The 56,192-nt window shown below is 71.3% G+C and carries 50 protein-coding genes and 3 tRNA genes (1 of these 53 running past the window's edge); 28 read left to right on the top strand and 25 right to left on the bottom strand.

Annotated elements, in window-relative coordinates; translation table 11 throughout:
- Window positions 1-108: 108 nt before the first annotated feature.
- The 5 genes from ACTJK8_RS24320 to ACTJK8_RS24340 all read left to right on the top strand — a co-directional run bounded on the left by ACTJK8_RS24320 (window position 109) and on the right by ACTJK8_RS24340 (window position 3,995).
- Entirely contained in the window at window positions 109-612 is a 504-nt protein-coding gene (locus tag ACTJK8_RS24320) for a CsbD family protein (RefSeq protein WP_053620543.1), read from the top strand.
- A gap of 55 nt (window positions 613-667) precedes the next feature.
- On the top strand, window positions 668-1,591 hold the full coding sequence (locus ACTJK8_RS24325; protein ID WP_012321377.1) for a hypothetical protein: 924 nt from the start codon (window positions 668-670) through the stop codon (window positions 1,589-1,591).
- A gap of 149 nt (window positions 1,592-1,740) precedes the next feature.
- Window positions 1,741-1,944, top strand: a complete 204-nt coding sequence (locus ACTJK8_RS24330) for a CsbD family protein (RefSeq protein WP_029361667.1) — start codon at window positions 1,741-1,743, stop codon at window positions 1,942-1,944.
- A gap of 94 nt (window positions 1,945-2,038) precedes the next feature.
- Window positions 2,039-3,454, top strand: coding sequence for a TAXI family TRAP transporter solute-binding subunit (locus ACTJK8_RS24335; RefSeq protein ID WP_012322536.1), 1,416 nt, complete (start codon window positions 2,039-2,041; stop codon window positions 3,452-3,454).
- A gap of 64 nt (window positions 3,455-3,518) precedes the next feature.
- Window positions 3,519-3,995 carry a YidB family protein gene (locus ACTJK8_RS24340; protein ID WP_440762638.1) on the top strand — a complete coding sequence of 159 codons (477 nt, stop codon included), beginning with the start codon at window positions 3,519-3,521 and terminating at the stop codon, window positions 3,993-3,995.
- A gap of 47 nt (window positions 3,996-4,042) precedes the next feature.
- On the opposite strand, the gene ACTJK8_RS24345 is transcribed toward ACTJK8_RS24340, so the two are convergent.
- From ACTJK8_RS24345 to ACTJK8_RS24390, 10 genes are all read right to left on the bottom strand, one after another.
- On the bottom strand, window positions 4,043-5,029 hold the full coding sequence (locus ACTJK8_RS24345; protein ID WP_440762639.1) for an ABC transporter substrate-binding protein: 987 nt from the start codon (window positions 5,027-5,029) through the stop codon (window positions 4,043-4,045).
- A gap of 143 nt (window positions 5,030-5,172) precedes the next feature.
- Complete coding sequence (locus ACTJK8_RS24350) at window positions 5,173-6,438, bottom strand: adenylate/guanylate cyclase domain-containing protein (RefSeq protein ID WP_024827938.1); 1,266 nt, start codon at window positions 6,436-6,438, stop codon at window positions 5,173-5,175.
- On the bottom strand, window positions 6,435-6,833 hold the full coding sequence (locus ACTJK8_RS24355; RefSeq protein WP_012322540.1) for a response regulator: 399 nt from the start codon (window positions 6,831-6,833) through the stop codon (window positions 6,435-6,437). Before ACTJK8_RS24355 ends, ACTJK8_RS24350 begins: the two co-directional genes overlap by 4 nt.
- On the bottom strand, window positions 6,830-8,872 hold the full coding sequence (locus tag ACTJK8_RS24360) for a sensor histidine kinase (protein ID WP_058606551.1): 2,043 nt from the start codon (window positions 8,870-8,872) through the stop codon (window positions 6,830-6,832). Before ACTJK8_RS24360 ends, ACTJK8_RS24355 begins: the two co-directional genes overlap by 4 nt.
- Window positions 8,869-9,846 carry an ABC transporter substrate-binding protein gene (locus tag ACTJK8_RS24365; protein WP_012322542.1) on the bottom strand — a complete coding sequence of 326 codons (978 nt, stop codon included), beginning with the start codon at window positions 9,844-9,846 and terminating at the stop codon, window positions 8,869-8,871. The genes ACTJK8_RS24360 and ACTJK8_RS24365 overlap by 4 nt, the downstream gene beginning before the upstream one ends.
- Before the next feature lie 137 nt (window positions 9,847-9,983).
- On the bottom strand, window positions 9,984-12,293 hold the full coding sequence (locus ACTJK8_RS24370) for a TonB-dependent receptor family protein (RefSeq protein WP_440762640.1): 2,310 nt from the start codon (window positions 12,291-12,293) through the stop codon (window positions 9,984-9,986).
- 56 nt (window positions 12,294-12,349) lie between these two features.
- Window positions 12,350-12,748 (bottom strand): DUF2946 family protein, encoded by a 399-nt coding sequence (locus ACTJK8_RS24375; protein WP_159392697.1) that lies wholly within the window; start codon window positions 12,746-12,748, stop codon window positions 12,350-12,352.
- 19 nt (window positions 12,749-12,767) lie between these two features.
- A complete protein-coding gene (locus ACTJK8_RS24380) occupies window positions 12,768-14,147 on the bottom strand; it encodes a PepSY-associated TM helix domain-containing protein (RefSeq protein WP_440762641.1) in 1,380 nt (459 codons plus the stop codon).
- Window positions 14,148-14,186: 39 nt separating this feature from the next.
- Window positions 14,187-14,498, bottom strand: a complete 312-nt coding sequence (locus tag ACTJK8_RS24385; RefSeq protein ID WP_440762642.1) for a hypothetical protein — start codon at window positions 14,496-14,498, stop codon at window positions 14,187-14,189.
- Between the two features lie 212 nt (window positions 14,499-14,710).
- Window positions 14,711-14,784, bottom strand: a tRNA-Gln gene (locus ACTJK8_RS24390).
- A gap of 178 nt (window positions 14,785-14,962) precedes the next feature.
- On the opposite strand from ACTJK8_RS24390, the gene ACTJK8_RS24395 reads away from it, so the two are divergent.
- Window positions 14,963-15,049 (top strand) — tRNA-Ser (locus ACTJK8_RS24395).
- Between the two features lie 493 nt (window positions 15,050-15,542).
- A complete protein-coding gene (locus ACTJK8_RS24400) occupies window positions 15,543-17,414 on the top strand; it encodes a Hint domain-containing protein (RefSeq protein ID WP_440762643.1) in 1,872 nt (623 codons plus the stop codon).
- A 70-nt stretch (window positions 17,415-17,484) separates the two neighbouring features.
- Here the strand turns inward: ACTJK8_RS24400 and ACTJK8_RS24405 are convergent, their stop codons facing one another.
- The 3 genes from ACTJK8_RS24405 to ACTJK8_RS24415 all read right to left on the bottom strand — a co-directional run bounded on the left by ACTJK8_RS24405 (window position 17,485) and on the right by ACTJK8_RS24415 (window position 21,448).
- Window positions 17,485-19,158 (bottom strand): putative bifunctional diguanylate cyclase/phosphodiesterase, encoded by a 1,674-nt coding sequence (locus ACTJK8_RS24405; protein WP_440762644.1) that lies wholly within the window; start codon window positions 19,156-19,158, stop codon window positions 17,485-17,487.
- The gene (locus ACTJK8_RS24410) at window positions 19,155-20,993 is read right to left on the bottom strand and encodes an ATP-binding protein (RefSeq protein WP_012322634.1); all 1,839 of its coding nucleotides are present in this window, start codon (window positions 20,991-20,993) and stop codon (window positions 19,155-19,157) included. The genes ACTJK8_RS24405 and ACTJK8_RS24410 overlap by 4 nt, the downstream gene beginning before the upstream one ends.
- Window positions 20,994-21,247: 254 nt before the next feature.
- The gene (locus ACTJK8_RS24415; protein WP_012322635.1) at window positions 21,248-21,448 is read right to left on the bottom strand and encodes a hypothetical protein; all 201 of its coding nucleotides are present in this window, start codon (window positions 21,446-21,448) and stop codon (window positions 21,248-21,250) included.
- 191 nt (window positions 21,449-21,639) lie between these two features.
- On the opposite strand from ACTJK8_RS24415, the gene ACTJK8_RS24420 reads away from it, so the two are divergent.
- The 3 genes from ACTJK8_RS24420 (at window position 21,640) to ACTJK8_RS24430 (ending at window position 23,501) form a co-directional block, all read left to right on the top strand.
- On the top strand, window positions 21,640-21,882 hold the full coding sequence (locus ACTJK8_RS24420) for a hypothetical protein (RefSeq protein WP_029361116.1): 243 nt from the start codon (window positions 21,640-21,642) through the stop codon (window positions 21,880-21,882).
- Between the two features lie 35 nt (window positions 21,883-21,917).
- Window positions 21,918-22,133, top strand: coding sequence for a hypothetical protein (locus ACTJK8_RS24425; RefSeq protein WP_012322637.1), 216 nt, complete (start codon window positions 21,918-21,920; stop codon window positions 22,131-22,133).
- Window positions 22,134-22,220: 87 nt separating this feature from the next.
- Complete coding sequence (locus ACTJK8_RS24430; protein ID WP_012322638.1) at window positions 22,221-23,501, top strand: O-acetylhomoserine aminocarboxypropyltransferase; 1,281 nt, start codon at window positions 22,221-22,223, stop codon at window positions 23,499-23,501.
- A 203-nt stretch (window positions 23,502-23,704) separates the two neighbouring features.
- Here the strand turns inward: ACTJK8_RS24430 and ACTJK8_RS24435 are convergent, their stop codons facing one another.
- Window positions 23,705-25,492, bottom strand: coding sequence for an acyl-CoA dehydrogenase C-terminal domain-containing protein (locus ACTJK8_RS24435; RefSeq protein ID WP_024827931.1), 1,788 nt, complete (start codon window positions 25,490-25,492; stop codon window positions 23,705-23,707).
- Window positions 25,493-25,792: 300 nt separating this feature from the next.
- Between ACTJK8_RS24435 and ACTJK8_RS24440 the strand changes: the two genes are divergently transcribed.
- Window positions 25,793-29,038 (top strand): hypothetical protein, encoded by a 3,246-nt coding sequence (locus ACTJK8_RS24440; protein ID WP_440762645.1) that lies wholly within the window; start codon window positions 25,793-25,795, stop codon window positions 29,036-29,038.
- Between the two features lie 139 nt (window positions 29,039-29,177).
- Window positions 29,178-29,615, top strand: a complete 438-nt coding sequence (locus tag ACTJK8_RS24445; RefSeq protein WP_440762646.1) for a DUF3429 domain-containing protein — start codon at window positions 29,178-29,180, stop codon at window positions 29,613-29,615.
- A 37-nt stretch (window positions 29,616-29,652) separates the two neighbouring features.
- On the opposite strand, the gene ACTJK8_RS24450 is transcribed toward ACTJK8_RS24445, so the two are convergent.
- Entirely contained in the window at window positions 29,653-29,823 is a 171-nt protein-coding gene (locus ACTJK8_RS24450) for a hypothetical protein (RefSeq protein ID WP_440762647.1), read from the bottom strand.
- A gap of 210 nt (window positions 29,824-30,033) precedes the next feature.
- On the opposite strand from ACTJK8_RS24450, the gene ACTJK8_RS24455 reads away from it, so the two are divergent.
- The 3 genes from ACTJK8_RS24455 to ACTJK8_RS24465 all read left to right on the top strand — a co-directional run bounded on the left by ACTJK8_RS24455 (window position 30,034) and on the right by ACTJK8_RS24465 (window position 31,742).
- Entirely contained in the window at window positions 30,034-30,762 is a 729-nt protein-coding gene (locus ACTJK8_RS24455) for a LuxR family transcriptional regulator (protein ID WP_440762648.1), read from the top strand.
- Window positions 30,763-30,936: 174 nt separating this feature from the next.
- The gene (locus tag ACTJK8_RS24460) at window positions 30,937-31,560 is read left to right on the top strand and encodes an acyl-homoserine-lactone synthase (RefSeq protein ID WP_012322644.1); all 624 of its coding nucleotides are present in this window, start codon (window positions 30,937-30,939) and stop codon (window positions 31,558-31,560) included.
- Between the two features lie 2 nt (window positions 31,561-31,562).
- Window positions 31,563-31,742: a hypothetical protein gene (locus ACTJK8_RS24465; protein ID WP_012322645.1), complete on the top strand. Its 180-nt coding sequence runs from the start codon at window positions 31,563-31,565 to the stop codon at window positions 31,740-31,742.
- 78 nt (window positions 31,743-31,820) lie between these two features.
- On the opposite strand, the gene ACTJK8_RS24470 is transcribed toward ACTJK8_RS24465, so the two are convergent.
- On the bottom strand, window positions 31,821-33,035 hold the full coding sequence (locus ACTJK8_RS24470; RefSeq protein ID WP_012322646.1) for an NADP-dependent isocitrate dehydrogenase: 1,215 nt from the start codon (window positions 33,033-33,035) through the stop codon (window positions 31,821-31,823).
- Between the two features lie 206 nt (window positions 33,036-33,241).
- Here ACTJK8_RS24470 and ACTJK8_RS24475 point away from each other — a divergent pair, with 206 nt between their 5' ends.
- The gene (locus tag ACTJK8_RS24475) at window positions 33,242-34,027 is read left to right on the top strand and encodes an RNA methyltransferase (protein ID WP_012322647.1); all 786 of its coding nucleotides are present in this window, start codon (window positions 33,242-33,244) and stop codon (window positions 34,025-34,027) included.
- Here ACTJK8_RS24475 and ACTJK8_RS24480 read toward each other — a convergent pair whose 3' ends face one another.
- On the bottom strand, window positions 34,028-34,213 hold the full coding sequence (locus tag ACTJK8_RS24480; protein ID WP_012322648.1) for a hypothetical protein: 186 nt from the start codon (window positions 34,211-34,213) through the stop codon (window positions 34,028-34,030).
- 127 nt (window positions 34,214-34,340) lie between these two features.
- Here ACTJK8_RS24480 and ccmA point away from each other — a divergent pair, with 127 nt between their 5' ends.
- The 6 genes from ccmA to ACTJK8_RS24510 all read left to right on the top strand — a co-directional run bounded on the left by ccmA (window position 34,341) and on the right by ACTJK8_RS24510 (window position 40,321).
- A complete protein-coding gene (gene ccmA / locus ACTJK8_RS24485; protein WP_012322649.1) occupies window positions 34,341-34,979 on the top strand; it encodes a heme ABC exporter ATP-binding protein CcmA in 639 nt (212 codons plus the stop codon).
- Window positions 34,976-35,644, top strand: coding sequence for a heme exporter protein CcmB (gene ccmB, locus ACTJK8_RS24490; RefSeq protein WP_012322650.1), 669 nt, complete (start codon window positions 34,976-34,978; stop codon window positions 35,642-35,644). The genes ccmA and ccmB overlap by 4 nt, the downstream gene beginning before the upstream one ends.
- Before the next feature lie 311 nt (window positions 35,645-35,955).
- On the top strand, window positions 35,956-36,222 hold the full coding sequence (gene rpsT / locus ACTJK8_RS24495) for a 30S ribosomal protein S20 (RefSeq protein ID WP_012317029.1): 267 nt from the start codon (window positions 35,956-35,958) through the stop codon (window positions 36,220-36,222).
- Window positions 36,223-36,709: 487 nt separating this feature from the next.
- Complete coding sequence (dnaA, locus tag ACTJK8_RS24500; protein WP_024827926.1) at window positions 36,710-38,206, top strand: chromosomal replication initiator protein DnaA; 1,497 nt, start codon at window positions 36,710-36,712, stop codon at window positions 38,204-38,206.
- A 270-nt stretch (window positions 38,207-38,476) separates the two neighbouring features.
- On the top strand, window positions 38,477-39,685 hold the full coding sequence (locus tag ACTJK8_RS24505; RefSeq protein ID WP_024827925.1) for an acetyl-CoA C-acetyltransferase: 1,209 nt from the start codon (window positions 38,477-38,479) through the stop codon (window positions 39,683-39,685).
- A 120-nt stretch (window positions 39,686-39,805) separates the two neighbouring features.
- Window positions 39,806-40,321 carry a hypothetical protein gene (locus ACTJK8_RS24510; protein ID WP_053620406.1) on the top strand — a complete coding sequence of 172 codons (516 nt, stop codon included), beginning with the start codon at window positions 39,806-39,808 and terminating at the stop codon, window positions 40,319-40,321.
- 30 nt (window positions 40,322-40,351) lie between these two features.
- Here ACTJK8_RS24510 and ACTJK8_RS24515 read toward each other — a convergent pair whose 3' ends face one another.
- Window positions 40,352-41,131: an EAL domain-containing protein gene (locus tag ACTJK8_RS24515; protein WP_059408993.1), complete on the bottom strand. Its 780-nt coding sequence runs from the start codon at window positions 41,129-41,131 to the stop codon at window positions 40,352-40,354.
- Window positions 41,132-41,244: 113 nt separating this feature from the next.
- On the opposite strand from ACTJK8_RS24515, the gene ACTJK8_RS24520 reads away from it, so the two are divergent.
- Window positions 41,245-43,446, top strand: a complete 2,202-nt coding sequence (locus ACTJK8_RS24520) for a 3-hydroxyacyl-CoA dehydrogenase NAD-binding domain-containing protein (RefSeq protein ID WP_024827924.1) — start codon at window positions 41,245-41,247, stop codon at window positions 43,444-43,446.
- Here ACTJK8_RS24520 and ACTJK8_RS24525 read toward each other — a convergent pair.
- A complete protein-coding gene (locus ACTJK8_RS24525; protein ID WP_440762649.1) occupies window positions 43,416-44,378 on the bottom strand; it encodes a LysR substrate-binding domain-containing protein in 963 nt (320 codons plus the stop codon). The two genes, ACTJK8_RS24520 and ACTJK8_RS24525, sit on opposite strands and share 31 nt — an antisense overlap.
- A gap of 185 nt (window positions 44,379-44,563) precedes the next feature.
- On the opposite strand from ACTJK8_RS24525, the gene ACTJK8_RS24530 reads away from it, so the two are divergent.
- Entirely contained in the window at window positions 44,564-45,448 is an 885-nt protein-coding gene (locus ACTJK8_RS24530; protein ID WP_059408995.1) for an amino acid ABC transporter substrate-binding protein, read from the top strand.
- Window positions 45,449-45,463: 15 nt separating this feature from the next.
- Window positions 45,464-46,522 (top strand): GntG family PLP-dependent aldolase, encoded by a 1,059-nt coding sequence (locus ACTJK8_RS24535; protein ID WP_058607649.1) that lies wholly within the window; start codon window positions 45,464-45,466, stop codon window positions 46,520-46,522.
- Window positions 46,523-46,528: 6 nt separating this feature from the next.
- Here ACTJK8_RS24535 and ACTJK8_RS24540 read toward each other — a convergent pair whose 3' ends face one another.
- From ACTJK8_RS24540 to ACTJK8_RS24550, 3 genes are all read right to left on the bottom strand, one after another.
- Entirely contained in the window at window positions 46,529-47,398 is an 870-nt protein-coding gene (locus ACTJK8_RS24540) for a 3'-5' exonuclease (protein WP_059408997.1), read from the bottom strand.
- A gap of 72 nt (window positions 47,399-47,470) precedes the next feature.
- Entirely contained in the window at window positions 47,471-49,903 is a 2,433-nt protein-coding gene (ligA, locus tag ACTJK8_RS24545) for an NAD-dependent DNA ligase LigA (RefSeq protein ID WP_440762650.1), read from the bottom strand.
- Between the two features lie 64 nt (window positions 49,904-49,967).
- Window positions 49,968-51,260, bottom strand: a complete 1,293-nt coding sequence (locus ACTJK8_RS24550; protein WP_440762651.1) for an MFS transporter — start codon at window positions 51,258-51,260, stop codon at window positions 49,968-49,970.
- A 128-nt stretch (window positions 51,261-51,388) separates the two neighbouring features.
- Between ACTJK8_RS24550 and ACTJK8_RS24555 the strand changes: the two genes are divergently transcribed.
- Window positions 51,389-52,105 (top strand): 4'-phosphopantetheinyl transferase family protein, encoded by a 717-nt coding sequence (locus tag ACTJK8_RS24555; protein ID WP_440762652.1) that lies wholly within the window; start codon window positions 51,389-51,391, stop codon window positions 52,103-52,105.
- Window positions 52,106-52,190: 85 nt separating this feature from the next.
- Window positions 52,191-52,267, top strand: a tRNA-Pro gene (locus tag ACTJK8_RS24560).
- 106 nt (window positions 52,268-52,373) lie between these two features.
- Here the strand turns inward: ACTJK8_RS24560 and ACTJK8_RS24565 are convergent.
- The gene (locus ACTJK8_RS24565) at window positions 52,374-53,852 is read right to left on the bottom strand and encodes a hypothetical protein (protein ID WP_440762653.1); all 1,479 of its coding nucleotides are present in this window, start codon (window positions 53,850-53,852) and stop codon (window positions 52,374-52,376) included.
- A 605-nt stretch (window positions 53,853-54,457) separates the two neighbouring features.
- Between ACTJK8_RS24565 and ACTJK8_RS24570 the strand changes: the two genes are divergently transcribed.
- Complete coding sequence (locus ACTJK8_RS24570; RefSeq protein WP_440762654.1) at window positions 54,458-54,976, top strand: metallophosphoesterase; 519 nt, start codon at window positions 54,458-54,460, stop codon at window positions 54,974-54,976.
- Between the two features lie 2 nt (window positions 54,977-54,978).
- Here the strand turns inward: ACTJK8_RS24570 and ACTJK8_RS24575 are convergent, their stop codons facing one another.
- Both ACTJK8_RS24575 and ACTJK8_RS24580 read right to left on the bottom strand, forming a co-directional pair.
- Window positions 54,979-55,356 carry a hypothetical protein gene (locus ACTJK8_RS24575; protein ID WP_440762655.1) on the bottom strand — a complete coding sequence of 126 codons (378 nt, stop codon included), beginning with the start codon at window positions 55,354-55,356 and terminating at the stop codon, window positions 54,979-54,981.
- Between the two features lie 350 nt (window positions 55,357-55,706).
- Window positions 55,707-56,192 carry the 3' portion of an HIRAN domain-containing protein gene (locus tag ACTJK8_RS24580; protein ID WP_440762656.1) on the bottom strand. The gene runs 363 nt beyond the window's last position, so only the last 486 of its 849 coding nucleotides appear in the window; the start codon falls outside the window, past its right edge; its stop codon occupies window positions 55,707-55,709.

A 56,192-nucleotide genomic window follows, 5' to 3' on the forward strand; every position in this document is an offset into this window, starting at 1 on the left:
GGCTCCGGCCCGCGCTGACGGACATCACCCGGCGCCTCACGGTGAGGCGCCCCCACCACCAGCGCGATCGCGGAGGCGATCGCCGACGCGACGACGGAGGAGAACGACATGGTCGACACCGATCGGATCACGGGCGCGGCCCGGCAACTCGGCGGCAAGGTGCAGGGCGCGTTCGGCGACCTGACCGGCTCGCGGCGCGACGCGGTCGAGGGCCGCGCCCGCGCGGCCGCCGGACAGGCCGAGAGCCTCTACGGCCAGGCCAAGGACACCGTGCGCGACGCGGCCGACCACGTGGCCGACGCGGCCCGCGACCTCGGCGGCCGGGTCCGCGACGCCGTCGACGATCTCGGGGCCGACGACGTCGAGGCCCGCGCCCGCCGCGCCCAGGGCGCCGCGCACGATCAGTACGCCCGCGCCGAGCGCGGCGTCCGCCACGCCGCCGAGGAGGCCTACGACGTCGCCGAGGACGCCTACGCGCGCGGCAGCCGCGCCCTGCGCCGCGGCACCCGCGAGGTCGGCGAGCAGGTCGCCGCGTACCCGCTCGCCGCCCTGCTGATCGCCGGCATCGCGGGCTTCGGCCTCGGCCTGCTCGTCAGCGCCCGCCGCGCCTGAGCCGCGCCTGAGCCGTCAGCCCCACGAGTTTCGACCCACCACCCGGAGTGACAGCGTGACCACCATCCAGACCGTTGCAACGCCCCTCGCGCCGGACGCGCACGCCGACACGCGCGCAGTCCTGCTCAACCAAGTCTCCTGGGGCGCGATCTTCGCCGGCGCCGTGACCGCGCTGGTCACCCAGGTGATCGTCAACCTCGTCGGCGTCGGGGTCGGGCTGGCCTCGGTCGGCACGACCGCCGCCGACAACCCCTCCGCCTCGACCGTGTCGATGGGCGCGGGGCTCTGGTTCGTCGCCTCGGGCCTCGTGGCCTCGCTGGCCGGGGGCGTCATCGCCGGGCGGCTCTCGGGCAAGACCCTGCCGGGCGCGGCCGCCCTGCACGGGCTGGTCTCCTGGGCGGTGACGACGCTGGTGGTGCTGTACCTGCTGACCTCGGCCGCCAGCGGCCTGGTCGGCGGCACGCTCAGCACGGTGTCGGGCGCGCTGGGCGGGGCCGGCAGCCTGGTGGGCGGCACGGTGCAGACGGCGGCCCAGGCGGCGGCGCCGTCGCTGTCGAAGATCGCCAACCCGCTCGACGGCATCGAGGACAAGGTCCGGCAGCAGACCGCCGGGCAGGACCCGCAGGCGGCCAGGGACGCGGCGGTCGCGGCGGTGAAGGCGCTGTTCACCGGCGACCCGTCGCAGAAGCAGCAGGCCGAGGCGCGGGCGGCCGACGCCCTGGCCAAGGCGCAGAACATCCCGGTCGATCAGGCCCGCCAGCAGATCCAGGACTACGAGAAGCAGTACGACCAGGCGGTGGCCAGCGCCAAGCAGAAGGCCGAGGCGGCGGCGGTGACGGCCAAGTCGGCGGCCACGCAGGGCGCGTTCTACGCCGCGCTGGCGCTGATCCTGGGTGCGCTGGCGGCGTATGTCGGCGGCCGGCTGGGCGCGCCCAAGCCCGCGACCCTGCTGGGCGCCTACGAGACCCGGCGCGTCTGATCGCCGGCCCACCGTCGGCCGATCGTCCAGCGATCGCCCGGTGATCCCCTCGGCTCCCGCCCCGGCGGGGGCCGTCCACCCCGGCGGGCGGGGCGCCCGGCCGGACCTCCCGAGCCACGACACGACCCCGAGAGAGAGGAGAGCACGCGATGAGCAGCACGACCGACAAGATCAAGGGCCTGGCCAACGAGGCGGTGGGCAACGTCAAGCAGGCGGCCGGCAAGGCGACGGGCAACGACAAGCTGGTGGCCGAGGGCAAGGCGCAGGAGCTGAAGGGCGAGGCGCAGAAGACCGTCGGCGACGTCAAGGACGGCGCCAAGAGCCTCGCCGACAAGGTCACCGGCAAGCACTGATCCCGACACGGCGGCGCCGGCACGCCGGCGCCGCCCCTCGGCCCGCCTTCGGCACGACGTCTGCCGAACCGGTCAACGCGCGAGAGCAGAGCCGATGCGGCGCTTCGCCAGCCTCTTCCTGCGTCAGGAACTCGTCTTCTTGGTGCTCGCCGTTCTGCTGAGCGTCGGCGCCGGGGTGGCCTACTGGGTATCGCGCGCCACTGTCCTGACCATCGCGGTGGCTCCCAAGGACGGGACGGAGCCGGCCCTGATCCAGGCCTACGCGGATGCCCTGGCCAAGCGCCAGAAGGAGATCCGCCTCAAGATCCTGCCCTTCGACGACGTGCGCGACAGTGCCGAGGCGCTGCGCGACGGGCGCGTCGATCTGGCGATCGTGCGGCCGGACGTCGAGCTCCCCGACAACGGCCTGACGCTGGCCATCCTGCGCGACCAGGCGATGATCATCGCCTCCCCGGAAGCCTCCGGGATCGACCGCTTCCCCGACCTCGACCGCAAACGCCTCGCGATCCTGGCCCATCGGGACGCCGACGAGGCGCTCATCCGCGCCATGCTGGAGCACTACGGGCTGACGCTGGTCACCACCGAGCCGGACGGCGGTCTCCCGCCGCGCCACGTCGCCCTGGTCGAGATGGCCGAGAGCGACCTGGGCGCGGCCCTCGCGCGCAAGCGGGTCGACGCGGTGATCTCGGTCATCGCGCCGACCGCGCCGACGGCCCAACGGATCGTCGGCCTCGTTCAGGCCGCCAGCCGCACTCGCAAGATCACCTTCGTGGATGTCGAGAACGCCGACGCGATCGTCGCCCGGCTGCCGCGTCTGCAGGTGGTCACCATGCCGGCCGAGACCTTCGGCGGCAGCCCCAAGGTGCCGGCCGACGACGTACACACGGTCGGCGCCTCCTACCGGTTGATGGCGCGCTCGAACCTCGCCCGCTCCGTGGCGGCCGACGTCACCCAGCACCTGTTCGAGCTGCGCAGCGCGATGGCGAACGTCACGCCGGCCGCCGACTACGTTCAGGCCCCCGCCTACGATGGGACCGTCGGCGCGACGAGCGCGAGGCTGCCGATCCATCCCGGCGCGGTCGACTATTACGAGCGCGAGCAGCAGAGCTTCATCGAGCGCTACGAGACCTGGATCTACCTGCTCGCCTTCCTGGGCGGCGGCATCGGCTCCGCGCTCGCCTGGATCGGCCAGCGCCTGTCGCGCCTGCGCCGCGAGCGGGTCGAAGAGGCGACCGACCGCCTGCTGCAGATCCGCCAGGAGGCGCAGGAGACCTCGGATCCCGGGCGTCTCGAGATCCTGGCCCGGGAGATCGACGATCTCGCGGGCGACATCGCCAAGCATGCCCTGGAGCGGCCGACCGAGGCCCGGACCATGTCGGCGGCGGCCATCGCCATCGACGCGGCCCGCTCGACGGTGAAGCGCGCCATCGCGGCCGGCCGGAGCGCGGATGACGGATCGGCCCTGGCCGGCAGAGCCATCGCCGCCGACGCCGCCCAGACGCCGGCATGACCCGTTGCGGCGGCCCACCGCCGTATCACCCGGGCTTCGGCCCGCATCAAGGAAGGACGACGCCATGAGCAAGGGATACCCCTCGATGACGGCCCTGCTGGGCCTGCTGGCAGTGGCCGGCTACCAGAATCGCGACCGGATCGCCGAGTGGCTCGGCGGCCACGCCAAGGAGGCGGGTCGGTCGCCGGCCCCGCAGGTTCCGTCCGCCGCGGGATCGACGATTCCGGCGAACCTGGATCGCCTCCTCGGCGGCGCCAGCGCGGGTGGCGTTGGAGGCCTCATCGCCGGTGGCCTGAGCGAACTGGTCGATCATTTCACCAAGGGCGGCCACGCCGAGACGGCGCAGTCCTGGATCAATCACGGCCCGAACCGCGACATCCCGGCCGCTGACCTGGAGCGTGCCATCGGGCCGGACACGCTGGCGGCCCTGGAGCAGCGCACCGGGTTGAGCAAGAGCGAGCTGCTGGCGCGCCTCTCGCGCGACCTGCCCTCGGCCATCGACCGCTACTCGCCGGACGGACGTCTGCCGGCCTTCAGCTGACCGGTCCGTCGAGGTCGTCGCGGCGGCGCCGCGACGACCGGCGGCCGCTACTCGACCAGCTCGTCCACCTTCGCCATCAGCGAGGGCGAGATGGTCAATCCCAGGGTAGCGGCCGTCGTCAGGTTGAGCAGGGTGATGAAGCGCTCGCTGGCCTGCACCGGCAGGTCGCCGACCACCGCGCCGCGCAGGATCCGGTCGATGTACCCGGCCGCCCGCTGCACATCCTGCTCGACGCTGGTCGTGTAGGCGGCGAGGCCGCCGAGGCGCACCGGCGCCGCGTAGGCGTAGACGGCCGGCAGGCGGTAGGTGGCCGCCAGATCGACGATCCGCTGGCCATACACGCCGGTCACCGCGTCGGGCAGGGCGATGAGGCCGCCCTCCGGCCGGGCGGCGAACTCCGTGATCGCGGCCTCGATCTCGGCGGCGTCGTGCACGCCGGCGATCCGGGCCTCGATGCCGAGTTCGGGGCCGATCCGGGCCATCTCGGCCGTGTAGCCCGCGAGTCGGGCCCGGTAATCGGGGTTGATCAGGGCGAGGGCCCGCGTGACGCCGGGGCTGAGTTCCTTCAGGAGCTGCAGCCACTTTCCGACGAGGACGAAGTCGAAATTGGTGAAGCCGGTGAGGTTCCCGCCGGGCCGCGACAGGTTGGTCACGAAGCCGCCGCCGACCGGGTCCTGAAGCATCATGAAGACGACCGGAACCGTCGTGGTCGCCCGCTGGAGCGCGGTCGCGCCGACGACGCCCTGCGCGAGCACGACGTCGGGCTGGCGCGCGAGGATCTCCTCCGCCTGGGCGCGCATCCGCTCGGCGTCGCCGTTGCCGTAATGCAGGTCCACGGCCAGGTTCTGGCCCCAGATCCAGCCGGCCCGCTTCAGACTCTCCTTGAGCGTGTCGACGACGACGGGACTGTCCGGATGCGCTTCGCCGTAGACCAGCAGGATCCCCAGGCGACGCTGACCCTTCGCCGGCGCGGCCGCGTAGGCTGGCCACGCGACCGCGCCGCCGAGGCCCGCGATGACGTCGCGCCGTCTCATGCGCCGGTCTCCTGTCTGAACGCGTTCCGGGCATCGCCGATCGGGCGGGATCCCGATCGCTCGCCCCGGGGACGGTAATAGGCGCTGCCTCATGCCAGGGCTATCGCGGCCGCCGAACGGGGCGCCCGGCGCGGGTGCAGGGCTCAGCGGACCTCGACCCGGCTGCCGCTGCTGCCGTTCAGCAGGCGCTTCAGGTGATAGGCCGCGACCCCGTCGTCGGGACGCAGCCCGACCAGCGCCGCGAAGGCCGGAAGGGCGCCGGCCTCCCCGGCGTCGAGCTTCGCGTAGGCGTCCTGGTACTGGGCGAGCAGCGCGTCCTCGTAGGCAGCCTCGGTCAGGGGTTCGTAGGCGCGCAGGGCCGTCTGCTTGCCGCGCAGGAGGAGGTCGCCGAGGGGGCGGCCGCGGAACTGACCGGCGCGGATCACGACGGCGTCGCTGACGCAGATCCGGGTGCCGAACGCCTTGTTGGCGTTCTCCAGACGGGCGGCGGTGTTGATGGTGTCGCCGTAGGCCGTGTAGTCGAAGTACCGGCCGCCGCCGAAATTGCCCACGATCGCCGGCCCGGCATGGACGCCGATCCGCGTCACGCCGATCTCGATCCCGCGCTCGCGCCAGCGCCCGCGGAAGGCCTCGGCCGCCTCGTCCAGGGCGAGGGCGCACGCCACGGCGCGGGCCGCGTGGTCCGGCTGGTCCCCCGGCGCGCCGAACAGCACGTGCAGGGCGTCGCCGACGATCTTGGCCACCGTCCCCTCGTGGGCGAAGACCACGTCGGTCATCTCGGCGAAGTAGCCGTTGAGGATCTCGGCGAGCTGCACCGGGTCGAGGCTCTCCACCAAGCTGGTGAAGCCGGCGATGTCGGTGAACAGCGAGGCCACGTCGCGCCGGTGGCCGCCAAGCTCGAGACCGGACGCGTCCCCGGCGAGCCGCTCGGCGAGGTTCGGCGAGAAGTACCGGGCCAGGGACGCGTGGGCCCGCTCGGCGAGCGATTGCCGGCGCCGCCCCTCGCGCAGGTCCTCGACGTGACGCAGCGTCCGCTCGATCGTCGTCTCCAGGTCGGCGAAGTCGATCGGCTTCGTCAGGAAGTCGAAGGCGCCCCGGTTCATGGCGGTGCGGATGTTCGCCATGTCACCGTAGGCCGAGACGATGATGATCGAGGGGCGCTCCGGGAGGTCCTGCAGCTTGGCGAGCAGAGTCAGCCCGTCCATCCGCGGCATGTTGATGTCGGAGACGACCAGATCGACGTCGCGGCTCTCCGAGAGGCGGTCCAGCGCCTCCTGCCCGTCGTGGGCGAACAGGAAGGTGACGAGGCCCTGGCGGATCTGGCGGCGGAATTTCTGGGTGATCAGCGCCTCGAGATCCGGCTCGTCGTCGACGACCAGGATCTTGGCGTTCGGGGCGCCGGGGGTCATTCGGTCCCCGCGAAGGCGGACAGCCGGCGATCGATCTCGGCCTTCAGCACGGCGAAGTCGATCGGCTTGGTGATCAGGCCCACGGCGCCGGCGGCGCGGACCTTCTCGCGCGTCTCGGCGTCGCCGTAGGCTGTGATCATGATCACCGGCACGTCGGGGCGCGCGGCGCGCACCAGGGGCAGCAATTCGAGGCCGGTCATCCCGGGCATGTTGATGTCCGACAGCATCAGGATCAGGCTCGGCTCGTTGGCGCCGTTGATCCGCTCCAGGGCTTCCGCCGCCGAGTGCGCGAAGGCCATCGCGAAGCGTCCGGCGCGCAGCTCGCGGCGGAACTGCTGCCGGAACAGGTCTGTGACGTCGGGTTCGTCATCGACGACGAGGATCAGGACGTTCATGGCTGGCTCTCGGTCTCGGCCGCCGTCTCGGTCGCCGGCCGAGGCGGCGCGGCCGGCGTAACACTCTGGCGCGGCAGGGTGATGATGAATTCCGTGAAGGCACCCGGTTCCGAGGCGACGTCAACCGTCCCGCCGTGCTGCTTGACGACGATGTCGTGGCTCAGCGACAGGCCTAGCCCCGTTCCCTCGCCCGCCGGCTTGGTGGTGAAGAACGGGTCGAACATCTTGGCTCTGACGCTGTCGGGGATGCCGGTACCGTTGTCGCGCACGCGGATCTCGACGCTGTCGCCCCGGTCCCGGGTCGCGACCGACAGCGTCGGTTCGTAGCCGGGATCACCGTCGGCGGCCCGCTTCTCGGTGGCGTAGAAGCCGTTCGACATCAGGTTCAGAAGGACCCGCGTGATCTCCTGGGGGTAGAGGTCGGCGAGACCGGACGCCGGATCGTAATCGCGCACGAGGGTCACGTTGAAGCTCGGTTTCGCCGCGCGGGCCCCGTGATAGGCAAGATTCAGGCTCTCCTCGACCAGCCCGTTGACCTCGACCGGTCGATGCTCGCCGGATCCGGTGCGCGAGTGCAGCAGCATGTTCTTGACGATCGAGTCCGCGCGCTTGCCGTGTTGGACGACCTTCGCGAGATTGCCCTTGAGCAGGCCGGCGAGCTCCTCGACCTCCGCGCGCGTGTCCGGATCGAGGGCCGCCGGTTCGAGCACCTCGCGAAGCTCGTCCACCAGCTCGTTCGAGAGCGACGCGAAGTTGTTGACGAAGTTCAGCGGGTTCTTGATCTCGTGGGCGATGCCGGCGGTGAGCTGTCCCAGCGAGGCGAGCTTCTCGGACTGGACGAGCCGGCTCTGCGCCCGCTGGAGATCGTCGAGCGAGCGGTTGAGGTCGCGGGTCCGTTCCTCCACCTTGGCCTCGAGCGTCTCGTAGGAATCCTGAACCCGGCTCGCCATCGTGTTGAACCGGTGCGCGAGGGTCTCGATCTCGTCGCCGGTGCGGATCACGATTCTCTCGGACAGGTCGCCCGCGCCGAACCGCTCCGCCCCGTCCTCGAGTTCGCGGATGGGCACGACCATGCGCCGCGCCAGGAAGGTGCCCGCCACCGCTGCCAGCAGCACGCCGAGACCCATCAGCGATGTGGTCTGGATCACGGATTCGAGGGCGGGGCCCATGGCGTCGCGCAGCGATTCCTGCACGAAGACGATCCAGTCGACCCGCGGGATCGTGGCATGGGCCGCCAGCACCCAGCCGCCGTCGAGGCCGGTGGTGATCTCGTAGTCCTGACCCGCCATGCGGGAGCCGGGCAGGGCCGCCGCCACCTCGGCCAGACCGGACAGGTCGGTGTCGCGCAGGACGAGGCTCAGATCCGGGTGCGCGATCAGCCGCCCGGTCGCCGTGGTCACGAAGGCGTAGCCGTGCTCGCCGACGTTGATCGCGCTGACCACGTCCCAGATCAGCTTCAGATTGACTTCCGCGACGGTCACGCCGGGGTCGCGTCCGGCATGGGCCACCGAGACGGTCATGTACGGCTCGGAGCCGCGCCGGAAATAGACCGGGCCGAACCAGGTCTTCTGGGCGAGCGCCTGGGTGAAGCGCGGCGAGGCCGAGAAATCCTTGCCGCTGGCGACGGCGTCGGGCTCCAGCCGCGAGACGCGCAGCTGCTCCTTCCCGGCCGGATCGAGGTACGCCACCTCCGTGATGGCCGGTGCCTGGCGCAGCAGGCGGATGAAGTCGTAGCGCTGCTGCTCGGGGGAGACCCGCCGCCACTCGGCCCGGGTCGTCCAGCCGATCTGGCTCTCGATCGAGGACAGGAAGGCGTCGACGCGTTCGGCGGCGGCGCGCGCCTTGGTGCGCTGCGTCTCGATCGCGGTCCGCTTGGCGTCCTGATAGTTCAGCGTCAGGTCGACGGCGCCGTTGATGAGCAGCACCAGGCTGACGAGGCCCACGAAGGCCACCGCGAACTTCCCCGCGAGCGGCAGGCGGAACCAGCGCGGCGGCGCTGCCGCGGCCGGCGGGGAGGCGAGCGGGCGCGGCGCCGTCATTCGACGATCTCGTCCGCCTGGGCGAGGAGCGCCGACGAGATGGTCACGCCCATGGTGCGGGCCGTCTTCAGATTCACGATGAAGTCGAACTTCGTGGGCGCCTGGACCGGCAGGGTCGCGGGGTTCTCGCCGCGCAGGATCCGGCCGACATAGGCGGCAGCCCGGTGGACCGTCTCCACCGGGTCCGGCCCGTACGACATCAGCCCGCCCCGATAGGCGAAGCGCCGGATGGCGAAGACGGCCGGAACCCTGAGGCGCGTGGTGAGCGCGACGATCTGGTCGCCGTTGGCCTCGCTGAACGTGCCCGGGGCGACGATCAGGCCACCGTCTCCCTGCCGCGCGAGATCCGCGATGATGGGCTCGATCTCGACCGCCTTGTCGATCTTCACCACCGCGGGCTCGATCCCGAGGGCCGTCGCGGTGGTGCGGAACGGCTCGGCGTAGAGGTTCTCGCCCCGGATCTCGGTGCTCAGGTTGGACAGGAGCGTGACGCGTCGGAGGTTCGGGACGGCCTCCTTGAGGGCCGCCACCCATTTCCCGCCCAGAGGCGCCTCGTAGAGCGTGAAGCCGGTGATGTTGCCGCCCGGGCGCTGGAGACTCTCCACGTACCCGAAGCGGACCGGGTTCGAGGCGCCGACGAACACGATGGGTATCTGCTTCGTCAGGGACGCCACGGCCGTGAGCTGCGCGCTGAGATAGGCGAAGATCACCTGCGGTTGTGTGGCCACGAGGTCTGCCGCGAGGAGGCGCGTGCGCTCGCGGTCGGCCCCGGTCCAGCGATCGTCGACCCGCTGATCCGGCTGACCGTGATCGCGCAAGCCGGCGTGGAACGCTTCCGCCAGCACCCGGCCCTCGGGATCGCCCTCCACGAAGGGCCAGAGGGCCGCGACGTGGGCCTGACCCTGCGCCCGCACGGCGTGCGGCCACCCGGCGAGCGCCAGGGGCAAACCAGCGAGTACGGTTCGCCGCCTCATCCGACTATCGCGCCACATCCCTGCCGACGGCCCCGCCGCGCGGACCGGACCGCGCGCCTCGGCCGGCCCCTGCGATCGATCGCCGGAGCATAGTGCAAGCTCCACTTTGACACCACGCGCGAGATCCCGCGCGGTTATCAAAATGCCAGCCGCATGCCGCCGACGATGTTCCGCGGAGCACCCGCGAAGACCGAGCCCGTGGTGGTCGCCAGCACGGCGGCGCCGTTCTGGAGGCCGGTGGTGCCGCTGATCCCATTGGCGAGGTTCTGCGCGGAGGCGACGTAGGTCGTGTCGAACAGGTTGCGAACCTCGACGTACAGGCTGAGCCGCTTCGCGTAGCCGCCGGTCAGATCCGTGGCGTAGTGCAGGTTGGCGTTGACGACCGCGTAGCCCGGGGCCTTCAGCAGGTTGGCGTTGTCGAGGTAGAAGTCGCCCTGGACGACGGTCTCCACGAAGGCGCCGAGACCCGCGAGCGGTCCGCTCGGCACGTCGTAGCCGAGGCGGGCCAGGAGCTGGTGGGCCGGAACCCCGGGAATCCGGTTCCCCGCCCGGTCGAACGACCGGGTCAGGCTGCCGGCGCTGAGCCGCTCAGTATAGCGGGTGTAGATCTGGTCGTCGAACGTGTAGGCCAGCGTCCCGCGCCAGCCGGGCGCGAAGGCCCAGTCGGCGCCGACCTCGATGCCGCGATGCTCCGACGCGGGCGCGTTGAACGTGTAGGCGAGGAGGCCGGCCCCCGGCGATTGCGAGACCAGCTCGTTGCGGAAGAACTCGTAGAACCCGGTCACGCTCAGGCGGAGATCGGTCATCGGGCTCCACTCGGCGCCGAGATCGAAGCCGAGATTCTCCTGAGTCTGGAGCTGCGTGTTGTTTCCGGGCAGCCCGGCCGGGGTGATGAACAGGTTGCTGGCGGCCGGCGTGGTGTAGCCGGTGGCGACCCGGCCGCGCAGCGCCCAGGCCGCGTCCGGCCGGTAGACCAGGGCCAGCTCGGGGGCGACGTTGAGGAAGGACCGGTTCGCGTCCGCCACCGTCCGCGTCGTGCCGCTCGCCGCGTACGCGTAGGCGATGTTGCGCCCGGTGATCGAGGTGGTCTCGGCGCTCAGGCCGAGGATGCCGGTCCACTGATCCGACAGCGCCAGCTCGAGCCGCGCCCGGCCGCCGAGATTCGACTGCACCGCCGCCTGATCGCCGATCAGCGCCCCCAGGCGCGGGCCGTCGTAGGGAGCCCGGTTGAAGGTGGTGATGTGATTGTCGATGGTGTTGTAGGCCAGCGCGACGTAGCCGGTTGCCGGCAGGCCGAACAGGTCGCCCCGCCGGGTCAGGTCGGTCAAGAAGTTCCAGGACGGGTAAGAGCCCCGCGACGAGGTCGTGTAGAACGGCTGATCGAAGTTGCGCTCGTCGAACCCGAGCTGCGTGCGCCAGGTGGTGAACGCGTCGATGTCGTGCTCCCAGCGGGCGGCCACGATGGTCCGGCGGTCGTTGCGCCCGAAGCCGCCCTCGTCGGCCGTCACCGGCACGGTCGCGCCGAATGCCCCGTTCCGGAACAGGTTGAAGGTGGTGCAGCCCGGGGCCGCGCTCGCTGCGGCGACGCAGCCGCGCTGGTACGGGTTGATCCGGTACTGGGCCAGGGACGCGCGGGCGGGCAGGTTGGCGTCGAGGGTGTTGTTGATCACCTTCAGGGTGAAGCGGTTGTCCGGCGTCGGAGTGTAGCTCGCGAGCAGATTGATGGTCTGCGTGTCGTAGCTGGCGTGGTCCTGGTAGCCGTTGGCGCGGACGTCGCTGGCGAACAGGCTGATCTCGAACGGGCCGCTGACGCCGCCGACGGTGAAATAGTTGCTGAGGTAGCCGAAGCTGCCGGCATCCACCCCGATCTCGTAGCCGTCGATCTCGCGACCGGTGCGCGTCCGGAACGCGATGGCGCCCCCGGTGGCGTAGTTGCCGAAGAGCGGCGATTGCGGCCCGCGGAACACGTCGATCCGGCCGTAGGCGCGGGGGTCCGTGAGATCGAAGCGCGACGCGCCGTCCGGCTGGGTGAGGATGAAGCCGTCCTCCAGGACGACGGTGTTCTTGATCACCCCGGTGGAGCGGGCGTTGTTGCCGCGGATCGAGATGACGACGTCGCGGCCGCCGTTCCCCTGCCGCACCGTGACGCCAGGGCTGTTCACCAGGACCGATCCGATGCTGGTTGCCGGGCGGTTCGCGATCGTGTCGTCCCGGCCGATACCGGTCACGATCTCGCCGACAGGGTGCTCGATGACCGCGGGCGCCGAGCCCGGTGGCGCCGCCACGCCGAAGGGCGGCGCGGCACTCCGGCCCGCGGCGGGCGCGGCCTCGCCCTCCACGGAGAGTTCCTCGAGGGTCACGGCGGTCTGGCCGAGGGCGGGGAGGGGGCTTCCGGCGAGCAGGAGCGCGAGGGCGGCGCCGCACAGGACGGTCTGGTCGGAGGTCATCGGAGGTCTCGTCTGATCGAAGGGGCGAGCGGCGGCGCCACCCGGAGGAAGGGCGATCAGGCGGAGCGGGGCGGCCCGCGGGGCTGGCCGACGATGATGGGGACCGACGCGGCCCGGGCAGGGGGCGGGATCGGCCACGCCACCGCTGTCCAGCGCAGGCGGCGCGCGAGGCCGGGCGAGGCCGGGAGGAGCGGCGGGACGGCGCCGGCGCGACACAGCCCGCAGAGGGCGCAGGACCCCGTTGCCGGCGCGTGCAGGCCGATGGCGACGTCCCCGACCTGATCCGACGCGTGCCCGCACAGGATCTGGCCGGGCAGCACGCCCCGATCCGCCTGCGCCATCCGGAGCGCGACGGCCGGTGCGAGCGCCTGGATCCAGAGCGCGAGCACGATCAGCACCGCGCCCGGAAGACCCGGACGCCCGCGTCTCAGGCGCGGAGGCTTGTGCACGGGCACGGCGCCCGCTCGTACCGGATCAGTTCGCCCACCGCCTTCGGAGCCGGCCCGCGGCGAGGTCGAAGCCGATCATGGCGGCGATGGCGAGCCCGGTCAGCGGGAAGAGCGCCCCGAGCCCGAGGATGATCACGGTCACCGTCGCGGCCACCCGCCGGTCGCGCGGCCAGGGCGGCACGCCGAGGCCGCCGGCCGGGCGCCGCTTCCACCACATCGTTCCGGCGGTGACGGCGAGCAGGATGGTGGCGAGGCAGAAGCCCAGCATCGCGAACTGGTTCGCGCGGCCCCAGTGCTCGCCCTTGTGGATGCCGATCCCGTACTGAATCGCCCGGCCGACGGGTCCGAGATCGCCGAAGCGGACGTCCACCAGCGGGCGGCCGGAATACTGGTCGAGGGTCAGGACCCGCTGCCGCGTGACGTCGCGCGGGTAGATTGCGGCGGCGTAGACGCCGTCCGCGCCGACGGGCAGCGCCAGCTCGAAGCCGCGGGGCATTCCCAGACTTCGGAGGATCGCCACGGCGTCGTCGATGCCGACGCTCGCGGCCGCGGCGGCCGGCGCCGAGCGCGGCACGGGCGCGTCCTGCAGAGTCCAGCCGGCATCTTCCAGCCGGTCGCGTAGAGGCACCGTCGAGACCGGCCGGTTCGCCCAGAGCGCGGCCGGCTGGCCGAGGCCGGCGGCGTTGGACCACGCGCGCAGCTCCTGTCCCCACCAGATCGACCAGGGCAGGCCGGTCAGCGCCAGGAAGAGCAGCCCGCCGCCGGCGACGAACCCGGTGACGGCGTGAAGGTCGCGCCACCACACGCGCCGGCGCGGGCCGGCGCGCAGGGTCACGACGCCGCCCATCCGGCCGCGGGGCCACCACAGGTACGCGCCCGTCACCACCAGGATGATCGCGAAGCCCGCGACGATCTCGATGACGGCGTTCGCCAGGGGGCCGACCAGCACGAGGCTGTGCAGCCCGCGGACCACCGCCATGAGCTCGCGGTCCCGGTCGACCCGGTAGAGCACGTCGCCGGTATACGGATTCAGGTAGACGTGGATCCGGCGCTCGCCCGAAGCGAGGGTGACGCGCGCCGCGGCGTCCGGCGAGGCCGGGTCGGTGTAGGTGACGGGCGCGGCGTCCGGCACGGCCTGCAGCGCGTTGAAGATCAGCCGGTCCGGACCCATCGGCGCCGTCTCGCTCGGCGCGACCCGGGTCCGGTACGCGAACAGGCTGCCGTTGATCTCGTCCTTGAACAGGTAGAGCGCGCCGGTGGCCGAGAGGCTGATCAGGAACGGAAGGCACAGCAGGCCCGCGTAGAAGTGCCACCGCCAGACGGCCCGATAGACGGCGTCGCGGGACAGTCGCCGCGTGGCGGCCGCACCGTATGCGGGGGCGTCGCCGTGGAGAACAATCGACATGATGGGAGGTCCGGGCCTGAACGATCGGGAGCGGGATCGTCAGGCTTCCGGTGGACCTCGCGCGGTGCCGGTCGAGGCCGGCGGCCCGGTCGTCGGGATCTCGGATTCGGGGCGCCACGCGCAGCGCGTCGCGGGCGCGGCGGGCCAGGCGGCAGCGGTCGGGTCGATGGTCGGAAGCGCCAGCGCTCCGGCCTGCACGACCGTGCAGCAGGGATGGACGTGCACCACCGTGCCGGCGGGGTCGCCCGAGGCGTGCCCGGCGCAGATCACCGCGTCCGGATCGTCCCAGGCTCGGGCCGGGGTGGCGAAGCCCAGGAACGCTTGGAGCAGCAGCGCGTAGAGCGCGACCAAGCCGATGATCGCGCGCCCTCGAACCGTGAGAGGCAGGCACCGGCGCATCCGGCGATCTAGGCGGCCGCGCGGCGGCGCGTCAACGGGCGATGACTGCCGGACCGTGCCCGACCCCGCTCGATTTCTGCGGATCGCTGCAGGATGAGAGAGACGTGCCGGGCCGCAAGCAAGAAAAAAACCCGCCGGATCTGAGATCGGGCGGGCCGGCGCGGTGGCTGGGGGACCTGGATTCGAACCAGGACTAGAGGAGTCAGAGTCCACCGTTCTACCGTTAAACTATCCCCCAATCAGCCGTGAACCCTGCGCATCCGGTGTCGGAGATGGCGGGGCAAAGCCCGCAGCGCATCGAGCGGCTCCGGGCGTGGGCGGTGAGATAGGCGGAATGCTTCGGGAGGTCAACCGGTTGTTCTGCTGTTGACGCAGCCTCCGCCGCGGCCGTAACCGTGAGGTCGCGGATGCCGCCAGGAAGGGTGGCCGAGTGGTTTAAGGCAGCGGTCTTGAAAACCGCCGTGGGGGCAACTCCACCGTGGGTTCGAATCCCACCCCTTCCGCCGCCTCCGGGCGGGATCGATGCGGTTGCCGGAACATCGCGGGCGGTCCCGCGTCGCTCACGCCGCCGGGGTTCGCGCCGTCCGGCCGGAGCTGCGCCTCCCCCAAGTCGCAGGCGATCACCGGTACTTGGCGTGCGCGCTAGGATCAGCCCTCCGGCCGCCGCGGATCGGCGCCTGCCGGATCCGGCCGGTTTCGGACGTCCAGCGCGGCGGCTCAAGTGTTCGTCGGTGAGATCGCGTGCGGCCGTGCGGCGCCGCGACTGATTTGCGCCTCGCGGCCGATGCGGTTAGTCAGCCTTAACCGTGTCATCTGTCCGTGTTCGATCGCGCCCCGCGGTGGGCGGGAGGTCAGGCAGCGGTCTGGAGCTGCCGGTACTCACTTCAGTGCCGCGAGAAACAACGCATTATTAACCACACCCGGATTGCTTGAAGGCAATCTTGATTTGACAGCGCGCCACGTCCGGCGAACCAGAATGGTGATGAGACGGCGTCGATGGTTGATCTGACTGGCTACCGCCTGACTTTCGACGACGAGTTCAACGCGCGCAGCATCTCGCAGAACGGCGTCGGGACCACGTACCGGGACATCCGCGCCGAGTGGCGGTACGACGCCAATTCCGACATCGGCTTCGGCCGGTCCTCGTTCCTCGACTCCGCGTCCGGTTACGATCCCTTCAGCGTCCAGAACGGTGTCCTGACGATCACGGCGGCGCCGCCCGGGACGAGCGCGTCCGGATATCCCGGGAGCTGGCAGTCCGGCCTCATCAGCACGCAGGGCAATTTCTCGCAGACCTACGGCTACTTCGAGATCCGCGCGGATTTCTCCAACAATCCCGACGCCTGGGACGCCTTCTGGCTGCTGCCGAATCAGCAGAGCCCGCAGTCGAGCAGCGCCAACGGCCACCAGGAACTCGATGTCGTCGAGCATTACGGAAACAACGACCGCGGCGTCTACAGCACGATTCACACGACCGATCCGCAGGCGGCCGGAACGACGTGGCAGCAGACCCGCCAGGTCTACAGCGAGATGCCCAACCCGAGCGGGTATCATACCTACGGCATGAACTGGCAGGCGGATCGCATCAGCTTCTACGTGGACGGTCAGCTCGTCGGTTCGCAGGCGACGCCGTCCGACCTGCACAGCCCCATGTATCTGTTGGCCAACTTGGCCGTGCAGAGCACGGCGGCGACCGGCACCCGGTTCAGCTCGAGCATCGACTACATCCGCGTCTACTCGAACAACCCCAATGCCGTCGCGGTACCGCAGGACCGCGTGTCTTCGCCGGACGGCCGGGATCCGGGCCTGTACGGAGCGACGGCCGGTGTTCGGTCCAGCGCCGGCGCGGCCGGAACGCAGGCGGGCGCGACCGGCTCCACGGGGCCCGCATCGGGCGCGACCGGATCGAGCGGATCGACCCCATCGCCCGCGGGAACGGCTCAATCGAGCGGATCGCCGAACAGCGCCCCGTGCTACTGCACCGGCACGACCATCCGGACCGACCGCGGCGACGTGCCTGTCGAGCGGCTCGTGGTCGGGGACAGCGTCGTCACGGCCGCGGGCCTGCGCCGCCCGATTCGATGGATCGGACGGCGCACCTATCCCGGATCCTCGGCCCCGCCGAGCGAGCGGCCGGTGCGTATCCGGGCCGGCGCTCTGTACGAGGGGGTTCCGGCCCGCGACCTGCTCGTCTCGCCGGACCACGCCGTGTGGCTGGACGGGCTGTTCGTCGCCGCCGGCCACCTCGTCAACGGCACCAGCATCACCCGCGGGGAGGTCGTGACCGATCTCACCTACTGGCATGTCGAGCTCGAAAGCCACGACCTCCTCATCGCGGAGGGCACGCCGGCCGAGAGCTTCCTGCCCGCTCCCGGCATCCGTCGGCTCTTCGACGGCCCTGGCGCGGACGATCCGTCAACCGTCCCGCAGCCCTACGCGCAGCGCACCGAGCTCGGTCCCCAGCTCGCCGCGCTGCGCAGGCGCCTGATCCGGCGGGCCGGCGCTTCGTTCGCGCACGCGCCTCCGGGCGCCGTGCGGGCGTGGCTGGACCGCTGCGCCCTCCGCGCGGACGGTGCGCTGCGCGTGGCCGGCTGGGCCCACGACCCGGCACAGCCCGACGCTCCCGTGTGCCTGGACATCGTGGTCGACGGCGCGATCGTGGCGGTGACGGTGGCGGCGGAGTACCGCGCCGACATCGCTGCGGCGGGGGTGGGCGACGGTCGACACGGTTTCGACCTCGGCGTCGAGGCACCCCTCGCCCCCGGGGTGCCGCACGTGGTCGAGGTGCGCCGCTCGGCCGACGAGGCGGTGATCTGCGCCATGGCCGCCGACGCGGCGGGCGTGTGGCGACCGCTGCTGGCCGCGTAGCACGCCGCCAGCGGCGTGCGGATCCGGCCGCCGGTCGGAGGCTGTCGGCAGTCGCGCCGCGGGGCGGAAGTCAGGCGCGCCGCATCAGGCCGGGTGCGCGCAGGTCCGAGGCGCGGCTGCGCGTGGCGGGGGCGCGCGTCCCGGACACGCGCGGCGGCTGGGCCTGCCGGATCTGGTCGAGCAGGAGCGGGCGGGCGAAGTAGTAGCCCTGGGCGCAGCGGATCTGCGTCGCGCCGAGCAGGTAGGCGACTTCCTCGAAGGTCTCGACGCCCTCGGCGACGACCGTCATGCCGAGCGCCGCGCCGAGCGACTCGATCGCCTTCAGGACGATCTGGCTGCGCGGTCGCTTATCGATGTCGGTGATGAACGAGCGATCGATCTTGAGCTCGTCCGCGGTGATGTCGGCCAGGGCCGCGAGGGACGAGTAGCCGACGCCGAAATCGTCGATCGAGACCCGCGCGCCGATCGCCCGGATCTTCGGCAGAACCTCGCTCTGGAAGCGGCCTGTCGTGAAGAAGGCCTCCTCTGTCAGTTCGAGGACGAAGCGCTCCGCGAGGCCGGTCTCGCCCAGCGAGGCGCAGAAGGCGGTCATGAACGGCACGTCGCAGGCCTGCTTGGCGGCGATGTTGAGGCTCACGGTGACGTCGGGTCCGAACACCTCGTCGATGTCGGGCATCGCCTGAACGGTCTCGGAGAGGAGCTGGAGGGTGATCTCGTTGATCAGCCCCAGCTCGATGGCCAGGGCGATGAAGTCGCCCGGGGCCTGGATCATGCCGAGCTCGTCGCGCCAGCGCAGCAGCACCTCGACGCCCGTGACCCCGTGGGAGCGCATGTCGACCTTCGGCTGGAAGGCGCAGCAGAAGCAGCGGTCGCGGATCGCCAGTCGGAGGCGCTGCTCCACGGCCATGCGGGCCGTGGCGGCCTGGCTCATCGCGTCGTCGAAGAGGCTGACGCCGCCCTTCAACTCGCCCTTCACCCGGTACATCGCGTTGTCGGCCTGCCGGGCGAGGGTCTCGTAGCTGTCGCCGTGCTCCGGGAAGAGGCTGAGGCCGATGGAGGCGGAGGCGAAGATCTCGTGCCCGTCGATGAAGAACGGCTGCTTCAGGCGCTCCGAGATGGCGCGCACGGCGGCCAGCGCCTCGTCCCGATCGGTGATCGGGGCGAGCAGGAGCACGAACTCGTCGCCGCCGATCCGGGCCAGGAGGTCGCTCGGGCGCAGGGCGCCGCCGATCCGGTCGGACATCTTGCGCAGCAGGGCGTCGCCCGCGGCGTGGCTGTAGTAGTCGTTGATGTGCTTGAAGTTGTCGAGATCGATGAACGCCAGGGCGAACCGGTCCCCCGGCGCCGATCCTGCCAGGACATCCGCGATGCTCTGCTCGAACATCGTCCGGTTGGGCAGGCCGGTGAGGGCGTCGATGAAGGCCTTGGTGATCAGCTCACGCTGGATCCGGTGATGGTGCGTGACGTCGGTCAGGGTCGTGAGCGTGAAGGCGTCCCGGCCCCCGGCGACCGGCCGCGTCCGCACCTCGAACATCCGGTCGTCGACGGCCTCGACGGCCGCGGTATCCCGGGCGTCACACGGCGCGGCGGGCAGCGCCGCGACGGCCCTGTCCCCGAGGGCGCGCGCGGCGGCGTTGGCCAGGATGCAGTGACCCTGGCCATCACGGACCACGACGCCGACCGGAAGCGCCTGGATGGCGGCCTCGAGCAGGGTCTGACGCTCCGGGTAATCGGGCTCGCTCATGCCCCGCCCTGCTGCCACAGGGACTTGGCAGGCGGGGCGCCGGCCTGGCCGCCGGTCGGGGCCTGATCGCCGGTCTCGGGGGGGCGACGGAGCAGCCGGCGGTGCATCTGCTCGAGGGCGGCGCCCTGGCCGCCGTCCGGGCCTGTCTCGCGACCGAGGCGCGCCGCCGCGCCGGGATCCGCATCGTGTCCGGCGAGCTTGTTCATGGTGGCGCCCCGCCAGCGCTCGACCACGGCGCCGACGAAGGCCGCGCCGGCGACGGTGGCGCCGTCCTCGGCGGCGCGGCCGCTCGCGTCGTTGCGCGGGTGACGCGCCGACGGCAGCGGCCGGAAGGTCATGCGGGCCGGAATCGGGACTCCCTCGCCGAAGGCGATGACCTCGCCGGTGCCCAGAGACGGGACGAAGGTGAGCAGGTTGGTGGCGTCCGACACCGCGGCGGCCAGGAACGCCTGGTCGCGCGCGTTGGTCATCCGCATGGCGAACAGGGTGCTGCACTGCGACATGATCGTCGCGTCGAGCTCGGCCGGGCGCTGGGTGACGAGGCCGAGATGGACGCCGTGTTTGCGGCCCTCGCGGGCGATCCGCGCCAGGGCGCGACGCGTCGGCGTGAAGCCGACCGAGCGGTCGGCCGAGGCGAACCGGTGTGCCTCCTCGCAGACGAACAGCAGCGGGACGGCGCCCTCACTCCAGATGCCGAACTCGAAGGCGAGGCGGCACAGGACGCACACGACGGCGTCCACGACCTCCATCGGCAAGCCGGCGAGCTGCATGATCGTCATCGGCCGCCCGTCAGGATCGAGCCGGAACAGGTGCGCCAGGATCTCGCCCATCATGTCGCCGCCGACATTGGCGTTGTCGAACATGAAGCCGTGCCGGGGATCGTTCCGGATCGCCTCGATCCGGCTGATCAGCCGGTGATAATGCATCCGGGAGACGCGGTTCTCGAGCCGCCCCATCCGCTCGTCGATGAGCGCGAGCAGGTCCTGCAGCATGTACGGGACGGGCGTGTCGACCGTGTAGCCGGCGCCCTTGCCGAACGACCGCTTGACGATCTGGCGGTCGCTCGCCTCCTTGTACTGCCCGTACTTGCTCTTCGCGAGGGGGATCACCTCGGCCAGGATCTCGATCTCCTCGTCCACGGCCGGACGTCCGCCGTAGATGACGTCGGCGATTTCCTCCAGGTTGAACAGCCAGAACGGCAGCTTGAGGGTCCGCGGGCTGATGACGCTCGCGCGGTCGCCGAAGCTGGCAGCGTACTCGTTGTGCACGTCCAGCAGGAAGACGCGCACGGCTGGCCGCGCCCGCATCACCTCGTCCAGGATGACCGTCACGCCGCTGGACTTGCCGACGCCGGTGGCGCCGAGCACCGCGAAGTGCTTGGAGAGCAGGTCGTCGATCTTGATGCAGGCCGGGGTGTCGGGGTCCTGATAGAGCGCGCCGACGGCCGCCGTGTTGGTCGCAGAAACCTGGTGGACGATCCGGAGGTCGGCGGCGGACAGGAGTTCGACGGTGTCGCCGATCGCTGGGTAGCAGGTCACGCCGCGGCTGAAGCGGCGCGCGTCGCGTCCCGCGACGATCTCGCCGAGCAGGTCGAGGCTCGCGTAGGCACCCGGCCGATGGCCGCGCTCGCTGCCCGAGGAGAGCGTGGTGACGATGCCGACGAGGACAGCGTCGCCGGCCCGGATCCGGACCAGATTCCCGACGGTGACGCGCACCCGCGGCCGCCCGTTCAGTACGGTGAGTTCCAGATGGACCTTCGATCCCTCGATGGACGTCACGGCGCCCATATGCGACGCGGCATCGTCGTGCCGGACCGTTCCGTCGCCGCTCAACATCATTCGCACCCTGGCCCGAAACAGAAACGGTGCGATACTGGGTGACCGTGATTAAAGTTCTGACAAAGGAACGCGCGCGACGAAACAATGCTTAACCGATGCCTTACGGTTCTTGAGCATCGGCGAGGTTGTATTCTGCGTCCGGATCGGAGGACGGCGCGCGGCAAGCCAACCGCCGCGCCGGGCGGCGCACCCCCGGGAGCCGCGCCGAGAGATACGCGGCATGGGCTGTGTGCCGCGAGCCGGATTTGCGCCTAGGCCGGCTGGCCGTCGGCGAAATGCTCGCGCATCCAGCATTCACCGGATATCCGGGCCCCGTTCTGCGTTACGAACGCGTAGGGCGAGTGTTCGACCACGGCGCCGCCGCGACTGCGGATGACCCAGCGGAAACAGCGGGGATCGTCCACGCACGGAACGATCTCGACGGTGTGAGAGCGCGTGATTTCGGTCGTCATGCGCGATAAACGCCCGAGGGCGCGACTCCGCTCCACACCTCGCGTGTGGACGGTTACCGAGCGGTGTGGCCGCGCACGCGGATCGGGCCTGTTTGTCGGGCTCTGTGGCCGGGGCCTTTCCCGCCGCGGCCCGGTTCGGGCCGAGCCTTCCGGCCGGGCGTGGCCCCGGCGCCGAGCGACAAGGATGCTGCATGCCGATCAAGGCCCTCAACGACCGCAAGAAGCTGTCGAACGACTTCAACGAGGCCAACGACGCCTTCATCGACGAGGTGCTGAGCGCGCTCCAGGCTGGCCGGATCCCCGTCGATCTCGCCCGCGCCTATCTCGCGCATCCCGTCGCGATGATGCACACGGACGGAGCGCAGGCCGTCGCCAACTACTTCGAGCGCATGCTGGCCCAGCGGCCGAACATCGACTGGACGCCGGGCGCCTGAGCACGGCACGGGACCCCTGACGAGATGGAGCGCGGATGACCGCCGACGAGATCGAGGATCTGAACCGGGCGCGTGCCGCTCTGACCCGCCAGCGGAACGCCATCGCGCGGCGCCTGGGCGGCCTCGACCTGGCGCCGATCTCCATGGCGGAGGACCTGACCCGGACCCTGCTCGCCATCGAGGCCGTGGACCGCGCCCTGGTCGATGCGGGTCAGCCGCATATCGATATCGGCCATCGGCCGGACGCCTAGGGATTGCGGCGCGCGCGGCCGCGGGCGAGTCTTGCGCCGCAAACCCGGGCGGGCGTACAGGCTCGGGTGCTCTGAGGAGACCCGACGATGTCCGACCGCCTGCCCGGCTTCAACACGCTGGCGATCCACGCGGGTGCCGCCCCCGACGCGGCCACCGGCGCACGGGCCACGCCGATCTACCAGACCACCAGCTTCGTGTTCGACGACGTCGACCACGCCGCGTCGCTGTTCGGTCTTCAGGCCTTCGGCAACATCTACACGCGGATCACCAACCCGACGAACGCCGTGCTGGAGGAGCGCATCGCGGCGTTGGAGGGCGGGACCGCCGCCCTGGCGGTCGCCTCCGGCCACGCGGCCGAGTTTCTGACCATGCACGCCCTGATGCAGCCGGGCGACGAGTTCGTGGCCTCGAACAAGCTGTACGGCGGCTCGATCAACCAGTTCAACCACTCGTACAAGAACTTCGGCTGGTCGGTGGCCTGGGCCGACAACGACGACCCCGCCTCCTTCGAGGCGGCGATCACGCCGCGCACCAAGGCGATCTTCTGCGAATCGATCGCCAATCCCGGCGGCGTCATCACTGACCTCGCGGCGCTCTCGCAGATCGCCAAGAGGCACAACATCCCGCTCGTCGTCGACAACACCATGGCGACGCCGTACCTGATCCGACCCTTCGAGCACGGCGCCGACATCGTGGTGCACTCGGCCACCAAGTTCCTCGGCGGCCACGGCAACTCGATCGGCGGCCTGATCGTCGACGGCGGCACGTTCCAGTGGGCCGGTGACGCGCGCTACCCGATGATGAGCCAGCCGCGGCCGGAATATTCCGGCATGGTGCTGGCCGAGACCTTCGGCAATTTCGGCTTCGCCATCGCCTGCCGTGTGCTGGGCCTGCGCGATCTCGGGCCGGCGCTGTCGCCGTTCAACGCCTTCCTGATCCTGAACGGCATCGAGACGCTGCCGCTGCGCATGCAGCGGCACTCCGACAACGCGCTGACGGTAGCCAAGCACCTGTCGACGCATCCGGCGGTGTCGTGGGTGAGCTATCCCGGCCTGGAGACCGACCGCTACCATCAGCTCGCGCGGCGCTACACGCCGAACGGCGCCGGCGCCGTCTTCACCTTCGGGCTGAAGGGCGGCTACGACGCGGGCGTCAAGCTCGTGTCGAGTCTCCAGCTGTTCTCGCACCTCGCCAATATCGGCGACACCCGCTCGCTGATCATCCACCCGGCCTCGACGACCCACCGCCAGCTCACCGACGCGCAGAAGACCGCCGCGGGCGCGGGACCCGACGTGGTGCGGCTGTCGATCGGCCTGGAGGATCCGGCCGACCTGATCGACGATCTCGACGCCGCTCTCGGGGGCTGACGAGCCGACGCCGGACGGCCCGGCCGCGCCGAGACCGGCGATCGCCGCGAGGCGACCGCGGCGGCGCGTCCGGGCTCGACGTCGCCCGCCGCCCGGGTTTCGCGGCGTGCGCGATGTTCGCTGCGCGGGCGACGACGGTGCCGGCGGAACGAAGCTGACGCCGCCTCGCCGGCCGTCGCGTGTGGCGCGACGGCCGGCGAGGCTCAGAAGGCCTCCGCCTCCAGCGCCATGGTGCTGTCCGCACCGGCCTTGATCCGGCCGAGACGCAGGGCGGTCTCAGGAAGCATCCGCTCCATGAAGAACCGGCCGCTCGTCAGCTTCGACTCCCAGCGCGGGGAGGGTGCCTCCGCGTGCTTGGCCTGGGCCGCCTTGGCGATCCGCGCCCACATGTAGCCCAGGGCCACGAGGCCGAAGAGGTGCATGAAGTCGGTGGCGCCGGCCCCGGCATTGTCGGGCTTGCTGAACGCGTTCTGCATCAGCCACATCACGGCGCCCTGGAGGTCGTTCAGCCCGGCCTGGAGCGGCTTGGTGAACGGCGCCATGGCGGGATCCTCGCCGTGGTCCTTCAGGAAGGTCTGAACCTCGCCCAGGAAGGTCATCATCGCCCGGCCGCCGTCCTTCGGCAGCTTGCGGCCGATCAGGTCCATGGCCTGGATGCCGTTGGCGCCCTCGTAGATCATGGCGATGCGGGCGTCGCGCACGAACTGCGACATGCCCCATTCCTCGATGTAGCCGTGGCCGCCGAGGAGCTGCTGGGCCTCGACCGCGTTGGCGAAGCCGCGATCGGTGAACACGCCCTTCACCACCGGGGTCATCAGGCCGAGGTGGTCGTCGGCGGCCTGCCGCTCCTTGGCGTCCTCGGAGCGGTGCAGGATGTCGGCCTGGAGCGCGGTCCAGAGCATGAGGGCCCGGGCCGCCTCGTTGAAGGCGCGGATCTGCATCAGCGTGCGGCGCACGTCGGGGTGGACGATGATCGGGTCGGCGGCCTTCTCGGGCGCCTTGGCGCCGGTCAGAGCCCGGCCCTGCAGCCGGTCCTTCGCATAGGCGGCCGCGTTCTGGTAGGCGACTTCGGACTGGCCGAGGCCCTGGACGCCGACGGCGAGCCGCGCCTCGTTCATCATCACGAACATGGCGTTGAGGCCGCGATTCTCCTGGCCCACGAGCCAGCCCGTCGCCCCGTCATAGTTCATCACGCAGGTGGCGTTGCCGTGGATGCCCATCTTGTGCTCGAGGGAGCCGCAGGAGACGCCGTTGCGCGCCCCGAGGGACCCGTCGGCGTTCACCAGGAATTTCGGCACCACGAAGAGCGAGATGCCCTTGGTGCCGGCGGGCGCCCCCTCGATCCGGGCGATGACGAGGTGCACGATGTTCTCGGCGAGATCGTGCTCGCCGGCCGAGATGAAGATCTTGGTGCCGGTGATGCTGTAGGAGCCGTCGCCGTTCGGCACGGCCTTGGTCTTGAGCAGGCCGAGATCCGTGCCGCAATGCGGCTCGGTCAGGTTCATGGTGCCGGTCCACGCGCCCTCGACCATCTTGGGCAGGTACAGCGCCTTCTGCTCCTCCGAGCCGTGGACCAGCAGGGCCGCCATCGCGCCCTGCGTCAGGCCGGGATACATGCCGAAGGCGAGGTTCGCGCCCGAGGCGAATTCCTGGATCGCCGTGTTGAGGGTGTGGGGCAGCCCCTGGCCGCCATAGGCCTCGGGCACCGACAGGCCCATCCAGCCGCCGCTGGCGTATGTGTCGTAGGCGGCCTTGAATCCGCTCGGCGTGCGCACCGTGCCGTCGGCCTCGCGGCGACAGCCCTCGACGTCGCCCGTGCGGTTGAGCGGGGCGAGCACCTCCTCGGCGAGCTTCGCGCCCTCGCGCAGGACGGCCTCGACCACGTCGGGCGAGGCGTCGGCGAAGCCCGCCAAGTTGTCCCGGGCGTGGAAGCCGAGGACGTCGGTGAGCAAGAACAGCGTATCCTCGACCGGAGCGCGATACTGCGGCATCTCTGGCTTCCCCCGTCTGGTGCGGGCCTGTCGGAACGGCCCGCCGCGTTGGCCGCATGTAAACGCCACGCTGCCCGCGGAGCAACGGCTCCGCCCGCCCATCGCGCGACACGCGCGGCCGTTCCTCGCAGCGGGTTGGTCGCAGCCATTACCGGGCCCAGCAAACCTTAACTTCGTGTTTACCAAGAAAGTTAATGGTCACGCTCGAACGATCCGACGCGTGCGTCCGTGGATACCGAATTCCGGTCCCGCTCTGCGCCGAGGAAACGGACGCCGAACGCTGCCGACGACAGGCCACCGATGACCCGCAACGCGATGCCGCAGCTCGACAGTTTCGATCCCGAGGTGCTCGACGCGGCCCGCGACGTGGCGGCGCGGGCGGGCGTGCCGCTCGAGACCTGGATCGCGTCGGTGGTGCCGCAGCAGCAATCGGCCGGCCAGGGCAATCGCCGGCACCGGCGGCGTCACCGCGCCGAGCAGCTCGCCCTCGGCGGGAGCCGGCCCGAGGCGTCGGCCGAGCGATCCCCGCCGCCGGCCTCGCCCGATCACCGGCCTCACGGCACGGCGCAGGGCGCCGACGGCTACGGCGACGGCATCGCCGCTCTGATGGACCGCCTCGACGGCCTCGACCGCGCCCTCGACCACGAGCGGCGCGCAGCCCAGGAGGCCGAGGCGCGGCGCCTCGCGGAGATCGAGTCGCGCATCGAGCGCGCCCTGAAGGCGGCGCCCGTCCAGCAGGTGACCGAGCGGCTCGGCGACATCGAGCGCCGCATGTCCCAGCTCGGCGAGCAGGTCGCCGCGACCCGCCAGCCCGGCCGTCGCCCGCGCCCCGCCGCCGCCGACATCCGCAGCGCCGTCCAGGACATCCGCCAGCGGCAGCGCGAGCTGGCGCAGAGCGCCGAGGCGGCGCCGGCCGCCGCTCCGGCCGATGGTGGCGTCGTCGCCAGCATGCGTCTGGACCTCGCCCGCCGGCTGGAGGCAAGGATCGAGGAGGGCGTCGCCCCGTCGACCGCGCTGCTCGAACTCCAGGAGGAGACCACGCGCCTGCGGGAGGCGATCAACCAGTTGGCGACGAGCCGGGATATCGGCGCCCTCGAGCAGGCCGTCGTCACTCTCGCGAGCGGCATCGAGCGCGCCCAGGCGGGGACCGATCTCACCGCCATCGCGGTGCCGATCGAGCAGGTCCGGGCTCAGGTCGAGCGCCTCGCCGAGGAGGTGGCCGAGAACGTTCACAGCCGCGTCGCGGAGGATGTCCGGCGCCTCGCCGAGCGCCTCGACACCGCGGCCGCGACCGGCGCCGCCGGCCCGGATGACCACACGCTCGCGGGCCTGTTCGCCGAACTCGAGGAGATCCGCCGCCAGATCGGCGCGCTCGCCGGTCCGGAGCGAATCCAGGGCCTCGCGCAGAGCCTGCAGGCGGTGAGCGCGCAGATCGCCCAGCTGCAGCGGACGGCCGCCGCTCCGGATCTGCGTCCGCTCCTGGAGGAGATCCGCAGCGACGTGAAGATCGCCGCGCCTGCGGCATTGGCGGAGCAGATCCAGGCGCTCGCCGAAAAGGTCGACGTGCTCTGCGCGCGGGACGACTGGTCCGAGCGCGCCGGCGAGGCGAGTGTCGCCCGCTCGGGCGACATGGCCTCCATCCACGCCATGCTGCGCAGCCTCGCCGAGAAGGTCGATCAGGTCGGCACCCGCTCCGAGCAGGAGGGCCTCGACGCCCTGGAGCGGCAGGTGGTCTCCCTGGCCGGTCGCCTCGACGCGCCGCACAGCGCCGATCCGGCGCTGGCCGGGCTCGAGCGCACCATGGGCGACCTGCTGCGGCAGGTGACGGCGCTCCGGGAAACGGCACCGAGCGAGGCCGTGGTGGAGCGGGCCGCCCGCAACGCGGTCGCTCAGACCCTCCAGACGTCCGGCCTCGGCACGGCCGAGTCCGGGGAGATCGGCCTCCTGCGCGCCAGCCTCGCGGACATGCAGGCCCGGCAGGTTGCCTCCGATCAGCGCCTCGGCGCCACCCTGGAGGGTGTGCAGTCGGCCCTGGAGCGACTCCTGGTCCGGCTCGGCCCCGCCGAGGCCGTCCCGGCGCGGGCTCCGTCCCTCGACGAGCGACTGATGTCGTCGACGAGCCCCGAGGTGGCGCTCGCGCCCGTCGAGGCGCGCCCCAAGCCGCGGCGCGACGGTGCCGAGGCATCCCGCCTCGCCGACGACCTGCTGGAGCCCGGAAGCGGCCGGCCGCCGCGCGAGCCGCGCTCGGCCCGCGAGCCGTCCGCCCGCCGGCCCGCGCAGGAGCGTCTCGGCGACGTCGCCGCCGCGCGGTCCGCGGCCGATGCCAAGTCCGAGACCGACATCAAGACCAGCTTCATCGCCGCGGCGCGCCGCGCGGCTCAGGCCGCGCAGGCGGAGCTGGCCGCCGAGGCACCGGCCGAGCGCCGGGAAGCCAGGGGCGACCGGGTGGCGGCCCTCCAGGGTGCCGCGACCGGACGCCTCGGCCGCCTGCGCGCCGAGATCGACCGCCGGCGCCGACCGCTGCTGCTCGGCCTCGCCGCCATCGTGCTGGCCCTGGGGGCGCTCCAGGCGATCACCATGCGCGGTGCGGACGAGCCGCGGCCCGCGGCTCCGACGAGCCAGGTGGCGCCGTCCCGCGGGGATGCGGCGACTGTCCAGAGAGACGCTCCGGACGTGTCCAAGGACGCAGTCAAGGAGAGCGCGGAAGCGAAGCCGGCCCCGGCCGATCCCACGACGACCCAGGCCCTGCCCAGCCCCGTTCCCGCGGAAGCCCGGCCCAACGCCAAGTCGGCGGTGCCGCAGGTCTCCGGGATGAACACCCTGCAGGCCGAACTCGGCAACCTTCCGCCGGCGCTGGCCAAGGTGAAGCTCGCCGCCCTCGACGGCGACGGCGCGGCGATCTGGGACCTCGCCACCCGCGAGGCCGACGGCCGCGGCATGCCGCGCGACCTGTCGATCGCCGCCAAGCTCTACGAGAAGTTGGCCTCGGCCGGTTACGCGCCCGCCCAGTACAAGCTCGCGGGCCATTACGAGAAGGGCTCGGGCGTCGTTCGCGACCTCGACAAGGCGAAGCTCTGGTACGGCCGCGCGGCCGAGCAGGGCCACGCCCGCTCCATGCACAATCTGGCTGTGCTCTACGCCGAGAACCCGGCCGCCAACGGTAAGCCGGACTTCGCCTCCGCGGCCTCGTGGTTCCGCCAGGGCGCCGAGTTCGGTGTCCGCGACAGCCAGTACAATCTCGGCGTCCTCTACGCGCGCGGCCTCGGCCTGACGCAGGACCTGATCCAGTCCTACGCGTGGTTCTCCGCCGCCGCGAGCCAGGGTGACGACGATGCCGGCAAGAAGCGCGACGACGTGGCCAACAAGCTGAGCCCTGCCGATCTCGCCAGCGCCAAGAGCCTCGCGGCGAACTTCAAGCCGCGAAAGATCGACGCGGCGGTCAACGAGCCGCCCGCGCCGAAGCTGCCGGCCAGCGCGCCGATGTCCCTGCTCGGCGCGCCGATGCCCGGCGCCGTTCCGTTCACGGCCCCGCCGCGTCGGAGCTGATGCCGGTCCGGGCGCGGGGCCCGGCCGCGGCTCCGACCTTGACCGCCACGCCGCGATGCGGGAACGCTGCGGCAGGGCGGCGTCGGACCGGGGGTCGGATCGCACGGGTCGCCAACCCTTGCCGATGCCCGGAGGATGGATGGCGCACCGGAACTCTGTCCCGCTCGGCGCCATCGTCCTCGGTGTCGCCGGGCTCATCCCGTTCCTGGGCTTCGCGGCCCTGGCGGTGTCGGGCACCGACGGCGGCCTGAGCAGCATCGGCCTGTCGCCCCGCACCATCCTGTCGGCCTACGGCGCGGTGATCGCCTCGTTCCTGGGCGGGATCCGTTGGGGCGCAGCCGCGGCGCGCAACGCCGGCAACGGCGATTATCTCGTGGCCATCGTGCCGTCCCTGGTGGCCTGGGCCGCGATGGCCACGCCCGCGCCGTGGGACCTGCGCATCCTCGGCGGACTCGTGCTCGCCTGGGGCCTCATCGATCAGGATCTGCCCCGCCGCGGGCTCGCGCCCCTCTGGCTCGGTCGCCTGCGCTTGGTTCTCTCGGGCGTCGCCGGGGCCGCGCTCCTCGTGGCGGCCTGACGGGTCGCGCGAACTGGCAGCCGCGCGGCGAGCGCCGTCAGGTCTCGCGGCTCATCTCGCGCAGGAGGTTCAGGACGGCGTTGCGGCGCGCCGGCGACTTGATCGAACGGAACAGCGCGGCGACTTCCGCGCAGTCCCGCGCGTCCTGATCCGCCGCGGTCTCGTCCGGCCGGTCCGGCTGCAGAAAGTAGGTCGGACAGACGTTCAACGTGGCTGCGATCCGTTCCAGTAGCCAGCGTGTCGTCGGCGGGGTCGCATCGTCTGTCATACCGTTGAAACTCGCACTCCGCCCGCTGGACCGATTTGAACGGCAGAGCTTTCCGCGGACAGCCTAGCCTTTCAGGGGCGGCGATGCCATCCTCAGGTTGCGTTCGACTCATCATTTGTCGCAGTGCGTGCATCAATTTCGAGTTAGGGCATGCCGCATTCAAAGTACCTGGACAGGACCTTCAGCGTGTTGCGCGACCTGGAACGTGCGGCCACGCCCGACGAGATCGCGCGGCTCCTGGTCGAGGCGTTCAGCCGCTACGGAGTCTCGTACATCATGGCCGGGATCGTCCCGGACCCCGGCCTGCCGAAGCGGCGGCACGCCGGGTTCGTGCTCGCCAGCACCATGCCGGAGGGCTGGGCCCGCCGGTACGTGACGCAGGGCTACGCGCTTCACGATCCCACGGTCCAGCGGCTGTGCACCACGGCGACGCCCTTCGACTGGAGCGCCGTGCTGCCGGATACCCCGACGGCCGGGCGCGTCATGAACGAGGCCGGTGAATTCGGCATCCGCGCGGGCATCACGGTTCCGTTCGTGACCCTCGACGGCGAGCCGGGCGGGATCAGCGTCTCGGGGGAGCGGATCGAGATCGATCCGGCCGAGCGCGTCGCGGTCAACCTCGTGGCGACCTACGCGGTCGGTCAACTGCTGCTGATGAACAGCCGGCCGGCCGCCCCGGCGCCGGCGCGCCTCTCGCCGCGGGAGCGCGAAGCCCTGCAGTGGGCGGCGGAGGGCAAGACCGACGTCGAGATCGGCATGGTCATGGGCATCACGGCCGCCGGCGTCGACTACCATCTGCGCTCGGCCCGCGCGAAGCTCGACACCGTCAACCGCGCCCACACCGTGGCGCAGGCGCTGCGGTCCGGTCTGATAACCTAGAGACCACGCCACCCGATCCGCGCCCGTCTCGGCTAACACGGGCGGACGTGTTCCGGATGGCAGCAAGTCCTTGGTGCCACAGCAGGGCGGGCTCACAGACCCTACGGTTTCTCGTAGTACACAGCCCTCGGTGAAACGACGAAAACTCGCGTCAGACCAACGTGAGGTTTTCCTGTGATCCATATCGTCACACCCGCCAACGCGGATCGCTATGCCGACGCGATGGAGCAGGCTTGGCGCCTGCGCCACGCCATCTTCGTCGGCGAGAAGGGTTGGAGCGAGCTGGCCCGTCCGGACGGTCGCGAGATCGACCAGTTCGACACGCCGCACGCGGTCCACTTCCTCGCTATGGAGGACGACACTGTCGTCGGCTACAGCCGACTCCTGCCGACCACGCGCCCGCATCTCCTGTCGGACGTGCTCCCGCAGCTCTGCGAGGGCGAGCGGCCGGTCGGACCGCAGATCTGGGAATGGACCCGCCAGGGCGTCGCCCGCTCGCACCGGGCGAAGGGCCGCGTCGTCAATCCGGTCTCGATCGCCCTGCTTACCGGGATCGTCGAGTGGGGCCTCGCCCACGGGGTCCACAGCCTGCTGCTGCAGATGCCGACCCTCTACATGATCCACGTCATCCAGCTGCATTTCCGCCCGCAGCCGCTCGGCCTGCCGGTCCAGATCGCCGGCGAGGAGATCATGGCGGCAACCGCCCGATTCGACGCCCGCACCCTGGCCAAGCTCCGCGCGGTCCGCGGCGACAGTCGCTCGGTCCTCGTCTCCGAACCCGCTTACCTGGTGGCCTGACCATGATCTTCGACAGCAAGGATACCGCGCTGGACGCGCTCGCCGCGCAGTGCCTGCGGGTTCGCGAACTCATCGACACGGTCGGCGATCCGCTGATGCGGGCCGCCATCGATCTCCTGCTCCTCGAGGTCGCCCGGGCCCTGGCCCAGAATGGACCGCAGGACCGCGCGAGCGGCGCCTGAGGCGCCGGCGGCAGGCGGATACGGGGACGGCGGGCGTCCCGTAGGACGCCCGCCGCTCTCCACGTTGTGGCTAATGCCTCAGACGCCCATCGCGGTTTTCAGGTTCTGATCGACCTTGTCGAGGAAGCCGGTGGTCGAGAGCCACTTCTGGTCCGGCCCGACGAGGAGGGCGAGATCCTTGGTCATGTAGCCGGCCTCGACCGTGTCGACGCAGACCTTCTCCAAGGTGGCGGAGAACTTCGCCAGATCGTCGTTGCCGTCGAGCTTGGCGCGGTGCGACAGGCCCCGGGTCCAGGCGAAGATCGACGCGATCGAGTTGGTCGACGTCTCGCGGCCCTTCTGGTGCTCGCGGTAGTGGCGGGTGACGGTGCCGTGGGCGGCCTCGGCCTCCACCGTCCGGCCGTCCGGCGTCATCAGCACCGAGGTCATCAGGCCGAGCGAGCCGAAGCCCTGCGCGGCCGTGTCCGACTGCACGTCGCCGTCGTAGTTCTTGCAGGCCCAGACGTAGCCGCCCGACCACTTCAGGCACGAGGCCACCATGTCGTCGATCAGACGGTGCTCGTAGGTGATACCGAGCGCCTTGAACTTGGCCTCGAACTCGTCCTCGTAGACCTTCTGGAACAGGTCCTTGAAGCGGCCGTCATAGGCCTTGAGGATGGTGTTCTTGGTCGACAGGTAGACCGGGTACTTGCGCGCGAGGCCGTAGTTCATCGAGGCGCGGGCGAAGTCGATGATCGACTGGTCGAGGTTGTACATCGACATGGCGACGCCGGCCTCGGGGAACTTGAACACCTCCTTCTCGATGACCGTGCCGTCATCGCCCTCGAACTTGATGGTCAGGCGTCCCTTGCCGGGCACCTTGAAGTCCGTGGCGCGGTACTGGTCGCCGTAGGCGTGGCGGCCGATCACGAAGGGCTGCGTCCAGCCGGGCACGAGGCGGGGCACGTTCTTGCAGATGATCGGCTCGCGGAAGATCACGCCGCCCAGGATGTTGCGGATCGTGCCGTTGGGCGAGCGCCACATCTCCTTGAGACCGAATTCCTGCACCCGCTGCTCGTCGGGGGTGATGGTGGCGCACTTCACGCCGACGCCGTGGCGCTTGATCGCCTCGGCGGCGTCCACCGTCACCTTGTCGTTGGTGGCGTCCCGGTGCTCGACGCCGAGGTCGTAGTACTCGAGGTCGACGTCGAGATAGGGGTGGATGAGCTTGTTCTTGATCTCGGCCCAGATGATCCGGGTCATCTCGTCGCCGTCGAGCTCGACGACGGGGTTCGCTACCTTGATCTTCGCCATGGACCGCTGCCTTCCCGCGTTGTCCCCGCGCACGGCATGCAAGGGCCGTGCGGTCGTTGTCCCGGGAGACCTGTGGGGCGCCCCGGGCCGGAATCGCCCCGCGACATAGCGCGGCCCTTCCGGCGACGGAAGGCGCGCGCTGTCATCCGGGCGGCATCGTCACTCGCCCCTCGACGGGCGCGGGCTCGCCGTGCCAGACGGCCGCCATGACGAGCCGAGACGCACAGGGCGACGCCCCCGAGGTTGCCCCCAGGAAGGTCACCGAACTGCCGCCCGGGATCGCCCCCGCGGTGATCCTGGTGGAGCCGCAGCTTGCCGAGAATATCGGCATGACCGCCCGGGCCATGGCGAATTTCGGCCTGTCGGAGCTGCGCCTCGTCAACCCGAAGAACGGCTGGCCCAAGAAGGGCGTCCGAGAGGCGGCCTCGGGCGCGACGCACGTCCTGGACGCGGCCGCGATCTACGGCAGCGTGGCCGAGGCCATCGCCGACTGCCAGTACGTCCTGGCGACCACGGCGCGCGAGCGCGGGCAGATGAAGCGGGTCTTCGCGCCCGAGGAGGCCATGGGCGAGCTCGTGGCCCGGGAGGGGCAGCGCACCGCGGTGATGTTCGGCCGCGAGCGGGTCGGGCTCACCAACGACGAGGTGTCGCTCGCCGACGCGATCGTCACCTTCCCGGTCTCCCCGGACTTTCCCTCGCTCAACCTCGCGCAGGCGGTTCTGCTGGTGGGCTACGCGTGGCGGCAGGCGAGCGGCCGGGCGCGCCTGCCCTTCACGGGCGAACTCCTGTCGCCGCCGGCGACCCGCGAGGCGCTGATCGCGCTGTTCGGAAGCCTTGAGGCGGCGCTCGACGGGGCCGGCTTCTACCCGCCGGAGAAGAAGGAGATCATCGCCCGCAACATGCGCGACATGCTCCACCGCATGAGCCTGACCGAGCAGGACGTGCGGACGTTCCGCGGGGCGCTGCGGGCCCTGACGCGGAAGGGCGGCTGATCAGCCGGGGGCCGGCTTCATCTCCGGCGGCTTGCCGCCGCCGAAGCAGCGGCCGACCGCCTCCCAGAACGCCGTCCGCTCCTCGGGCGTGCACTGCGCCATGCGCGCCTCGACCTTGGCGCGTCCGGCCACCGCGTCGGCTGTCGCGGCCACCTCGGTCTCGCTCGGGTTCCTCGCCTCGGCCATCGGCAATCCTCCGTTGCAGAACGAAAGCGCAGCTGAGCCGTGCGGTTCCGTTCCGCGCCGCGATCGGGCATGGAGTCGGCGATTCGCGGAGTGGCCGCGCGGTGGCGGAACGAGGGCGGGGTATCGGGTGCGGCTCAGCGTGGACAATCTGGCCTGCCGCCGCTCCGGCCGCCGCATCTTCGCCAACCTGTCCTTCGCCCTCGGACCCGGCGACGCCCTCGCGATCACCGGGCGGAACGGCGCGGGCAAGTCGAGCCTCCTCGCCATCCTCTCGGGCCGACTGCGGGCGGATGCCGGGCGGATCGACGTCGCCGATGTCGGCGAGGCGAGTCTGCCCGAGTGCCTCCACGCCGTCGGCCACCGCGACGGGCTGAAGAGCTCTCTCACGGCGGGCGAGAACCTCCTGTTCGCCCAGCGGCTCCTGGGCGCGCCGCGTCTGGACCCGCGCGCCGCGCTGGAGCGGCTCGGCCTCGGCCACGCGCACGACCTGCCGGTGGCCTATCTGTCGGCGGGTCAGCGGCGGCGCGTGGCCCTGGCGCGGCTGCTGGTCTGCGCCCGCCCGCTCTGGCTCCTCGACGAGCCCACCGCCGCCCTCGACACGGCCTCGCAGGCGGTGCTCGCCGAGCTGATGGAGGGCCATCGGGCCGGCGGCGGCCTCGTGATCGCCGCCACCCACCAGTCCCTCGGCCTCGCCGGCGCTGCGGAACTGCGCATCGAGACCGCCGCCGCGGCACCGGTCGCGGACCTTCTGGAGGAGTGGGCGTGATTCGCGCGGTCCTCGCCCTCATCGCCCGCGACCTGCGCCTCGCCGGCCGGGTCGGCGGGTCCGGCGCCCTGTCGCTGGTCTTCTTCCTGATGATCGTCGCGCTCGTGCCCTTCGCCCTCGGGCCCGATCTCAATCTGCTGTCGCGGATCGGCCCGGCTATCCTCTGGCTCGCCGCCGTGCTGGCGACGCTGATCGGCCTCGACCGCCTGTTCCAGGCCGACGAGGAGGATGGCTCCCTCGACCTGATGACCGCGGCACCGGTGCCCCTCGAACTGGTGGTGCTCGGCAAGGTCGCGGCGCACTGGCTGACAACCGGACTGCCGCTGGCGCTGGCCGCGCCGCTCTTCGGCCTGCTGGTGGCCCTCGACGGCACCGCCATGGGCGCGACGTCCCTGACGCTTCTGGCCGGCACGCCGGCCCTGAGCTTCATCGGCGCGGTGGGCGCGGCGCTCACCGCCTCGATTCGCCGGGGCGGCCTGATCCTCGCCGTGCTGGTCCTGCCGCTGATGATCCCGACGCTGATCTTCGGCGTCTCGGCCGCGCAGGCGGCGAGCGGCGGGACGGTGCCGTTCCTCGTGCCGCTGGCGGTGCTGGCGGCGCTGACGCTGATCGCCGCCGTGGTCGGGACGCTGGCGGCGGCGGCGGCTCTGCGCTGGCCGGAATAGCCGACGCTCTCTTGCATGAAGCGGCCAGCGCTCGTCATCGTCCCGGCGATGCTGCCTCGCGCGGCCGGACGTCTTCGCTGAAGCCTGCCGAATGCTTCCCGGCTCCCGGGCCGAGGCCGAAGCCCGCGCTCCGGATTTGCCTCCGAGCGCGTTGACGCGCGGCGCCCCCCTGACTATAGAAGCCGCTTCGCCGAGGGGCCGCGCTTTCGCGCGCGCTGCGTCTCGGCCATCGCCAGACAACCTGACGCGACGACCGATTTCCGGCCCAGCCGGCCCGTCGGCATCGCCCGACGAGAAACACGAGGACGTACATGGCCAACACCGCTTCGGCCAAGAAGATGACCCGCAAGATCGCCAAGCGTACGGCGATCAACCGCTCGCGCCGCTCGCGCATGCGGACCTTCGTCCGCAAGGTCGAGGAGGCCATCGCCAGCGGCAACCAGCAGGACGCGCTGGCCGCCCTCCGCGCCGCCGAGCCCGAGATGATGCGCGCCGCCCAGCACGGCATCGTTCACAAGAACAACGCTTCGCGGAAGGTCTCGCGCCTCGCCGCCCGCGTGAAGGCGCTCGCCGCCTAAACCGCCACGCACCACCGAGACGGTCTCGAGCCCGGCCTTCGCGCCGGGCTTTTTCGTGCGCGCTGTCCGGGCGAGCCGCGCGCCGCCGCCTCGTCCCGGCACGAAAGCGTTAACCCTGTCCAAGAATCAACGCGATTGCGGAGTCCAGAAACGGCGTGTAGCTTAACAGAAACTGACCCTGGACAAGCAAAACGCGCCGATTTCGGGACTCCAGCGAATCGAACTGATTCGCCAAGACTCTAGCGGCCGTGTTCAGCCCGGGCGGGAACACTTGCGAATGGGAATCCGCGCCGTCCCCACAAGTCCCACTGTTAAAGGAACCGTAGGTAATTGTTGATAGGCTCTCCCAATCGGCAAAAGTTCCTCGCGGTGGGGTTGACTCCGTTCAGAGGACTCTGTCCCGCCCGTTCTTGCGGGACGCTGAGGGCGTAAATCGTGCGTACGCGCCGCCTGCGGGTCTCCGTGGGCAGCGTCGGGAGAGCCAGTGATGCGTGTCGACGGAACGGTGGCGAGCGACGACGACGGGGGCCGCAACGGTGGCGGCAACACGGATTACGGGTCTGCCTGGGCCCGGGTGAAGCGCCGGCTGCGGGCCGAGCTCGGCGAGGACGTGTTCGCGAGCTGGTTCGCCCGCCTGGAGCTGGAGACCGTGGCCGGCGGAACGGCCCGTCTGACGGTCCCGACCCGCTTCCTCAAGAGCTGGATCGAGTCGCACTACCTCGACCGCGTGCTCAACACCTTCAAGGCCGAGGTCGAGGAGATCGCGCGGATCGAGGTCGGCGTGCGCGGGACCGGGGCGCCGGTCCGTCCGGTCGCCGCCGGGGTCGCCAAGGCCGGCCCGGCCAGCGGACCGCTCGCCCGCCTCCACGCGACCAGCGCGCCGATCCCGGTCGCCGCGGTCGCGCCGACGCCCGAGGCTCGCGGCGGCGAGGCCGGGGGCGATCTCAGCGGCACGCCGCTCGACGCGCGGCTGACCTTCGCGAGCTTCGTGATCGGACGCTCGAACGCGCTGGCGCACGCCGCCGCCGAGCGGGTCGCCAATCACCAGGGGGAGGGCGCGCTCTACAACCCGCTCTACCTCCACGCGGGCGTCGGGCTGGGCAAGACCCACCTGCTGCACGGGATCGGCCACGCCGCCCGCGAGGCCGGGCGCCGGGTGATCTACCTGACCGCCGACCGGTTCATGTACGGCTTCGTCAACGCCTTGAAGACCCAGTCGGCGCTCGCCTACAAGGAGCGGTTGCGGGGCATCGACCTGCTGATCCTCGACGACGTCCAGTTCATCCAGGGCAAGTCGATCCAGGCCGAGTTCGGCCACACGATCAACGCGCTCATCGATGCCGGACGTCAGGTCGTCGTCGCCTCCGACCGGCCCCCGACCGAGCTCGAGGCCCTGGACGAGCGGGTGCGCTCGCGGCTCGGCGGCGGCCTCGTGGTCGAGATCACGGCCCTCGACGAGGCCCTGCGCGTCTCGATCCTGTCCGCCCGCCTCGCCGCGGTGCGGGCGTCCCATCCGGGCTTCGACGTCTCGCCGCAGGTGGCGGCCTACGTGGCCCGTGCGATCACCGCCAACGGCCGCGACCTCGAGGGCGCCGTGAACCGCCTGCTGGCCCACGCCACGCTCACCGGCACCGCCGTGACGATGGAGACGGCCGAGAGCGCGATCCGCGACTTGGTGAAGAACCGCGAGCCGAAGCGGATCAAGATCGAGGACATCCAGAAGCTGGTCGCCTCGCGCTACAACGTCTCGCGGTCCGACATCCTGTCGGAACGGCGCACCGCCGCGGTGGTGAAGCCGCGTCAGATCGCCATGTACCTGTCCAAGGTCCTGACGTTGCGCTCGCTGCCGGAGATCGGCCGCCGGTTCGGAGGGCGCGATCACACCACGGTGCTCCACGCCGTGCGCAAGATCGAGAAGCAGATCGGTGAAGATTCGGTGCTCGGCGATGAAGTCGAGCTGCTGAAGCGGATGCTTCAGGACTAGTCGAGACCGGGCGATCCACCGGAGCAACCCGCTCAAAGTGGATCGGGTCCGTCCCGGAATGGCCGCCGGAGCGGTCCGGGCGTCGGCCTGATCGGCGCCGGTCCCGGACGATCACTGCCAAAACTCCGCCGCTGTCACGCGCCCTTCGCCGGCTCCCCGCTTCCGGGGCTGGCCGAGGGCGCGCGCGCCGTGGCAGACTGGCGCGAACCGAGACGGCCCTGTAAGGCCGCGTCGCCGACCGGCGAAGACCGACGCCCCGGGGGAGTGCTGATGACGGACGCCTTCATCTACGACCACGTTCGCACGCCGCGCGGGCGCGGCAAGGCGGACGGCTCCCTCCACGAAGTCACCGCCCTGCGACTCGCCGAGACCGCGCTCCGCGCCCTCAAGGACCGCAACGGCCTCGACACGGCCCTGGTCGACGACGTGGTGCTGGGCTGCGTCGATCCGGTAGGGGAGGCGGGGGGCGACATCGCCCGCGCCGCAGCCCTGGTGGCCGATTACGGGGCGCACGTGCCGGGCGTGCAGATCAACCGCTTCTGCGCCTCCGGCCTCGATGCGGTGAACTTCGCCGCCGCGCAGGTCATGAGCGGCCAGCACGAGATGGCGGTGGGCGGCGGCGTCGAATCGATGAGCCGCATCGGCATCGGCGCCTCGGGCGGTGCCTGGCCGGTCGACCCGGCGATCGCCATCAAGTCCTACTTCATGCCGCAGGGCGTCTCGGCCGACCTGATCGCCACCAAGTACGGCTTCACCCGCGACGAGTGCGACGCCTACGCGGTGCGCTCGCAGGAGCGCGCGGCGAAGTCGTGGGGCGAGGGCCTGTTCGACCGCTCCGTGGTTCCGGTCCGCGACGTGAACGGCATCACGCTCCTCGACCGCGACGAGCACATGCGCCCCGGCACCGACATGCAGTCGCTCGCCGCGCTGAAGGCGTCCTTCGTGCAGATGGGCCAGATGGGCGGCTTCGACGCCGTGGCGACCGACGCGCATCCGGACGTCGAGACGGTCGAGCACGTCCACCACGCCGGCAACTCCTCCGGCATCGTCGACGGCGCCGCCGCCGTGCTGATCGGCTCCCGGGCGGCCGGCGAGGCCGCGGGCCTGCGCCCGCGCGGCCGGATCCGCGCCTTCGCCAATATCGGGTCGGATCCGGCGCTGATGCTCACCGGGCCGGTGGACGTCACCCGCAAGGTGCTGGCGAAGTCGGGCCTGAGCCTCGCGGACATCGACCTGTTCGAGGTCAACGAGGCCTTCGCGGCGGTGGTCCTGCGCTTCTGCCAGGCCTTCGACCTCGACCCGGAGGCGGTCAACGTGAACGGAGGCGCCATCGCCCTCGGCCACCCGCTGGGCGCCACCGGCGCGATGATCCTCGGCACCGCCCTCGACGAGCTGGAGCGGACCGGCAAGGAGCGCGCGCTGGTCACGCTGTGCATCGGCGCCGGCATGGGCACCGCGACCATCATCGAGCGGGTTTGAACCGCCGCGCGCCCGGGAGCGGCGCGGCGCCGCTCCCCAAAGTCCGGGAACGCTGCTAGAGGCGCGGGCGACGCTCGGCCCTTTCGCGGTCCGGACGATAAAACAACGGGAGACAAGCCCTTGAACCGCCTGATTGCGACGCTCTGTCTGGGCGTCACCCTGAGCCTGCCGGTGGCCGCCCGCGCCGACGACGCCGCGGACCGCGTCGCCGCGGCCACGAACCTCGTCAACAAGACCCTGATCAAGAACCTTCAGACCGGGTTCAACGTCGCCCTCGAGAAGACCGTGGCGCCGATGCCGGAGGCCCGCGCCGAGGCCGTGCGCAAGGAACTGCTGGACGAGTTCGAGAAGCAGCGCGCCCTCATGGTGCAGGGACTCTCGAAGGACTACGCCGAGAAGTTCAGCCTCGCCGAGCTCAAGCACCTCGACGAGATCTACTCGGACCCGACCTATCTCAAGTTCCAGACGATGAACGCCGATCCGAACTCGTCGGTGACCGCGATCTCGCAGAACTCCGTCACCAAGCTGCTCAACATGCTGGCGGTCGCCGCGGCGACCGACAACGCGCCGAAGCCCGGCACCCCGCCGGTGCCGGCCGTGCCGCCGGCCGCGGCGCCGACCCCGGCTCCGAAGTAGGCGATGAAGGCCGCGCGCGTCGGTCCGGCGTCAGGCTGCGCGCGCGGCAGCCACGGGGGCGAAGCCCGCGACCGGGGGCAGTCCCTCCAGGAGGGGCTTGGCGAAGTGGTAGCCCTGCACGAGCGTGATCCCGATGTTTCGCAGGGCGTCGAGCTCCCCGGCGGTCTCCACGCCCTCGGCGAGCACCGTGACGTCGAGGGCGCGGGCGATGGCGGCCACGCCCGAGACGATGGCGTAGCGCCCGGCGTCGCTGTCGAGGCCGCGCAGCACGTCCATGTCGATCTTGATCAGGTCGGGGCGGAAGTTGGCGAGCAGGCTCAGGCCCGCGAAGCCGGCGCCGAAATCGTCGAGCGCCGTCAGGAATCCCTGCTTCCGGTAGGCGGCGACGATGCCCTTCACGTGCTCGAGGTCGCGGAACCGCTCCTGCTCGGTGAACTCGAACATGATGCGCCGGTGGGCGAAGTCGATGCGCCGGGCCGCCTCGAGCGAGGCGCGGATGCAGGCATTCGGCTCGTAGACCGCGTTCGGCATGAAGTTGATCGACAGCCGCGTGGCGCTGTCGCGGGGGAACAGGGTGCCGGCGAGTTCGATCGCCTTGACGCGGGCGGCCTGATCGAACTGGTAGCGGGTGTCGTCGGTCACCCGGTCGAGGATCGTGTAGGCTGGCTCGCCGTTCGGGCCGCGCACCAGCGCCTCGTAGGCCCAGACGCTGCCGTCCGCGAGGTCGAGGATCGGCTGAAACGCCATCGTGAAGTCGAAGTCGAGCTTGGTGCCGGCGCGACAGGCGCGGCAGCCGGAATCCTTCGTCATGTGCGGCTTTCGGTGAGTGACCCCGGCCGGCGGACAATGGGCGGCCGCGCTCAACACAACCTTAATGCAAGCGCGCCGGCGGATCGTCGGCGGAATCCAGGGAGGACGGCACCGTGACGCTGACCGATTTCCGCTTCGAGACCGATCCCGACGGCATCGCTCTGGCGACCTGGGACATGCCCGGCCGCTCGATGAACGTCATCACCGAAGGCGTGATGGACCAGCTCGAGCAGATCATCGAGCAGGTCGCGTCCGATCCGACGATCAAGGGCTGCGTCATCGCCACCGGCAAGGACAATTTCTCCGGCGGCGCCGACCTCACCATGCTGCAGGGCCTCGGCCGGGCCTACGAGCAGCTGAAGGCCGAGCAGGGCGAGGAGGTGGCGATGCGCCACTTCTTCGAGGCCTCCCGGCGCCTGTCACTGTTGTTCCGGCGGCTGGAGACCTGCGGCAAGCCCTTCGCCGCGGCCATCCAGGGCCTGTGCCTGGGCGGCGCCTTCGAGCTGGCGCTGTCGTGCCACTACCGGGTCGCGTCCGACGACGCGAAGACCCGCGTCGGCCTGCCGGAGATCAAGGTCGGCCTGTTCCCGGGCGGCGGCGGCACGCAGCGGGTCGCGCGCCTGATGCAGACCGGCGATGCCCTCCAGATGCTGTTCAAGGGCGAGCAGATCCGCGCGCCCATGGCCAAGGGCATGGGACTGATCCACGCCGTGGCCCCGCAGGCCGAGATCGTCGAGCGCGCCAAGGCCTGGATCCGCGAGGGCGGCTCCGCGGTGGCGCCCTGGGACGTGCCGAAGTTCAAGGCCCCGTCCGGCAAGGTCTACTCGCCCGCCGGCATGATGATCTGGCCGCCGGCCAACGCCATCTACCGCCGCGAGACGCATGACAACTACCCCGCCGCCAAGGCGATCCTGGCCTCCGTCTACGAGGGCCTGCAGCTGCCGATGGACCTCGCCCTGCGGGTCGAGAGCCGGTACTTCGCGCATATCCTGCGCTCGACCGAGGCGGCGGCGATGATCCGCACGCTGTTCATCTCCATGGGCGAGCTGAACAAGGGCGCGCGTCGCCCGAAGGACGTGCCGGCGACGAACCTGCGCAAGGTCGGCGTGATCGGCGCCGGCTTCATGGGCGCGGGCGTCGCCTACGTCACCGCCCAGGCCGGGATCGAGGTGGTGCTGGTCGACCAGTCGGTGGAGGCGGCCGAGAAGGGCAAGGCCTACGCCCACACGCTCATCACCGGCCAGATCAACAAGGGCCGCGCCAAGACCGCCGACCGGGAGGCGCTGCTCGGCCGGATCCAGGCCACGGCGGATTACGGCGCCCTCGCCGAGTGCGATCTGGTGATCGAGGCCGTCTTCGAGGATCCGCGCGTGAAGGCCGAGGTGATCCAGAAGGTCGAGGCGGTGATCCGCGCCGACGCGATCTTCGCGTCCAACACCTCGACCCTGCCGATCACCGGCCTGGCCAAGGCGTCGCAGCGGCCGGCGCAGTTCGTCGGCATCCACTTCTTCTCGCCGGTGGAGAAGATGATGCTCGTCGAGATCATCAAGGGCGAGGCGACCGGGGACGCGGCGCTCGCCGCCGCTCTCGACTACGTGCGGCTGATCAAGAAGACCCCGATCGTCGTGAACGACGCCCGCGGCTTCTTCGCCAACCGCTGCGTCGGCGCCTACATCCTCGAGGGGCACAAGATGCTCGCCGAGGGCGTGCCGCCCGCGATGATCGAGAGCGCCGGCCGCCAGGCGGGCATGCCGGTCGGGCCGCTGTCGCTCAACGACGAGGTCGCCCTCGATCTCGTGCTCAAGATCGCCAAGGCCACCGAGGCGCAGGTGGGGCAGGGCGCCGTCGACCCGGCGCAGAAGGCGATCCTCGCCGAGATGGTCGAGAACCAGGGCCGTCTGGGCCGCAAGAACCGCAAGGGCTTCTACGACTACCCCGAGGGCGCGCCGAAGCGCCTCTGGCCCGGCCTGAAGGAGCTGCAGCCGAACCGGCTCGATCCCGACGCCGTCGACTTCACCGAGCTGAAGCAGCGGCTTCTGGTGGTCCAGGCGCTGGAGGCTGCCCGCACGGTCGGCGAGGGCGTGGTCACCGACCCGCGCGAGGCCGATGTCGGCTCGATCCTCGGCTTCGGCTTCGCGCCGTTCACCGGCGGGACCCTGTCGTACATCGACTTCATGGGCGCGGCGGCCTTCGTCGACCTTGCGCGGTCGCTCGAGGCCAAGCACGGGCCCCGTTTCCACGTGCCCGACAACCTGGCCGCGATGGCCGAGCGCGGGGGCACGTTCTACGCCGGCGCCGAGAAGCGCGCCGCCTGAGCACCGTCGGCCGGACGCCCGCTCGCGGCGTCCGGTAGCTGGGCGAGTTCCTCCAGCAGGACCGTCCGCGCGCAGGCCCCGAAGGCCCGCATCAGCCGCCCCCGGGCGTGATCCGGGGGGAACAGCAGCGCGAAATGCACGGGGAGCGCGGGGGCGAAGGGCCGGATCGCGATCGGCGAGACCTTCGCCTCCTCGTGGGCCGCCAGCGGATTCATGACGCTGACCCCGAGCCCGGCCGAGACGAGCGTGCAGATCGAGGCGCCGAGGCCGGCCTCGGCGGTGATGGTCAGGCCGATCCCGGCCGCCTCGAAGATGGCCTCGGTCCGGCCGCGCAGGGCGCTCCCGAGCGAAGCGGCGACGAACGGTACGCCGAGAAAATCCGCGGGCGCGAGCGCGGCCCGCGCGGCGAGGGGATGATCGCGCGGCAGGACGGCGACGCAGGGCCGGGTCTCGACGTGCTGGGCGCGCGCCTCCGGAGCGTCGCCGTACAGCATGGTCAGCGCGGCGTCGCAGGAGCCCGTCGCGAGCCAGTGGTTCACGGTCTCGTCGTCGCCGGAATGGATCGCCACGATCACGTCGGGATGCGCCGCGCGGAAACGCACGACCGCGCGCGCGAGGAGCCCGCCCGCCAGCCGCGGCATCGCGGCCACCCGCAGCCGCTCCGTCCCGAAGGCGCGGATCCGCGCGGCCGCCGATTCCAGGCTGGTGAGACCCACGAAGGCGCGCTCGACCTCCGCGTGGAACCGCGTTCCGTCGAGGGAGGGCACGACCCGGCTCCCGCTCCGATCGAACAGGGGCAGGCCTGTGATGGTCTCCAACTGGGCGATCAGCCGGCTGACCTGCGGCTGCGAGGTGTGGAGCCGGCGGCTCGCCTCGGTCATCGACCCGGTGGCGACCACGGCCCGGAACGCCTCGATGTGCCGGAAGGTCATGCGCCGCTCGGCCATATCAGATCCGTATGCTCGGCAGGTGAATCGGCATTGGACGCCCGCGCGCGGCCGCTCCTAGGATCGACCGGCAAAGCTTCGGGCCGACTCCCCGTCGGGGCAGCCCGGTGCTTCTCCGGTTCAGACATAGCGAGGGGGTTCGGATCGTGTCGAGGACGCTGCCGCTTCTGTTGGCCACTCTGTGCTGGGCCGGGCTCGCTGCGCCGTCGGCCGCCGAGGGGCGCCTCGACAAGATCCGCGCGACCGGGCAGATCAGCCTCGGCTTCCCGGACGCGTCGCCACCCTTCGGCTTCCTCGACCAGAACGCCAAGCCGGTGGGCTATTCTCTGGAGATATGCGAGCACGTCGCGCAGAAGCTCAAAGCCGTTCTCGGCATGAACAAGCTCGAGGTGCGCCACGTGCCGGTGATGTCGGCGACCCGGATCCCGCTGATCAACAACGGTACGATCGACCTGGAATGCGGCACCGCCAGCAACCTGCCCGAGCGGCACAAGCTGGTCTCGTTCGCGCCGACCACCTTCGTGGCGCAGGTGGTGCTTGTGGCCAAGAAGGACACGCCGGTGGACGTCGACGACATCGCCTCGTTCCGCGGCAAGGCCATCTCGGCGCAGGCCGGCGGCGAGACCCAGCGCGTCGCCACCCGGATTAACGTCCGCGACAAGCTCGACATCCTAGTGATGCCGGCCAAGGACACCGCCGAGGTGTTCCTGCTCGTGGAGACCGGCCGCGCGGCGGGCGCCATCAACGACGACGCCCTGGCCCACGCCACGGTGGCGGGGGCCAAGCGGCCGGCGGACTACAAGATCGGCACCAAGGGCCTCGAATTCGCCCCCTACGGGATCCTGGAGCCGAAGGACGACGCGGCCTTTAAGGCGGCCGTCGACAAGGCGGTGGTCGAGCTGATCCAGGACGGGACCGTGACGCGGCTCTACGGCAAGTATTTCGAGCAGCCGATCCCGCCGAAGGGCATCAACTTGGAGTTGCCGATGAGCGACGTGCTCAAGCGGGCCCTCGCCAACCCGACCGATTCTGGCGACGAGGCGGCCTACCGGTAGGGCGGCGAGACAGACATGCGAGACGATCACGGCGAAGCGACGGACGCGCCGTCCGCGGTCGACCTGCGGAGCGACACGGTCACCCGGCCGACCGAGGCGATGTACGCCCGGATGCGGTCGGCGCCGCTGGGCGACGACGGGCTCGACGCCGACCCGACCGCCCGCGCGCTGGAGGAGACCGCCGCCGCGATGCTCGGCAAGGCGGCGGCCCTGTTCGTGCCGAGCTGCACGATGGGCAACCTGCTGGCGATCCTGGCCCAGGTTCAGCGCAGCGAGCAGGTCCTGCTCGAGGCCCAGGCCCACATGCTCCACACCGAGCGCGGGGCCGCCACCCTGACCGGGGCGTTCCTGGACGGGATCGCCGGGACCGACGGTGCCATGGATCTCGACCGGCTGGAGGACGCCCTCCGGCCGGGCGCGAGCCCGCTGCCGACGGCCATGATCGCGCTGGAGACCTCGCACAACGCCGCCGGCGGCACCGTGCTGCCGCCGGACCATATGGCCGCGGTGGCGGAGATCGCCCGCGCGCGCGGCATAAGGGTTCATCTCGACGGGGCCCGCCTGTTCAATGCCGCGACCCATCTCGGGGTCGCGCCGGCGGACCTCGCTGCCCACGTCGACACCGTGTCGCTGTGCCTCTCGAAGGGCCTCAGCGCCCCGGTCGGCGCCGTGCTCGCCGGCGACGGGCCGGTGATCGCGGCGGCACGGCGCCTGCGGAAGATGATCGGCGGGACGCAGCGTCAGGTGGGCATCGTGGCGGCCGCCGGCCTCGAGGCGATCACCGTCATGGGCGCGCGCCTCGCCGAGGACCACGACCGGGCCCGGCAGTTGAGCGCCGGGCTGAACGCCCTGCCGCGCCTCGCGGCGAACCTGCCGCAGACCAATATCGTGCAGGTCGACCTCTCTCGGACCGGGCGGGACAGCGCGCGCTGGGTCGCGGATCTCGACGCGGCCGGCATCCGCGCGCGCCCGCTCGGCGCGCGGCGGCTGCGGCTCGTCACGCACCGGCACATCGCGGCGGCCGACATCGACCGCGCCGTCGCGGCCTTCCGCGCCTGCCTCGACGCGGCCTGAGCCCGGTCAGGCCGCGCCCGCGACCCGGGTCTTCGCGCCGAGCATGCGGGCGAGGAGCACGACGTCGCCGGCATTGTCCGAGAGCAGGTCGGTGATGTCGCCGACCTCCAGCGCCTTCACGTGGCGGCAGCGCATGCCGTAGCGGCCGGCCGTGCAGGTGCAGCGCAGCTCCGGGCCCCCCGGCCGCTCCTCCAGGCTGACGTGGTAGCGGTTGCCGGTCGAGCCGCGCATGGCGAACCGCAGGGCCGCCGGCGCGTCGGAGAAGCCCGCCAGGGCCCGGCCGCTGATCGCACCCGGCGCGCGGCGCGGCACGGCGGGGCCGCCGACCGCCCGCGTGACCGGAAGGCTGAGCGCGGCCGCGAGGGCGTGCATGTCCGCGACCGCCCGCTCGCGCATCGCGGCCAGCGCGATCTCCGCGCACGCATAGGCGTCCTCGCCGGCATCGTGGTGCTCGAAGCGGATGCCGAGGCGCCGCGCGACCTTGCCGAGCCCGCAGCCCTCCGGCGCCGGGAAGACCCGGCGAGACACCTGGACCGTGCAGAGATAGGCGAGATCGGGCACCGGCAGGCCTGCCCGGGTCAGGCCGGCGCGCAGGACGCCGATATCGAAGCTCGCGTTGTGCGCCAGGATCAGCCCGCGCGCGAGATCGCCGAGATAGGGCGCCATGACGGCGGCGAAGTCGGGCTTGTCGGCGACGTCGGCCGGCAGGATGCCGTGGACGCGAATGTTGCCCGGCGCGAAGCGCATCTCGGGGGGGCGGATCAGGTGGCTCTCGCGGCGCACGACCCGGCCATCCGCGATCCAGGCGAGCCCCACCGCGCAGGCGCTGTCACGCCGCTCGTTGGCCGTCTCGAAGTCGAGGGCCAGGACCGTCATCGCGGTTCAACCATACCGGGTGGAAGTTCTCGGGGTGTTCCCCGAGAGGTCTAGGCCGGCCGGACTCGGGCTTCAACCCTGCGCCACCATCACCAGCCAATCGTCCTCCGAGACGACCCGGACACCGTGCTTCTGGGCGTCCTTCAGCTTCGAGCCCGCTCCCGGGCCGGCGACGACCAGGTCGGTCTTGGCCGAGACCGAGCCCGAGACCTTCGCGCCCAGCCGCTCGGCCACCGCCTTGGCCTCGTTGCGGGTCATCTTCTCCAGGGTGCCGGTGAAGACCACGGTCTTCCCCGCGAAGGTGGAGGCCGCGGCGGCCCGCTCCATCGGCTGCACCGCGACCGCGTCGAGCAGCGCGGTGACGGCGTCGGCGTTGTGCGGCTCGGAGAAGAACAGGAGCAGGGCATCGGTCGCCACCGGGCCGATCTCGCCGTCGTCGGCGAAGACCCGGTAGGCATCGCCGGGACGCTGCGCCGCAGCCTGCGCGATCGCGGCGCGCACCGCGTCGACGTCGCCGTAATGGGCGAGGAGGTTCTCGCGCTGGACGGCGCTCAGGCGCGCCCGCTCCTTGGCCGGCGCCGCGTCGTCCTCCGGGAAGCCGAGATCGAGGAGCCGGTCCCGGGTGGTGCCCCCGACGCGCGGCACTGCGGTGAGCTCGACCCAGTCGGGACCCGGCTGCGCCGCCGCGGCCTCGCGGATCGCCGCGATCAGCGTCGGCATGTCGGCGAAGCGCTTCGCCAGCGCCTTGGCGGTCGCCTCGCCGATCTGCGGGATACCGAGGGCGAAGAGCAGGCGGTTCATCGGCACCGCGCGCCGTGCCTCGACGGCGGCGAGCAGGTTCTTGATCGCCTTGTCGTCCTCGTCGCCCTTCTTCTTGGCGGCCTTCTTGGGCGGCTCGGCCGTCCCCGATTCCGCGCGCCGCTCGGCCGACAGCGCCTCGCGCCGCGCCACGATCGCGGCCTTGAGCTCCTCGAAATCCAGGCGGAACAGGTCGGCGGGCTGGCGCACCAGTCCGGCCTCGAACAGGACCTCGATATACGTCTCGCCGAAGCCCTCGATGTCGAAGCCGTTGCGCGACACGAAGTGCTTCATCCGCTCGACGCCCTGCGCCGGGCAGATCAGGCCGCCGGTGCAGCGGCGCACCGCGTCGGGCCGGCCGGTGCGCGGGTTGATGGCGCGGACGGCGCGGCTGCCGCAGGCCGGGCATGACTCCGGGAACGCGTAGGGCCGCGAGTCGGCCGGGCGCTTCGTGAGGTCGACGTCCATGACCTTGGGGATAACGTCGCCGGCCCGGACCACCGTCACGGTGTCGCCGACGCGGATGTCGCGGCCGTCGCGGATCGGCTCGCCGTCGGCGCCGACGCCCTTCACGTAGCCCTCGTTGTGCAGGGTGGCGTTCGACACGACGACGCCGCCCACCGTCACGGGACGGAGCTTGGCCAGCGGGTTCAGCGAGCCGGTGCGGCCGACATTGATGACGATGTCCTCGACGACCGTCGTGGCTTCCTGGGCGGCGAATTTGTGGGCGAGCGCCCAGCGGGGCGAGCGCGAGACGAAGCCCAGCCGCTTCTGGAGCGCGAGGTCGTCGACCTTGTAGACGACGCCGTCGATGTCGTAGCCGAGCCCGGCCCGGTCCGCCTCGATGCGGCGGTAATGGGCGAGCATCGCCGCCGTGTCGGTGAAGGTCTCGGTGCGCGGGTTCACCGGCAGGCCCCAGGTCGCGAACTGCTCCAGCACGCCGGTCTGGGTCTCGGCGATCGGCGCCGACAGCTCGCCCCAGGCATAGGCGAAGAATCGCAGCGGCCGGGACGCGGTGATCGCGGGATCGAGCTGGCGCAGGCTGCCGGCGGCGGCGTTGCGCGGGTTGGCGAAGAGAGGCTTGCCGGCCGCTTCCTGCCGGGCGTTGATGGCGGCGAAGTCGGCGTGGGACAGGTAGACCTCCCCGCGCACCTCGCAGATCTCCGGCCAGCCGGCCCCCGCGAGCACCGCCGGGATGTCCTGCACCGTGCGGGCATTGGCCGTGACGTTCTCGCCGACCTCGCCGTCGCCGCGGGTGGCGGCGGTGTCGAGCCGGCCGTTCACGTAACGGAGCGATAGGGACAGGCCGTCGATCTTCGGCTCGGCCGTGAAGGCGAGGGGAGTGTCGTCCGACCAGCCGAGGAAGCGGCGCACGCGCGCGACGAACTCGGCCACCTCCGCGTCGTCGAAGGCGTTGCCCAGCGAGAGCATGGGCACCGCGTGCCGCACCTTGGCGAACTTCTCCGAAGGCTTCGCGCCGACCGACGTGCTGGCGGCGCCGGTACCGGCGAGATCGGGGAAGCGGGCCTCGATGTCTTCCAGGCGGCGGCGCAGCCGGTCGTACTCGGCGTCCGATATCTCGGGCGCGTCTTCCTGATAGTAGAGGCGATCGGCCTCCAGGATCGCGTCCGACAGGCGCGCGTACTCGGCGCGCGCTTCCTCGGCGGTGAGGTCGAGATCGAGCGGTTCGGATTTCATTGCGGCCATGCCGGGGTTCTAACGCATCGGCGGCCGGCGGGGAGCCGGCCGCGGCGCGCAGTCCCCGATTCCCTCACGGGCGGGGGCTGAGCAGATCGCCGCGCCTCGCCATGCGGAAGGCCGCGAAGAACGTCGCGGCGACCAGCGCGGCGAATGCCTGCAGCGGCAGAGCCGGGGCCAGCCAGCCCGCGACCGCGGTCCCGGCGACCGAGCCGAGATTCATGGACGCCATGTACACCTCGAACTGCGTGGCCGCGCCCGTACGGCCCCGACTCGCCGCGAGCAGCGCCGGCATCAGGGCGACGATCAGCAGGCCGGGCAGCACGCTGGTGAGCGCCAGGATGGCCGGTGCCGCGGCCCCGACGAGCCCGGCAGCGATCAGGATCCCGGCCAGAACGAAGGTGACGGCGCTGCCCAGAAGCAGGGCGCGCAACGGCGACGCCGCTCCCGCGCGGTCCGACCAGACACCCACCGCGACGGCTCCCGCCGTGCCGCTCACCAGGGTCAGCACGGCCTGCAGTCGCGACAGGCCGGCGGCCTCCCAGCCCTGCCGCTGGAGGAGATCGATCGCGAAGGGCAACTCGAACAGGCCGAGCGCCGCGTCGACGCCGAAGCACAGGGCGAGCAGCCGCAGGGCGCGCGGACGGCGCAAAGCCACGACCGTCCGGCGCAGGAAGCGGCGGAACGGGACGCGCCGCGGCGGCGGTCCGCGGCGATCGAGCGACCAGATCGGATCGCTCGGCGCCTCGCGGACCAGCAGCATCGGCAAGCTCGCGACGATCGCGGCGGCGAACAGACAGTGGGCGCTCGCGGAGAAGCCCCAGCTCGCGAGCGACCAGCCGAAGAGTGCGGCGCTGAGGCTCGTTCCGGCCACGAAGCCCGCCCGGGTGCAGGCGCTGACGCGGCCGAGCTCACGGGCCGGGACGTGATCCATGATCATCCGGTCGCAGGCGGTGTCGAGGAGCGACGCGAACAGGCTGTGGACGAGGAAAACCAGGCCGAGCGCGCCGACGGCGTCGCCCCCGGGGACGAGGAGGAGCGCCAGCGTCGCGTGGCATCCGACCAGGGCGGCGACCGCGAAGGGGCGGCGCCGTCCCATCCGCGTGTCCCCGGCCCGGTCCACCCAGGGCCCCCAGAGCAGGGGCTGCAACGTCCACGGCAGGCCCGCCAGAGCGAAGTGCATCCCCACCTCCGTGGAGGAGACGCCCTGCGCCGCGAGATGATTGGCGAGCGCCGTCAGCGAGAAGCCCGCGATGAGGCCCTGATAGAGATAGGTGGCGAAGAATACCCCGTAGCGGACCGGCCGCAGGCCGAGGCTCGGTCTGCCGGACAGGCCGACGCGGAGATCCGTGCCGGACACCGTCACGGAGCGCGGCGCTCCTTGCGGGAGACGGGCGGCGATCCGATGCTGCTCCTTCCTTCCATCGGATCGCCGCCCGTGCCGTTTCGCTCCCCTGACGCTAGCGCCACTGCTTTCGCCTCGCGAGGTGGCGCGTGAGCGCGGTCGAGGTCTGGATCGTCGACCTCGCCCTGACCCCGGGCCAGATCGACCGGTGCGAGGCCGTTCTCGACGCCGCGGAGCGCGGGCGGGCGGACCGGTTCCTGCGCCCGGTGGATCGGGCGCGGTTCCGCGCCAGCCACGCCGCGCTGCGGCTGATCCTCGGCGACGCGCTCGGTCTCGCGCCGGCCGACGTGGAGTTGCTGGCCGGAGCCGGCGGCAAGCCGGAGCTCGCGGGCGGGGCGCGGGGGGCCGCAGATTTCAACCTGTCCCATTCCGGCGCGCGCGCGCTGATCGGGCTCGCCCGTGACGCGTCGATCGGTGTCGATGTCGAGGCCGTCCGGCCGATCGCCGACGCGCTGCGGATCGCGGCGGCCCATTTCGCCACCGACGAAGTGTCGGCCCTCGCCGGCGCCCCCCGAAGCGCGGTCGAGCGTCGCTTCTTCGGACTTTGGACCCGCAAGGAGGCGGTGGTGAAGGCGCTGGGCAGCGGCCTGTCGCTACCGCTCGACCGCTTCAGCGTCAGTGTCCCCCCCGAACCGCCGCGCCTTCTCCGGGCTTCCGGCGACGTGTCCTGGAACCTGGAGGGTCCGTGGAGCTTGGCGGAGATCGATTGCGGGAGCGATCACGTGGCGACGGTGGCGGTCCGATCCGCAGGGGCGGAGATCACCTGCCACCGGCTCTCGGACGACTGGCCCGATCATCTCGGCTGAAAAGGCGCGAGACCGCGCTTGCGGTGGGGCAAAGGCGCGGCTATACACCCGCTCGCCGGCCCTGACGGACACGCGGGGCGGCCTTCGGAGTGTAGCGCAGTCTGGTAGCGCACCACGTTCGGGACGTGGGGGTCGCAGGTTCAAATCCTGCCACTCCGACCAATTTCCTCTAGGGGAACGGTCTTCCCGGCTCAGAGAGCAGACCCTTGGCCACAGGTTCGGCCACAGATAAGCGCCACTGCGCGCACTTCCAAAACCCCTGGACCCATCAGGCCGCGCGCTTCCGACCCCGCCCGCCAAGGGCCGCTCGTGCCCCTTCCATGTGGGCCGGGCTGTGGTGGCCGTAGCGCCTCTCGATCATCTCGGTCGTCATGCCGACGTATCCGGCGAGCTCCCAGATGTCGGTCCCGGCCTGCATGCCCCAGGTCACGGCGGTGTGCCTGAGCGAGTGCCGGACAACGTCGTCGCCGAACCCCAAGTCGTAGGCGAGGTTGGCGAAGGACCGCTTCGTGCTGCCGACGGGCTTGCCGTTCCACTCCACGACATGGCGCTGGCCGAGGACGTGGTGCCAGCGCCAGAGGTGCGCGACCAAAGAATCGGGCATCCGGACCGTCGGCGCCTTCTTGTTCTTCTTGGCCTCCGCGGCCACCGCCTTCCGGTGGAAGACCGCGACGCGCTTGATGACCGGAACCTGGACCCGACGCTCGAACACCTCGCCGTCGATCGTGCGGGTCTCGATCCGATCCTCCATCGTCGTCTCGGTCTTCAGCTCCATCCAAGCCTTGCCGACCTCACGAACGAAGCTGGCGTTGCAGATCGGGCCCGAGCGCGTGCCGGTCCGCAGGGCCACGATGACGAAGCGGGCGAGGTGCTGGCCGACACGGCGGCCGACGACACGCTCGCCCTTCCGCGGCCCGGAATGGATCGTCTGGATCTCTCTCTTCTGCCAGGCGCCCCGGACGATCCTGGCGGCCTCTTCCTTCGTCAGCCAGCGATCGCGCTCCTCACCCTTGGGCGGCAGGGTCACGTGGACCGTGTCGCGGGTCAGGGCGTCCTTCGTGGCCAGGTTGATGGCCGCCCGCAGGTCCTCCAGCTCCCGCCGGGCTCCGCCCTCGCCAACGACCCGCGCCTTCGCTGGCTTCGAGTGGCCGCGGCGGACAGGCCCTGCGTTCTCTGACCGCGGGTTGCCGTCGCGGTCGAGCCCAGCCCGGCCGTGGGTCTTCCATGGCGTCCCGACCCGATCGGAGACGTACTCGGCGCACGTGGCGCTATCGACCTCGTCGAGCGTCCGGGTCCCCCACCACGTCAACAGCGTCTCGACGCGCTGCGCCAATTCATTGTGCCGGGCGACGCCTCCCTTCACCTCGCCGGTGTCAGGATCGAGCCGACCCTTCTTGGCCGTCAGGTAGCGGTCGAGGACCTCGGCGATGAGCACCTCATGCGCCGGCCTGTTCTTCCGGGGGCCGGTCTCGCCCGGGGCGATGACCGACAGGCTGCCGGTATAGTCGTTCAGGGCTTGGATCGCTTGGCGTTCCGCGTCCTTGCCAGCACCGCTGCCAGTGCTTCGGACCTGCTTGCCGCGGTGGACGATCCACCAGCGGCCGGTGCGGTCGACGCCGTCGGCGTCGACGCGCCCGGGGCGCCACCAAAGGTAGGGGAGGCCTCTGCCGGTCTTACCGAGTGTGCGCGGCTTGGCGGCGGAGCGGGAAAGGCGGATTCGCTTGGGCTTCGCGGTGTCGTCCGGCATCGGTCCCTCCATTCGCGGACGAGCCGCTTCGTGACGAACATCAATCTACCGTGTCGCTCGACGGCTAGGTCGCCCCGGTCGATCGCGCCGCGCAGTGCTGCCGCCGTCCAGAGCGGGGCACGGCCGAGGATCTCGTCAGGCTGACACAGCTCGGGCAGCCAGCAGGCCTGCTCCAGCGTCAGGGGGGCTTCATCGTGCGCGCCCTCGGCCAGCCGAGCGTCGGCCCATAGATCGAAAGACAGCCCCGTGTCGAAAAGGTAGGTCGGCATGGGGGGATCATGCCCGAAAACGTGGCCGGCGAAAGCGCTGCGGAGGTCCTCGGTTAATGGGGTGGGTGCGCCGGTCCCTGGGCTTGCCCGATCCGGCCAGGGGTCCGCTAACCGCCTCGCGAATCGGCCCTTGCCGCCGGCGCGCCGATCGGCGAGGCTCGCCCCCATAAGCACGCCCCTCCGCATAGGCAAACGCCCGCGCTTGGCCTGAGGCCAGCCACCGCCGCCGGGACGCCCCGGCCGGCACGCGCTCCCCTATGCCCGGAGGCTGAAATGGCCGTGCACTGGTACGTCTCGGACACTCACTTCTCGCACCGCGGGATCCTTTCGGATCGTATGCCCCGGCCCCGTCCGTTCGCCTCGATCGAGGAGCACGACGAGGTCCTCATCTCCCGCTGGAACGGGAGGGTTTGCAACGACGACATCGTCTGGCATCTCGGCGACTTCGCCTACGGCGGGGGGCATGCCCGCGCGCGCGAGATCTTCGGCAGGCTGCGGGGCCGCAAGCACCTCATCATCGGCAATCATGAGGGCCAGGGCCTCCGGCTGCCGTGGGCGGCCCCGCCCGTCCAGGCCTGCACGATCCATGTCCAGGATCCCGGCATGCCGACGGCTCAAGGCATCTGGCTGAGCCACTATGCCCACCGGGTGTGGCCGGGCATGCACCGAGGCGACATCCACCTCTACGGGCATTCCCATGGCAGCCTGCCCGGCACGGCGGCGAGCCTGGACGTCGGTGTCGACTGCTGGGATTGGGCGCCCGTCCGGCTCTTGGAGATCCGGGAGGCCCTGGCGGACACGGCCGCCCGGGAGGCCGGGGGGGGCGCGGCGGCCGCGCTCGCCGAGGCGGCTTGAGGCTACGGCGCCTCGAACCCCCACTCGGCGGCGTTCTTCTCCAGCAGGATCTGCACGGCGAGGGTGATCCGCTCGTCGATCGTGCGTGGGACCGGGAAGCGGACCGGCCTCCCGCTGGGGTCGGCGGCGAAGCGCATCAGCACGTAAAGCTGCCCCTTCTCGTAGCCGTCATCACCGCCCTCAACCGAGCGGGCGAAGACCAGCGCCTGCCCGATATCGGGATCGAGCGGGAACTGGCCGATGTACATGTCGGCCTCGGTCCTCGGATCGCAGATGAGCGCGAACGGCGGGGATGCCCCGAGCGCGCCGGGCTCTTCGTCCAGGACGGTGACGTCCTCCATCAACGCCAGCCTGTCCAGGCCGCGGTCCTCCTCGTCCATGCGTCCGTCCTCATGCGACATGGTGGGCACCCGGGCGGCGTGAGGCCAGATAGCTCCGCAAGGAGTCGAAGAAGGCACCGAACGTCCAGTCGGAAGCCATGGCCCGCTGGATCTGCTCCGCAGTCGGGGCCGGACGCGCGATGGGTGCAGGCACTTGCGCTGCCATCCTTCGCGCCCGGCGCCGGCGCAGGTCGCGGCGCTCAGGCACGCCGTGGATGCGCTTCCTGCGGAGCTCCCAGTCGATCTTCTGGGCCAGCGTCCGATGGTAAAGTGTCCGATGGGTCATGGGGCATCCAAGCTGTCGGGGATTGCGTGGAGGTGAATGGGTCAGCGCGGGGGGGCTCGGCGCGTCATGCGATCCAGTCCCACGGGGGCTCCTGCCGGCCGATCCTGGCGCACCAGGTATCCCGGGGATCCACTTTCGAGCGAGGCGTCTGGCACCAGGCTCTCAGGGCGACGTCGAGCTCGGGCGTCAGCTCGACGTCGTGCGTGTAGCGGCCGATTGGAAGCCCGACGCTGGAAGCAATCCGGACGACCGTCGACCGGCTACATGCCAGGGCCCGGGCCAGGGCCTCCGGAGTGCAGCGCCGGCCGACGTCGGGAAGATCCGGGTCGAAGGGCACCGTCAGCAGGACGTCAACTGCCTGGCGGAGCCGACGCGTCCGCATCGTGCACACCCTATCCGCGGCCCTCTCGGCCCGCTTGAGGGCCCGGCGATGAAGCCGGATCTCGCCCTCGGGACGGGCGTGCAGCGCCTCGGAGACGACGTGGCGCAGGTGCCGCTCATGCCAAGGGGCCGCCGCGGCCCCGACGATCAGGGCCCGGCAGCTCCAGGC

Source organism: Methylobacterium sp. 22177 (assembly GCF_052045615.1).
Lineage (GTDB): Bacteria > Pseudomonadota > Alphaproteobacteria > Rhizobiales > Beijerinckiaceae > Methylobacterium > Methylobacterium radiotolerans.

Coding starts and splice junctions, on each gene's coding strand:
- ACTJK8_RS24410 (WP_012322634.1), bottom strand. CDS start 20,993: ATGTTGAGCGGCGACGGAACGGTCCGGCACGACGATGCCGCGTCGCAT.
- ACTJK8_RS24350 (WP_024827938.1), bottom strand. CDS start 6,438: ATGACCCCCGGCGCCCCGAACGCCAAGATCCTGGTCGTCGACGACGAG.
- ACTJK8_RS24535 (WP_058607649.1), top strand. CDS start 45,464: ATGCGAGACGATCACGGCGAAGCGACGGACGCGCCGTCCGCGGTCGAC.
- rpsT (WP_012317029.1), top strand. CDS start 35,956: ATGGCCAACACCGCTTCGGCCAAGAAGATGACCCGCAAGATCGCCAAG.
- ACTJK8_RS24370 (WP_440762640.1), bottom strand. CDS start 12,293: ATGACCTCCGACCAGACCGTCCTGTGCGGCGCCGCCCTCGCGCTCCTG.
- ACTJK8_RS24515 (WP_059408993.1), bottom strand. CDS start 41,131: ATGACGAAGGATTCCGGCTGCCGCGCCTGTCGCGCCGGCACCAAGCTC.
- ACTJK8_RS24475 (WP_012322647.1), top strand. CDS start 33,242: ATGACGAGCCGAGACGCACAGGGCGACGCCCCCGAGGTTGCCCCCAGG.
- ACTJK8_RS24480 (WP_012322648.1), bottom strand. CDS start 34,213: ATGGCCGAGGCGAGGAACCCGAGCGAGACCGAGGTGGCCGCGACAGCC.
- ACTJK8_RS24360 (WP_058606551.1), bottom strand. CDS start 8,872: ATGACGGCGCCGCGCCCGCTCGCCTCCCCGCCGGCCGCGGCAGCGCCG.
- ACTJK8_RS24570 (WP_440762654.1), top strand. CDS start 54,458: ATGCCCCGGCCCCGTCCGTTCGCCTCGATCGAGGAGCACGACGAGGTC.
- ACTJK8_RS24335 (WP_012322536.1), top strand. CDS start 2,039: ATGCGGCGCTTCGCCAGCCTCTTCCTGCGTCAGGAACTCGTCTTCTTG.
- ACTJK8_RS24445 (WP_440762646.1), top strand. CDS start 29,178: ATGGCGCACCGGAACTCTGTCCCGCTCGGCGCCATCGTCCTCGGTGTC.
- ACTJK8_RS24455 (WP_440762648.1), top strand. CDS start 30,034: ATGCCGCATTCAAAGTACCTGGACAGGACCTTCAGCGTGTTGCGCGAC.
- ACTJK8_RS24565 (WP_440762653.1), bottom strand. CDS start 53,852: ATGCCGGACGACACCGCGAAGCCCAAGCGAATCCGCCTTTCCCGCTCC.
- ACTJK8_RS24330 (WP_029361667.1), top strand. CDS start 1,741: ATGAGCAGCACGACCGACAAGATCAAGGGCCTGGCCAACGAGGCGGTG.
- ACTJK8_RS24425 (WP_012322637.1), top strand. CDS start 21,918: ATGACCGCCGACGAGATCGAGGATCTGAACCGGGCGCGTGCCGCTCTG.
- ACTJK8_RS24345 (WP_440762639.1), bottom strand. CDS start 5,029: ATGAGACGGCGCGACGTCATCGCGGGCCTCGGCGGCGCGGTCGCGTGG.
- ACTJK8_RS24415 (WP_012322635.1), bottom strand. CDS start 21,448: ATGACGACCGAAATCACGCGCTCTCACACCGTCGAGATCGTTCCGTGC.
- ACTJK8_RS24525 (WP_440762649.1), bottom strand. CDS start 44,378: ATGACCTTCCGGCACATCGAGGCGTTCCGGGCCGTGGTCGCCACCGGG.
- ligA (WP_440762650.1), bottom strand. CDS start 49,903: ATGGCCGCAATGAAATCCGAACCGCTCGATCTCGACCTCACCGCCGAG.
- dnaA (WP_024827926.1), top strand. CDS start 36,710: ATGCGTGTCGACGGAACGGTGGCGAGCGACGACGACGGGGGCCGCAAC.
- ACTJK8_RS24420 (WP_029361116.1), top strand. CDS start 21,640: ATGCCGATCAAGGCCCTCAACGACCGCAAGAAGCTGTCGAACGACTTC.
- ACTJK8_RS24365 (WP_012322542.1), bottom strand. CDS start 9,846: ATGAGGCGGCGAACCGTACTCGCTGGTTTGCCCCTGGCGCTCGCCGGG.
- ACTJK8_RS24400 (WP_440762643.1), top strand. CDS start 15,543: ATGGTTGATCTGACTGGCTACCGCCTGACTTTCGACGACGAGTTCAAC.
- ACTJK8_RS24435 (WP_024827931.1), bottom strand. CDS start 25,492: ATGCCGCAGTATCGCGCTCCGGTCGAGGATACGCTGTTCTTGCTCACC.
- ACTJK8_RS24380 (WP_440762641.1), bottom strand. CDS start 14,147: ATGTCGATTGTTCTCCACGGCGACGCCCCCGCATACGGTGCGGCCGCC.
- ACTJK8_RS24320 (WP_053620543.1), top strand. CDS start 109: ATGGTCGACACCGATCGGATCACGGGCGCGGCCCGGCAACTCGGCGGC.
- ACTJK8_RS24340 (WP_440762638.1), top strand. CDS start 3,519: ATGAGCAAGGGATACCCCTCGATGACGGCCCTGCTGGGCCTGCTGGCA.
- ACTJK8_RS24430 (WP_012322638.1), top strand. CDS start 22,221: ATGTCCGACCGCCTGCCCGGCTTCAACACGCTGGCGATCCACGCGGGT.
- ACTJK8_RS24465 (WP_012322645.1), top strand. CDS start 31,563: ATGATCTTCGACAGCAAGGATACCGCGCTGGACGCGCTCGCCGCGCAG.
- ACTJK8_RS24440 (WP_440762645.1), top strand. CDS start 25,793: ATGACCCGCAACGCGATGCCGCAGCTCGACAGTTTCGATCCCGAGGTG.
- ACTJK8_RS24405 (WP_440762644.1), bottom strand. CDS start 19,158: ATGAGCGAGCCCGATTACCCGGAGCGTCAGACCCTGCTCGAGGCCGCC.
- ACTJK8_RS24355 (WP_012322540.1), bottom strand. CDS start 6,833: ATGAACGTCCTGATCCTCGTCGTCGATGACGAACCCGACGTCACAGAC.
- ACTJK8_RS24575 (WP_440762655.1), bottom strand. CDS start 55,356: ATGGACGAGGAGGACCGCGGCCTGGACAGGCTGGCGTTGATGGAGGAC.
- ACTJK8_RS24470 (WP_012322646.1), bottom strand. CDS start 33,035: ATGGCGAAGATCAAGGTAGCGAACCCCGTCGTCGAGCTCGACGGCGAC.
- ACTJK8_RS24505 (WP_024827925.1), top strand. CDS start 38,477: ATGACGGACGCCTTCATCTACGACCACGTTCGCACGCCGCGCGGGCGC.
- ACTJK8_RS24540 (WP_059408997.1), bottom strand. CDS start 47,398: ATGACGGTCCTGGCCCTCGACTTCGAGACGGCCAACGAGCGGCGTGAC.